At 72.5% G+C, this 56,929-nt stretch carries 51 protein-coding genes and 1 riboswitch (2 of these 52 running past the window's edge); of the genes, 18 read left to right on the top strand and 33 right to left on the bottom strand.

The window, feature by feature from the left end:
* Positions 1-101, bottom strand: the 5' end (the start) of a protein-coding gene (locus OHA65_RS07915) for a peptidase C39 family protein (RefSeq protein ID WP_405761640.1). It extends 1,336 nt beyond the left edge of the window; the window shows 101 of its 1,437 coding nt (coding positions 1-101); its start codon is at positions 99-101; its stop codon lies beyond the left edge, outside the window.
* Positions 102-275: 174 nt separating this feature from the next.
* On the opposite strand from OHA65_RS07915, the gene OHA65_RS07920 reads away from it, so the two are divergent.
* Both OHA65_RS07920 and OHA65_RS07925 read left to right on the top strand, forming a co-directional pair.
* A complete protein-coding gene (locus tag OHA65_RS07920; protein ID WP_371646276.1) occupies positions 276-911 on the top strand; it encodes a uridine kinase in 636 nt (211 codons plus the stop codon).
* A 378-nt stretch (positions 912-1,289) separates the two neighbouring features.
* Positions 1,290-3,230 (top strand): AAA family ATPase, encoded by a 1,941-nt coding sequence (locus OHA65_RS07925; protein WP_327282419.1) that lies wholly within the window; start codon positions 1,290-1,292, stop codon positions 3,228-3,230.
* A 52-nt stretch (positions 3,231-3,282) separates the two neighbouring features.
* Here OHA65_RS07925 and OHA65_RS07930 read toward each other — a convergent pair whose 3' ends face one another.
* The 10 genes from OHA65_RS07930 to ribD form a co-directional block, all read right to left on the bottom strand.
* Positions 3,283-4,356, bottom strand: coding sequence for a hemolysin family protein (locus OHA65_RS07930; RefSeq protein ID WP_327282420.1), 1,074 nt, complete (start codon positions 4,354-4,356; stop codon positions 3,283-3,285).
* Positions 4,353-5,795 (bottom strand): hemolysin family protein, encoded by a 1,443-nt coding sequence (locus OHA65_RS07935; protein ID WP_327282421.1) that lies wholly within the window; start codon positions 5,793-5,795, stop codon positions 4,353-4,355. Before OHA65_RS07935 ends, OHA65_RS07930 begins: the two co-directional genes overlap by 4 nt.
* Before the next feature lie 285 nt (positions 5,796-6,080).
* Positions 6,081-6,545 carry a PH domain-containing protein gene (locus tag OHA65_RS07940; RefSeq protein ID WP_327282422.1) on the bottom strand — a complete coding sequence of 155 codons (465 nt, stop codon included), beginning with the start codon at positions 6,543-6,545 and terminating at the stop codon, positions 6,081-6,083.
* A 53-nt stretch (positions 6,546-6,598) separates the two neighbouring features.
* Entirely contained in the window at positions 6,599-7,447 is an 849-nt protein-coding gene (gene hisG / locus OHA65_RS07945) for an ATP phosphoribosyltransferase (RefSeq protein ID WP_327282423.1), read from the bottom strand.
* Positions 7,448-7,526: 79 nt separating this feature from the next.
* Positions 7,527-7,808, bottom strand: coding sequence for a phosphoribosyl-ATP diphosphatase (locus OHA65_RS07950; RefSeq protein ID WP_327282424.1), 282 nt, complete (start codon positions 7,806-7,808; stop codon positions 7,527-7,529).
* Positions 7,809-7,843: 35 nt separating this feature from the next.
* A complete protein-coding gene (ribH, locus tag OHA65_RS07955) occupies positions 7,844-8,329 on the bottom strand; it encodes a 6,7-dimethyl-8-ribityllumazine synthase (protein WP_266631219.1) in 486 nt (161 codons plus the stop codon).
* A 75-nt stretch (positions 8,330-8,404) separates the two neighbouring features.
* Entirely contained in the window at positions 8,405-9,697 is a 1,293-nt protein-coding gene (locus tag OHA65_RS07960; protein WP_327282425.1) for a bifunctional 3,4-dihydroxy-2-butanone-4-phosphate synthase/GTP cyclohydrolase II, read from the bottom strand.
* Complete coding sequence (locus OHA65_RS07965) at positions 9,694-10,347, bottom strand: nicotinamide mononucleotide transporter family protein (protein WP_328762123.1); 654 nt, start codon at positions 10,345-10,347, stop codon at positions 9,694-9,696. The genes OHA65_RS07960 and OHA65_RS07965 overlap by 4 nt, the downstream gene beginning before the upstream one ends.
* Complete coding sequence (locus OHA65_RS07970) at positions 10,344-10,982, bottom strand: riboflavin synthase (protein WP_327282427.1); 639 nt, start codon at positions 10,980-10,982, stop codon at positions 10,344-10,346. The genes OHA65_RS07965 and OHA65_RS07970 overlap by 4 nt, the downstream gene beginning before the upstream one ends.
* On the bottom strand, positions 10,983-12,062 hold the full coding sequence (gene ribD / locus OHA65_RS07975) for a bifunctional diaminohydroxyphosphoribosylaminopyrimidine deaminase/5-amino-6-(5-phosphoribosylamino)uracil reductase RibD (RefSeq protein ID WP_328765153.1): 1,080 nt from the start codon (positions 12,060-12,062) through the stop codon (positions 10,983-10,985).
* 223 nt (positions 12,063-12,285) lie between these two features.
* Positions 12,286-12,415: riboswitch (FMN riboswitch) on the bottom strand.
* A 279-nt stretch (positions 12,416-12,694) separates the two neighbouring features.
* On the opposite strand from ribD, the gene OHA65_RS07980 reads away from it, so the two are divergent.
* The 4 genes from OHA65_RS07980 (at position 12,695) to OHA65_RS07995 (ending at position 18,004) form a co-directional block, all read left to right on the top strand.
* Positions 12,695-15,064, top strand: a complete 2,370-nt coding sequence (locus tag OHA65_RS07980; protein WP_405761645.1) for a chitinase C-terminal domain-containing protein — start codon at positions 12,695-12,697, stop codon at positions 15,062-15,064.
* A 112-nt stretch (positions 15,065-15,176) separates the two neighbouring features.
* A complete protein-coding gene (locus OHA65_RS07985) occupies positions 15,177-16,076 on the top strand; it encodes an RNA polymerase sigma-70 factor (protein ID WP_405761647.1) in 900 nt (299 codons plus the stop codon).
* A gap of 61 nt (positions 16,077-16,137) precedes the next feature.
* Positions 16,138-16,893, top strand: coding sequence for an SDR family oxidoreductase (locus tag OHA65_RS07990; protein WP_405761650.1), 756 nt, complete (start codon positions 16,138-16,140; stop codon positions 16,891-16,893).
* A 115-nt stretch (positions 16,894-17,008) separates the two neighbouring features.
* Positions 17,009-18,004: a CorA family divalent cation transporter gene (locus OHA65_RS07995; protein WP_405761653.1), complete on the top strand. Its 996-nt coding sequence runs from the start codon at positions 17,009-17,011 to the stop codon at positions 18,002-18,004.
* 42 nt (positions 18,005-18,046) lie between these two features.
* Here OHA65_RS07995 and OHA65_RS08000 read toward each other — a convergent pair whose 3' ends face one another.
* Positions 18,047-19,207, bottom strand: coding sequence for an ROK family protein (locus OHA65_RS08000; protein ID WP_405761656.1), 1,161 nt, complete (start codon positions 19,205-19,207; stop codon positions 18,047-18,049).
* Between the two features lie 55 nt (positions 19,208-19,262).
* Between OHA65_RS08000 and OHA65_RS08005 the strand changes: the two genes are divergently transcribed.
* The 3 genes from OHA65_RS08005 to OHA65_RS08015 all read left to right on the top strand — a co-directional run bounded on the left by OHA65_RS08005 (position 19,263) and on the right by OHA65_RS08015 (position 22,671).
* Positions 19,263-20,477, top strand: coding sequence for an MFS transporter (locus OHA65_RS08005; RefSeq protein WP_328762129.1), 1,215 nt, complete (start codon positions 19,263-19,265; stop codon positions 20,475-20,477).
* A gap of 63 nt (positions 20,478-20,540) precedes the next feature.
* Positions 20,541-21,953 (top strand): uracil-xanthine permease family protein, encoded by a 1,413-nt coding sequence (locus tag OHA65_RS08010; RefSeq protein WP_405761659.1) that lies wholly within the window; start codon positions 20,541-20,543, stop codon positions 21,951-21,953.
* A gap of 76 nt (positions 21,954-22,029) precedes the next feature.
* Complete coding sequence (locus tag OHA65_RS08015; protein WP_327282435.1) at positions 22,030-22,671, top strand: DUF5995 family protein; 642 nt, start codon at positions 22,030-22,032, stop codon at positions 22,669-22,671.
* Between the two features lie 104 nt (positions 22,672-22,775).
* Here OHA65_RS08015 and OHA65_RS08020 read toward each other — a convergent pair whose 3' ends face one another.
* The 3 genes from OHA65_RS08020 to OHA65_RS08030 form a co-directional block, all read right to left on the bottom strand.
* Complete coding sequence (locus OHA65_RS08020; protein ID WP_327282436.1) at positions 22,776-24,473, bottom strand: NAD(P)/FAD-dependent oxidoreductase; 1,698 nt, start codon at positions 24,471-24,473, stop codon at positions 22,776-22,778.
* 61 nt (positions 24,474-24,534) lie between these two features.
* The gene (locus OHA65_RS08025) at positions 24,535-25,335 is read right to left on the bottom strand and encodes a carbon-nitrogen hydrolase family protein (protein WP_327282437.1); all 801 of its coding nucleotides are present in this window, start codon (positions 25,333-25,335) and stop codon (positions 24,535-24,537) included.
* A gap of 167 nt (positions 25,336-25,502) precedes the next feature.
* Positions 25,503-25,868, bottom strand: coding sequence for a hypothetical protein (locus OHA65_RS08030; protein WP_328762133.1), 366 nt, complete (start codon positions 25,866-25,868; stop codon positions 25,503-25,505).
* A gap of 446 nt (positions 25,869-26,314) precedes the next feature.
* Here OHA65_RS08030 and OHA65_RS08035 point away from each other — a divergent pair, with 446 nt between their 5' ends.
* A complete protein-coding gene (locus OHA65_RS08035; RefSeq protein ID WP_405755155.1) occupies positions 26,315-27,040 on the top strand; it encodes a GNAT family N-acetyltransferase in 726 nt (241 codons plus the stop codon).
* A 124-nt stretch (positions 27,041-27,164) separates the two neighbouring features.
* Complete coding sequence (locus OHA65_RS08040; RefSeq protein ID WP_327282440.1) at positions 27,165-27,467, top strand: WhiB family transcriptional regulator; 303 nt, start codon at positions 27,165-27,167, stop codon at positions 27,465-27,467.
* Between the two features lie 88 nt (positions 27,468-27,555).
* Here the strand turns inward: OHA65_RS08040 and OHA65_RS08045 are convergent, their stop codons facing one another.
* Both OHA65_RS08045 and OHA65_RS08050 read right to left on the bottom strand, forming a co-directional pair.
* On the bottom strand, positions 27,556-28,011 hold the full coding sequence (locus OHA65_RS08045; protein ID WP_007262967.1) for an Lrp/AsnC family transcriptional regulator: 456 nt from the start codon (positions 28,009-28,011) through the stop codon (positions 27,556-27,558).
* 10 nt (positions 28,012-28,021) lie between these two features.
* Positions 28,022-29,491, bottom strand: a complete 1,470-nt coding sequence (locus OHA65_RS08050) for an amino acid permease (protein ID WP_327282441.1) — start codon at positions 29,489-29,491, stop codon at positions 28,022-28,024.
* A gap of 448 nt (positions 29,492-29,939) precedes the next feature.
* Here OHA65_RS08050 and OHA65_RS08055 point away from each other — a divergent pair, with 448 nt between their 5' ends.
* From OHA65_RS08055 to OHA65_RS08085, 7 genes are all read left to right on the top strand, one after another.
* Positions 29,940-30,953 (top strand): GDSL-type esterase/lipase family protein, encoded by a 1,014-nt coding sequence (locus OHA65_RS08055; RefSeq protein WP_327282442.1) that lies wholly within the window; start codon positions 29,940-29,942, stop codon positions 30,951-30,953.
* 124 nt (positions 30,954-31,077) lie between these two features.
* Positions 31,078-32,112 carry an SCO0930 family lipoprotein gene (locus OHA65_RS08060; protein WP_371646783.1) on the top strand — a complete coding sequence of 345 codons (1,035 nt, stop codon included), beginning with the start codon at positions 31,078-31,080 and terminating at the stop codon, positions 32,110-32,112.
* A gap of 165 nt (positions 32,113-32,277) precedes the next feature.
* Entirely contained in the window at positions 32,278-33,099 is an 822-nt protein-coding gene (locus OHA65_RS08065; RefSeq protein ID WP_327282444.1) for a LytTR family DNA-binding domain-containing protein, read from the top strand.
* 257 nt (positions 33,100-33,356) lie between these two features.
* Positions 33,357-33,632, top strand: coding sequence for a hypothetical protein (locus OHA65_RS08070; RefSeq protein ID WP_329313009.1), 276 nt, complete (start codon positions 33,357-33,359; stop codon positions 33,630-33,632).
* Between the two features lie 118 nt (positions 33,633-33,750).
* Positions 33,751-35,526, top strand: coding sequence for a cation acetate symporter (locus tag OHA65_RS08075; protein WP_405761662.1), 1,776 nt, complete (start codon positions 33,751-33,753; stop codon positions 35,524-35,526).
* The gene (locus OHA65_RS08080) at positions 35,523-36,758 is read left to right on the top strand and encodes a histidine kinase (RefSeq protein ID WP_327282447.1); all 1,236 of its coding nucleotides are present in this window, start codon (positions 35,523-35,525) and stop codon (positions 36,756-36,758) included. Before OHA65_RS08075 ends, OHA65_RS08080 begins: the two co-directional genes overlap by 4 nt.
* Positions 36,759-36,788: 30 nt before the next feature.
* Entirely contained in the window at positions 36,789-39,842 is a 3,054-nt protein-coding gene (locus OHA65_RS08085; RefSeq protein ID WP_405761664.1) for an AAA family ATPase, read from the top strand.
* Here OHA65_RS08085 and OHA65_RS08090 read toward each other — a convergent pair.
* The 16 genes from OHA65_RS08090 to OHA65_RS08165 form a co-directional block, all read right to left on the bottom strand.
* Positions 39,788-40,357, bottom strand: a complete 570-nt coding sequence (locus tag OHA65_RS08090) for a sigma-70 family RNA polymerase sigma factor (protein WP_405761667.1) — start codon at positions 40,355-40,357, stop codon at positions 39,788-39,790. The two genes, OHA65_RS08085 and OHA65_RS08090, sit on opposite strands and share 55 nt — an antisense overlap.
* Before the next feature lie 203 nt (positions 40,358-40,560).
* Positions 40,561-42,003 (bottom strand): GuaB1 family IMP dehydrogenase-related protein, encoded by a 1,443-nt coding sequence (locus OHA65_RS08095; protein WP_327282451.1) that lies wholly within the window; start codon positions 42,001-42,003, stop codon positions 40,561-40,563.
* 93 nt (positions 42,004-42,096) lie between these two features.
* Positions 42,097-43,305: an XdhC/CoxI family protein gene (locus OHA65_RS08100; RefSeq protein ID WP_327282452.1), complete on the bottom strand. Its 1,209-nt coding sequence runs from the start codon at positions 43,303-43,305 to the stop codon at positions 42,097-42,099.
* Positions 43,305-44,630 carry a transposase gene (locus tag OHA65_RS08105; protein WP_327282453.1) on the bottom strand — a complete coding sequence of 442 codons (1,326 nt, stop codon included), beginning with the start codon at positions 44,628-44,630 and terminating at the stop codon, positions 43,305-43,307. The genes OHA65_RS08100 and OHA65_RS08105 overlap by 1 nt, the downstream gene beginning before the upstream one ends.
* Before the next feature lie 71 nt (positions 44,631-44,701).
* Positions 44,702-45,349: a TMEM175 family protein gene (locus tag OHA65_RS08110; RefSeq protein ID WP_327282454.1), complete on the bottom strand. Its 648-nt coding sequence runs from the start codon at positions 45,347-45,349 to the stop codon at positions 44,702-44,704.
* A gap of 114 nt (positions 45,350-45,463) precedes the next feature.
* Positions 45,464-45,805, bottom strand: a complete 342-nt coding sequence (locus OHA65_RS08115) for a nuclear transport factor 2 family protein (protein WP_030656331.1) — start codon at positions 45,803-45,805, stop codon at positions 45,464-45,466.
* A gap of 12 nt (positions 45,806-45,817) precedes the next feature.
* A complete protein-coding gene (locus tag OHA65_RS08120) occupies positions 45,818-47,320 on the bottom strand; it encodes an ATP-binding protein (RefSeq protein WP_405761671.1) in 1,503 nt (500 codons plus the stop codon).
* Positions 47,317-48,579 carry an MFS transporter gene (locus OHA65_RS08125; protein ID WP_405761674.1) on the bottom strand — a complete coding sequence of 421 codons (1,263 nt, stop codon included), beginning with the start codon at positions 48,577-48,579 and terminating at the stop codon, positions 47,317-47,319. The genes OHA65_RS08120 and OHA65_RS08125 overlap by 4 nt, the downstream gene beginning before the upstream one ends.
* A 26-nt stretch (positions 48,580-48,605) precedes the next feature.
* Positions 48,606-49,430 (bottom strand): FAD binding domain-containing protein, encoded by an 825-nt coding sequence (locus OHA65_RS08130; RefSeq protein WP_328762146.1) that lies wholly within the window; start codon positions 49,428-49,430, stop codon positions 48,606-48,608.
* Positions 49,427-51,832 (bottom strand): xanthine dehydrogenase family protein molybdopterin-binding subunit, encoded by a 2,406-nt coding sequence (locus OHA65_RS08135; RefSeq protein WP_327282458.1) that lies wholly within the window; start codon positions 51,830-51,832, stop codon positions 49,427-49,429. The genes OHA65_RS08130 and OHA65_RS08135 overlap by 4 nt, the downstream gene beginning before the upstream one ends.
* A gap of 5 nt (positions 51,833-51,837) precedes the next feature.
* Positions 51,838-52,368: a (2Fe-2S)-binding protein gene (locus OHA65_RS08140; RefSeq protein ID WP_371646785.1), complete on the bottom strand. Its 531-nt coding sequence runs from the start codon at positions 52,366-52,368 to the stop codon at positions 51,838-51,840.
* Complete coding sequence (locus tag OHA65_RS08145; RefSeq protein ID WP_371646788.1) at positions 52,365-53,066, bottom strand: NADPH-dependent F420 reductase; 702 nt, start codon at positions 53,064-53,066, stop codon at positions 52,365-52,367. Before OHA65_RS08145 ends, OHA65_RS08140 begins: the two co-directional genes overlap by 4 nt.
* Entirely contained in the window at positions 53,048-54,532 is a 1,485-nt protein-coding gene (locus tag OHA65_RS08150) for an aldehyde dehydrogenase family protein (RefSeq protein WP_328762149.1), read from the bottom strand. The genes OHA65_RS08145 and OHA65_RS08150 overlap by 19 nt, the downstream gene beginning before the upstream one ends.
* A 32-nt stretch (positions 54,533-54,564) precedes the next feature.
* The gene (locus OHA65_RS08155; RefSeq protein WP_327282462.1) at positions 54,565-55,305 is read right to left on the bottom strand and encodes a type 1 glutamine amidotransferase domain-containing protein; all 741 of its coding nucleotides are present in this window, start codon (positions 55,303-55,305) and stop codon (positions 54,565-54,567) included.
* 70 nt (positions 55,306-55,375) lie between these two features.
* Complete coding sequence (locus OHA65_RS08160; RefSeq protein WP_327282463.1) at positions 55,376-56,119, bottom strand: MinD/ParA family protein; 744 nt, start codon at positions 56,117-56,119, stop codon at positions 55,376-55,378.
* Positions 56,120-56,929, bottom strand: the 3' portion of a protein-coding gene (locus OHA65_RS08165; protein WP_327282464.1) for a PP2C family protein-serine/threonine phosphatase. Its footprint extends 450 nt past the window's final position; only the last 810 of its 1,260 coding nucleotides appear in the window; the start codon falls outside the window, past its right edge — the gene reads right to left on this strand; the stop codon is at positions 56,120-56,122.

Raw genomic sequence — 56,929 nt, forward strand, 5'->3', positions numbered from 1 at the left:
CGGTCCCCGGCCGCCGAGGCCCGGCCGCCGGGGACGGTGACCGCGGTGGCCGCGGCTAGGGCGAGGGCCAGCAAGGCCCTGCGCGGTGTGGGTGCGGTCATCGGCGTGGCCCCCAAGGGTCGGTGCGGCGGATCGGCTTCCCCACCCTTCCAGTTCCCGCCCGCCGGGCACCGAAGCCACGGCGCAGTGTCGGGGGTGACGCCGGGCGCCGTGCGGCGGGCCGCGCGCCGGACCCGTGCGCCCTGCGCCGCCCCGAGGGGCCATACGCTGGCCGGGTGGAGCCTCAGCAGTCACTTCAATCGCTCGCACGCGAGCTCGCCGCCCTGCCGCCGTCCCTCGGCCCGGTGCGGCTGATCGGCATCGACGGGCACGCGGGGTCCGGGAAGAGCACCTTCGCCGGGCGGCTGTCCGAGGCGCTGGGCGGGGCGCCGGTGCTGCACCTGGACGACGTGGCCACCCACGAGGAGCTGTTCTGCTGGCCGGAGCGGCTGCGCGCGCAGGTGCTGGAGCCGCTCGCCGCCGGGCGGCCGGCCCACTGGGCCCCGTACGACTGGGTGGAGCGCCGCTTCGGCCCGGAGCGGGTGCTGGAGCCGGTGCCGGTGCTGCTGATCGAAGGGGTCGGGGCGGGCCGGCGGGCGCTGCGCCCGCATCTGGCGCGGCTGCTGTGGATGGAGACACCGCGCGCACAGTCCTGGGGACGCGGGCGAAATCGGGACGGGCGTGAACTTTCCGACTTCTGGGACGGATGGGAGCGCGCGGAGCTCGCGCACTTCTCCGATGATCCTTCGCGCCCCTTCGCCGGCACTTTGGTACGCCAGAGCGGTACGGGATACGAGTGGACTTCCGGGACGGATGCGACCGCCGGAAGGGCCTCTTCCGTCACCGAAGGTGACGGACTCCCCCGGGCCTGAGCCGCTCAAGAAGAGCACTTGAGCGGGCCTGTACCGACGTGCTTGACCTGGGCCCCGCACCGGCCTTACGTTCTGAATGTGCGGTCTTTCCAGGCCGCAGCAGACGCGAAGCCCCCGATCGTTCCCCCGTGATCGGGGGCTTCGTTCTGCCCCGGAGGGCTTCCGCACCCGCTCCGCGCGGGCCCGACCCCACCGGATCCTTCACCCTGAGTCACCTCGCGCGCCCCTGGTGCGCCACTGACCGGTGCCCACCGCACCCTACGTATGGTGCGTAGCCGCAGGTACGATGCACCCCTGATTTCATCGGCGCAGTGGACAACTCGCGGGCGCGACGCGGGGGTTGCTGTGCACCACGGGGGCAGGCTTGTGGGGGAAGTGATGGATTTCGGCACGCCGGGCACGCACGCCCCGGCCGAACTCGCTTGGCTGCGCGGGGTGGACGCCTGCACCATGGGCGCCTATCCGCAGGCCGAGGAGGAGTTCCGGACGGCCGTACGACTGGATCCCTCGATGGCCGATGCATGGCTGGGCCTGCACGCGCTCCGGGTGGACACCACGAACGCCTTATTGCGCATGTACGCCCACCGCGACCGCTTCGGCGAGCAGCGGGCCCGCCACCGGCGGACGCTGAACTCCTGGTACTGGCTGGGCTGGTGGGTGCAGCCCGTCCTGGAGAGCCGGCGGGACCTCCTGCTGGCCCACGCCTCGCACTGGCTGGACGGCCGGCACGTCCCCGAACTGGACCAGGCACTGGCAGCGCTGCCGCCGGTGGACACCGACGCGCAGGTCCGGTTCCTGCACGCCTGCCGGGCCTACCTGGTCAAGGACTGGGAGCAGCTGGTGCGGCACACCGAGCCGCTGGTGGACGATCCGCTGCTCGGCATCGAGGCGGGCCTGTTCGGCGGGATGGCCCGGGTCCGGCTGGAGATGTACGGGCAGGCCGAGCCGATGCTCTCGGCGGCGTTGATGCGCTGCCGCAGCGAGCAGCCGCAGCGCAAGGAGCTGCGGTACTGGCTGGCGCGGGCGCACGAGGGGACGGGGCGCAGCGCGGCGGCGCTGCCGCTGTACCGGGCGGTGCACCGGGTGGACCCGGCGTTCATGGACACGGCGGCCCGGCTGACGGCGATCGAGGACAGCGACTACGTGGACGGGGCCGACGGGTACGCCGGGTACGCCGCGGCCGGTTACGAGGGGTACTCCGGACACGATCTCTCCCCGGTCGGCGGGGACTTCGCGGCGGTGGCCCTCGGCGGCGGCCCCGTCCAGGACATCGCGGCGGACGGGCAGGTGGAGCCGGACCCGCTGATGGCTCCGGAGCCGGATCCGCGGTTCGGGGCTCCTGGTACGGGCCGGGTGGAAGGCGCGCGCCGCAAGGTGGCGGTCCCGCCGCAGACCGCGCCCGGAGGGCTACCGGCCGGGCCGGCCGATCCGGCGCTGCTGGCCGAGGCGCTCGCGGAGCTGGAGCGGATGGTGGGCCTGGAGCCGGTGAAGCGGCAGGTGAAGGCCCTCTCGGCGCAGCTGCACATGGCGCGGCTGCGGGCCGGGCAGGGGTTGCCGGTGCAGCCTCCCAAGCGGCACTTCGTGTTCTCCGGGCCGTCGGGCACGGGTAAGACGACGGTGGCGCGGATCCTGGGCCGGGTGTTCTACGCGCTGGGGCTGCTGGGCGGGGATCATCTGGTGGAGGCCCAACGGGCGGACCTGGTGGGTGAGTTCCTCGGGCAGACCGCCGTCAAGGCGAACGAGCTGATCGATTCGGCGATCGGCGGGGTGCTGTTCGTGGACGAGGCGTACAGCCTGTCCAACACCGGGTACAGCAAGGGCGACGCGTACGGGGACGAGGCGCTCCAGGTGCTGCTGAAGCGGGCGGAGGACAACCGGGACCACCTGGTGGTGATCCTCGCCGGGTATCCGGCCGGGATGGACCGGCTGTTGGCCGCCAACCCCGGGCTGTCCTCGCGGTTCACGAGCCGGGTGGACTTCCCCAGCTACCGGCCGCTGGAGCTGACGGCGATCGGCGGGGTGCTGGCCGACGCGAACGGGGACTGCTGGGACGAGGAGGCCCTGGACGAGCTGCGCAGCATCAGCGGGCACGTGGTGGAGCAGGGCTGGATCGACGAGCTGGGCAACGGCCGGTTCCTGCGCACCCTGTACGAGAAGAGCTGCGCGTACCGGGACCTGCGGCTGGCGGGCTTCCCCGGTGAGCCCTCCCGGGAGGACCTGGCGACGCTGCGGCTGCCCGACCTGATGCAGGCGTACGGGGAGGTCCTGTCGGGCCGCGGCCCGCAGGACCGCGACCGCCCGGAGCCGCCGCCGCTGTGACCGCCGCCCGGCGGGGGGAGCCCCCTGCCGGGCAGCGGTGGCGGATCGGCCGTCAGCCGATCAGGGCGCCCTCGGCACGCGGCCCGGTCCGGCGGGCCGGGACGCGGTGCGCGGGGTCGCGGACCTCGCCGACCAACATCTCCAGGACGTCCTCCAGGGCGACCAGGCCCAGTACCCGGCCGGCCGGGTCGGCGACCTGGGCCAGATGGGTGGCGTCCCGGCGCATGACGCTGAGCGCGTCGTCCAGCGGGAGCGTGGCGGACAGGGTGGGCATCCGGCGCCAGATCCGCTGGGGCACGGCCCGCTCCCGCTCCTCCATGTCCAGTACGTCCTTGACGTGCACGTAGCCCATGAAGGCGCCGTTCTCGGAGCGGACGGGGAAGCGGGAGTAGCCGGTGCGGACCGTCAGCTGCTCGATCTGCCGCGGGGTCGCCGAGGGGCCGACCGTGACGAGCCGCTCCGGCGCGAGCAGGACGTCGGTGACCGGGCGGCTGCCCAGTTCCAGGGCGTCCTCCAGCCGCTCCTGCTCGCCCGGCTCCAGGAGCCCGGCCTGCCGGGAGTCCTCGACGAGCCGGCCGAGCTGGGCGCTGGTGTAGACGGCCTCGACCTCGTCCTTGGGCTCCACCTTGAACAGGCGGAGCACCAGGTGCGCGCAGGAGCCCAGCGCGGTGGTGACGGGGCCGCACAGCCGTGCGAAGGCGACCAGGCCGGGGCTGAACCAGAGCGCGGTCTTCTCGGGGGCGGCCATGGCGAGGTTCTTGGGCACCATTTCGCCGATGACCAGGTGCAGGAAGACGACGGCGGCGAGGGCCACCGCGTAGCCCAGCGGGTGGATCATGCCCTGCGGGACGTGCGCCGCGTGGAACAGCGGCTCCAGCAGACGGGCCATCGTCGGTTCGGCGACTGCGCCGAGGGTCAGGGAGCAGACGGTGATCCCGAACTGGGCCGCCGCCATCATCCGCGGCAGGTTCTCCAGGCCGTACAGCACCTGGCGGGCCGGCTTGGACTCGGCGGCCAGCGGCTCGATCTGGCTGCGCCGGACGGAGACGAGGGCGAACTCCGCGCCCACGAAGAACCCGTTGGCGAGGACCAGGAGCAGTGCGAAGAGCAGTTGCAGTGCGTTCATCGGACCGCTGCCTCCCTGTCGGCCGGGTGTCCGGCGGCGGGGCCGGGCTCGGGGGACGCCGGCCGCCGTGCGGCCGGAGCCGCGTCCGGGCGTGCGGCCGGGGCGGGGTGGGGAGCCGGGTGGGGGGCGGGGAGCAACCTCACCAGCCGGACCCGTTCGGCCCGGTAACGGCCGACCTGGCGGACGGACAGCTTCCAGCCGGGCAGTTCGGCGCGGTCCCCGGGGGCCGGGATCCGGCCGAGCAGGTCGGCGACGAGGCCGGCGACGGTCTCGTACGGGCCCTCGGGCACCTCCAGGCCTATCCGGCGCAGGGTCTGCACCCGGCAGCTGCCGTCGGCCTCCCAGGACGGGCGGCCGTCCTCGGCGGGTACCGCGGCGAGCTCGGGACCGGCGTCCTCGGCGAGGTCGTGCTCGTCGCGGACCTCGCCGACGAGCTCCTCCACGATGTCCTCCAGGGTGACCACCCCGGCAGTGCCGCCGTACTCGTCGACGACCACGGCCATGGGTTGCTCGCTGCGCAGCCGCTCCAGCAGGGGCTGTACCGGCAGGGAGCCGGGCACCAGCAGCGGGGCGACGCAGATCCGGCTGACGGTGGTGCGGGCGCGCTCGGACTCGGGCACGGCGAGGGCGTCCTTGAGGTGGACGACGCCGGTGACCTCGTCGATGCGCTCCCGGTAGACCGGGAACCGGGACAGTCCGGTGGCGCGGGTCAGGTTGAGCACGTCGGCCGCGGTGGCCGTGTGCTGGAGGGCACTGACCTTCACGCGGGGGGTCATGACGTGCTGGGCCGTGAGCTCGCCCAGCGACAGGGTCCGTACGAAGAGGTCGGCGGTGTCCTGTTCGAGGGCGCCGGCCTGGGCCGAATGGCGGACCAGGGAGACCAGTTCGCCGGGGGTGCGGGCGGAGGCCATCTCATCGGCCGGCTCGACGCCGAGCGCCCGTACGAGACGGTTGGCCACGGCGTTGAGGGCGGCGATGACCGGCCGGAAGGCGCGGGAGAAGACCTGCTGCGGGCCGGCCACGAACCGGGCCACCTGCAACGGCCGGGAGACCGCCCAGTTCTTCGGGACGAGCTCGCCGACGACCATCTGGACGGCGGAGGCGAGCAGCATGCCGATGAAGACGGCGATGCCGGAGACGGCTCCCGCGGGCAGGCCGGTCGCCGCGAGCGGCCCGACCAGCAGTCCGGCGAGGGCCGGTTCGGCGAGCATGCCGACCACGAGGGAGGTGATGGTGATGCCGAGCTGGGTGCCGGAGAGCTGGAAGGACAGCTCCCGCAGGGCTTCGACCACCGTGCGGGCACGGCGGTCGCCGTCAGCTGCGGCGCGCTCGGCCTCGGGACGTTCGACGGTGACGAGGCCGAATTCGGCCGCCACGAAGAAGCCGTTGGCGAGGATCAGGGCGAATGCCGCCACGAGCAGAAGTAGCGGGATGGTCATGCCGCCGCCTCCGTGGGGAGGGCGGCGCGGGTACTACCGGACGATCCGTCCATTGCTGGAGGGAGTCACTCCTCAAGTCGCAGGTGCCACGGGCCTCGGGGCCCGGGGCCGGTGGGAGGGCGCACGGGTGCGCCCCGCCACCAGGGTAGTCACTGAGATCGCCGCCGCAATGGGACGCAGCGGTCGGCTGCGGCTCCGGTGCTTCGTCCGAGAGCCGCTCCAGGGCCGTTCGAGGCCCGTTCACCGGGCGTTCGACGACCGTTCGAGGTCGGCGCGGCGGCCGGCTCAGTGGTGGTGCGGCCCGGTTCCCCGGGCTTCGGCGAGCGCGCGCAGGGCGCGGGCGTCGCCGATGGCCTGCTGCCGGGCCACGCCGGGCTGGATGCCGAGGGCGGGCAGGCTCGTTCCGTCGCTGAGGTCGAGGAACACCCACGGGTCGCCCGGGCGGAGGTTGACGCGCAGGATCTGCGCCCACTCCAGGCGGCGGGTGCTGGTCAGGTTCACGACGGTGACGCCCGCCTCGTCCGCGACCACCTTGGGGCGGCTGAGCAGGACGAGTACGGAGGTCAGCAGGACGGCGGTGAAGACGAAGCTGATCCGCTCCCCCGGGCCGAGGTTCTCCAGCAGGAGGGCGATCGCCGTGATGGTGGCGAACATGGCGAGCCCGACGCCCAACAGGACGACCCGGGTCCGGGTCGGCCGGAAGGTGACCGGCAGGTCGGGCAGTACGGGCTGGGCGGCGGACTCGGCCATGATGCTGGTGATGCCTTCTGCGGGGGGACGTACGGATCGGGAGAACGTACGGGTCAGAGACGGCAGGCGTGGATCGAGGTGGTGAGGATCGCGCGCGCACCGAGCTCGTACAGGTCGTCCATGATCCGCTGCGCCTCCTTGGCCGGGACCATCGCGCGGACGGCGACCCAGCCCTCGTTGTGCAGCGGGGAGACGGTCGGCGACTCCAGGCCCGGGGTGAGGGCGACGGCCCGCTCCAGGTGCTCGGCGCGGCAGTCGTAGTCCATCATCACGTAGCTGCGGGCCACCAGGACGCCCTGGAGGCGGCGCAGGAACTGCTGGGCCTGCGGGTTGTCGGCGGAGGTGCCGTTGCCCCGGATGACCACGGCCTCGGAGGTGAGGATCGGCTCGCCGATGACCTCCAGGCCCGCGTTGCGCAGGCTGGTGCCGGTCTCGACGACGTCCGCGATGACCTGGGCGACGCCGAGCTGGATGGCGGTCTCCACCGCGCCGTCCAGGTGGACGACGGAGGCGTCGATGCCCTGCTCCGCGAGGTGCTTGGCGACGATTCCCTCGTACGAGGTCGCGATCGTCATCCCGTGGAAGTCCTCGGGGCCCTTCGCCGTGCCGGGCTTGGTGGCGTAGCGGAACGTGGAGCGGCCGAAGTTCAGCGGGAGGATCTCCTCGGCGCTGGCGCCGGAGTCGAGCAGCAGGTCACGACCGGTGATGCCGATGTCGAGCTTGCCCGAGGAAACGTAGATCGCGATGTCCTTGGGGCGGAGGTAGAAGAACTCCACCTCGTTCTCGGGGTCGACGACCACGAGCTCCTTGGACTCCTTGCGCTGGCGGTAGCCGGCCTCATGGAGCATCGCCGACGCCGGTCCGGAGAGTGAACCCTTGTTGGGGACGGCGATACGCAGCATGGGGCTTCCTTCAGTGCGTGGTTGCGATGGGTGTGGGTGGTGTGGGGGGGACCTGCGGGGACCCGCCTGCGGCTGCGGCCTAGAGGTGCGCGTAGACGTCGTCGAGGGAGATCCCGCGCGCGACCATCATCACCTGGACGTGGTACAGCAGCTGGGAGATCTCCTCGGCGGCGGCTTCCTTGCCCTCGTACTCGGCGGCCATCCAGACCTCGGCGGCCTCCTCGACGACCTTCTTGCCGATGGCATGGACGCCCTTGCCTACGAGCTCGGCGGTACGGGAGGAGCTGGGGTCGCCGTTGGCGGCCTTGAGCTGGAGCTCGGTGAAGAGCTCTTCGAAGCTCTTGGAGGGTTTCTTCGCCATGATGGTCCTCAGAATACGGGGTCCCCCGCCGCCACTCAGCGCCAGGGTTCGCTGACGGACCGCAGGGTCGCAGCGGTGGAGACGGCGGCGATGACCGCTTCGTGCCCCTTGTCCTCGTTCGACCCCTCAAGCCCGGCACGGTCCAGCGCCTGCTCGTCGTTGTCGCACGTCAGGACGCCGAAGCCGATGGGGACTCCGGTGTCGATCGACACCTGTACCAGGCCTTGGGTGACGCCCTGGCAGACGTAGTCGAAGTGTGGGGTGCCGCCGCGGATGACGACTCCGAGGGCGACGATGGCATCGTAACCGCGACCGGCGAGTACCTTCGCCACGACCGGGAGCTCGAAGCTGCCGGGGACGCGCAGCACGGTGGGCTCGTCGATGCCCAGCTCGTGCAGGGCCCGCAGGGCGCCGTCGACGAGCCCGTCCATGACCTTTTCGTGCCACTGGGCCGCGACGACGGCGACCCGGAGGTCTCCGCAGTTCCTGACACTCAGTTCGGGTGCGCCCTTGCCGCTCACAGCTGTGCTCCTCGTTCTTGGTGGTTCGTCGTTCGTGTGTGTGGTGGGTGGTGCGTGGTGGGTGTCGGTACGTGGTTACTGGTTGCCGCAGGTGCTCGCGGTCTGGTCCAGCCAGGGCAGGTCGTGGCCCATCCGGTCCCGCTTCGTGCGCAGGTACCGCAGATTGTGCTCGCCCGCCTCCGTGGGCATCGCCACCCGGTCGTTGACCGTGATGCCGTGCCGTACGAGCGCGGCGGACTTGTCGGGGTTGTTGGTCAGCAGCCGGACGCTCTTGACGCCGAGGTCGGCGAGGATCTGCGCGCCGGCGGCGTAGTCGCGGGCGTCGGCCGGCAGGCCGAGCTCCAGGTTGGCGTCCAGGGTGTCGCGGCCGCGCTCCTGGAGCTCGTACGCGCGCAGCTTGGACACCAGTCCGATGCCGCGGCCCTCGTGGCCGCGCAGGTAGACGACGACGCCGCGGCCCTCGGCCTTGACGCGGGCCATGGAGGCGTGCAGCTGGGGGCCGCAGTCGCAGCGCAGGGAGTGGAAGATGTCGCCGGTCAGGCACTCGGAGTGGACCCGGACCACGATGTCCGTGCCGTCGCCGATCTCGCCGTGGACGAGGGCGACGTGCTCGACGCCGTCGACGGTGGAGCGGAAGCCGTACGCGGTGAAGTCGCCGTGCGCGGTCGGCAGGGTGACCTGGGCCTCGCGGCGCACGGTCGGCTCCTCTGAGCGGCGGTAGGCGATCAGGTCCTCGATGGAGATGATCGTCAGGCCGTGCTTGCGGGCGAACGGGATCAGCTCGGGCAGGCGCAGCATGACGCCGTCCTCGCCGGCGATCTCCACGATCGCGCCGACGGGGCGCAGGCCCGCGAGGCGGGCGAGGTCGACGGCGGCCTCGGTGTGGCCGTTGCGGACCAGGACGCCGCCGGGCTTGGCGCGCAACGGGAAGATGTGGCCGGGGCGCACGAAGTCGGCGGGTTCGCAGACGCCGTCGGCGAGCATCCGCAGGGTGGTGGAGCGGTCGGCGGCCGAGATGCCGGTGGTGACGCCGTGGGCGGCACTGGCGTCGACGGAGACGGTGAAGGCCGTCTTCATCGACTCGGTGTTGTTCTGGACCATCTGGGGCAGTTCGAGCCGCTCCAGCTCGGAGCCCTCCATGGGGGCGCAGATCAGGCCGCGGCACTCGCTCATCATGAACGCGACGATCTCCGGGGTGGCCTTCTCGGCGGCGATGACGAGGTCGCCCTCGTTCTCGCGGTCCTCGTCGTCGACGACGACGACCGGCCGGCCGGCCGCGATGTCGCGGATGGCCTGCTCGACGGGGTCGAGCCGGAAGGCGGCTTCGAGGACGGCGTCGATGTCGGGCACGGGCTTGAGGGTGGTCATGCCGTTGCTCCTTCCAGGGCCGGGGCGGGGGTGGTGCGCGAACGCTGGTACCAGTCGTGGGCGCCCCACAGGACGAGCGCGAAGTAGACGACGTAGACGAGGCCGGAGAAGGCCAGGCCGTTGGTGAAGGCGAGGGGGACGCCGACCAGGTCGACGAGGAGCCAGGCGAACCAGAACTCGACGAGGCCGCGGGCCTGGGCGACCATCGCGACGATCGTGCCGACGAAGATGTAGGCGTCGGCCCACGGGCTCCACGACAGGTTCGGGAAGAGCGTGAACAGGCCGCCGACGGCGAGGGTGCCGAGGGCCGCTCCCGCGAGGAGCAGTCCGCGCTCGGTCCAGGTCGCGGTGCGCACGGCGAGGGTGCCGTCCTGGGCCCGCTGCCGGCCGAGCTGCCAGGCGCGCCAGCCCCATGCGGCCACGCCGATGACGAGGAACTGCTTCCCGACGCCGCCGGCGAGGTGGGCGGAGGCATAGGCGGCTATGAGGATCAGGCCGGACAGGAGCTGTGCGGGCCAGGTCCAGATGGAGCGGCGCCAGCCGAGGGCGAGGGCCGCCAGGCCCATCAGGTTGCCGATCATGTCGGACCAGATGACCTTCTGGCCGAAGACCGTGAAGGCTTCGGCGTTGAGCCAGGTCAGGGCGCTCACCGGTCGGTCTCCTCGGCATCGGCGGGGGTGGCGGTCAGGGGGTTCACGCCGGCGGCCAGCAGGCGCTCGACATACTTCGCGAGGACGTCCACCTCAAGGTTGACCGGGTCGCCGGGCTTCTTGATGCCGAGCGTGGTCAGCGCGAGGGTGGTGGGGATGAGGCTGATGCTGAAGTGGTCGGCGGCTGCCTCGACGACCGTGAGGCTGACGCCGTCGACGGTGATCGAGCCCTTCTCCACCACGTAGCGCGCGAGGCTCGCCGGGAGGGAGACCTTGACGATCTCCCAGTGCTCGGAGGGCGTCCGGGAGAGGATCTCGCCGGTGCCGTCCACGTGCCCCTGGACCAGGTGTCCGCCGAGCCGTCCACCGAGGGCCATCGGGCGTTCCAGGTTGACCCGGGAGCCGGCCCGGAGGGCGCCGAGGCTGGAGCGGTTGAGGGTCTCCTGCATGACGTCGGCGGTGAACTCGCCGTCCGCGGTCTCCACCACGGTGAGGCAGACGCCGTTGACGGCGATGGAGTCGCCGTGCTTGGCGCCGTCGGTGACGACGGGGCCGCGCAGGCGGAAGCGGGAGGCCTCCGAGAGCTGCTCGACGGCGGTGACCTCGCCCAGTTCTTCGACGATTCCGGTGAACACTCAGTGCTCCTTGGGGGCGGTGGGGGTGGGGACGGCTTCGGGTACGGCGGTGATGCGCAGATCGGTGCCGACGCGGACGGCCTCGGTGATGTGGAGGCGTACCGCGTGGGCGATGTTCGTGATGCCGGCGTCGGCGAGGGCTGCGGGGCCGGAGCCGAGGAGCGCCGGGGCGAGGTAGCCGACGACGCGGTCGACGGCCGCGGCTTCGAGGAAGGCGCCCGCCAGGGTGGGGCCGCCTTCGAGGAAGACGGAGCGCACGCCGCGGGCGTACAGCTCGCCTAGCAGGTCGTGGACGGCGATGCGGCCGTCGTGCAGGGGCAGCCGGAGCAGTTCGACGCCCGGCAGGTGCCGGGTGTCGGCGTCCTCGCCGACGACGAGCAGCGTGGGCGCGGCGTCGTCGAGGACGCGGGCGGTGGGCGGGAGGCCGGCGCGGGTGTCGACGGCGACGCGCAGCGGCTGGGTGGCGCCGTCGATGCCCCGTACCGCGAGGTGCGGGTCGTCGGCGCGCAGGGTGCCGCCGCCCACGAGGACGGCGTCGGCCTCGGCGCGCAGCCGGTGGACGTCGGCGCGGGACTCCGGGCCGGTGATCCAGCGGCTGCTGCCGTCGGCGGCGGCGCTGCGGCCGTCGAGGGTGGCCGCGTACTTCCAGGTCACGTGCGGGCGGCCCAGGCGTACGGAGGCGAGCCAGGCGGCGTTGCCGGCCGAGGCCTCGGCTTCCAGGAAGCCGCCCTCGGTCTTGGTCCCTGCGTCGCGCAGGGTGGCGGCGCCGCCGCTGGCCTGCGGGTTCGGGTCCGGGACTGCGTAGACCACGCGGGTGATGCCGGCCTCGATCAACGCCTGGGCACAGGGCCCCGTACGGCCGGTGTGGTTGCAGGGCTCCAGGGTGACGTAGGCGGTACCGCCGCGGGCCGCTCCGCCTGCCGCGCGCAGGGCGTGGACCTCGGCGTGCGGGCCGCCGGCCCGCTGGTGCCAGCCCTCGCCGACGACGGTGCCCGCGGCGTCGGTGATGACGCAGCCGACGATCGGGTTGGGGCTGGTGGAGCCGAGGCCGCGGGCGGCGAGCTCGATGGCGCGGCGCATGGCCCGCGCGTCGGCATCGGCGTCGTGCGGTGCGGGTGCGGCATGGTTCGCCACCGGGTCCTCCTGCCTCGATCGGGCACGGACTCCGGGGCCTGTCGGGATACGACAGATGAAGCGGTACAGCACACGCGGGGACGCCGAGGCCGAAAAAACGGTCCGCCCGGCCGCATCCGCAGGGATGCGCCGATGAACCGCCGACGGCGGCGTACCGGTGACTGGCCCGCCGCGCACTGCCTCCCATCCGGACTTTCACCGTCGGTCCAGGAATTTCACCTGATCAACCGGCCGCTGGCTGCGGACGGGTCGCGGACTATACCGCCGGTTCGGAATTACACCGACCCCGGAGTGCGCTGCTTACTGGTACTGCTGCCAGTTTGCCACGGGTGATCCGAGGCCATGCGAGTGAGGGGCTGTGGCCTGGGTCACAAGGGGCGGTTCGCGCGGGAGTCCGTCAAGTGGGCCCACGATTGGTCCAGACCTATTGACGAGGTGGTCTAGTCCTCTTAACGTTCCCTTCACCCTCTCCGGGAGACAGCCCGTCAGATGTGCGCACGTCACGGGCCAACACGCACCACTTTCATGCCTGTTGTGTCCCACGCGTCCCGCCATCCCTCCCCTCCCCAGGAGGCACCATGCCGTCCCCCACACGTACGAGAGCGACGCTCCTGGCATCCGGCGCCGCCATCGCCGGGCTGCTGATGGGCGGGCTCTCCACCGGCGTCTCGCATGCAGCCGACAACGAGAGCTGTCGCCCGGACGGGCTCTACAAGACGGCCGGGGTCGACGTCCCGTACTGCTCGGTCTACGACTCCGACGGCCGCGAGAAGATGGGCGCCGACCACCAGCGCCGCGTCATCGGATATTTCACCGGCTGGCGGACCGGCAAGGACGGCACCCCCGCCTACCTCGCCAACAACGTCCCGTGGTCCAAGGTCACCCACCTGAACTACGCCTTCGCCCACGTGGGCGCCGATAACAAGATCTCGGTCGGCGCGGACAACGCGAACAACGCCGCCACCGGGATGACCTGGCCGGGCGTGGCGGGCGCCGAGATGGACCCGGCCCTTCCGTACAAGGGCCACTTCAACCTGCTGAACAAATTCAAGAAGCAGTACCCGAACGTCAAGACGCTGATCTCCGTCGGCGGCTGGGCCGAGACGGGCGGCTACTTCGGGGACGACGGCAACCGCGTCGCCTCCGGCGGCTTCTACTCGATGGCCACCAACGCCGACGGCTCCGTCAACCAGGCCGGCATCGACACCTTCGCCGACTCCTCGGTCGCGTTCATCCGCACGTACGGGTTCAACGGCGTCGACATCGACTACGAGTACCCGACCACCATGAAGGACGCCGGCAACCCGCTGGACTGGCAGCTCTCCAACGCCCGGCGGGGCGGCCTCGTCCAGGGCTACGCCGCCCTGATGAAGTCGCTGCGCGAGAAGCTCGACCGCGCGGGCGCCGCCGACGGCAAGCACTACCTGCTCTCCGTCGCCGCCCCCTCCTCCGGCTACCTGCTGCGGGGCATGGAGACGTTCCAGATGCAGAAGTACCTGGACTACGTCAACATCATGTCCTACGACCTGCACGGCGCCTGGAACGAGTACGTCGGCCCGAACGCCTCGCTCTTCGACGACGGCAAGGACGGCGAACTGGCCGCAGCCGGCGTCTACTCCACCTCCCAGTACGGCGGCATCGGCTACCTGAACTCCGACTGGGCTTACCACTACTTCCGCGGCTCGATGCCGGCGGGCCGCATCAACATGGGCCTGCCGTACTACACCCGCGGCTTCAAGAACGTGCAGGGCGGCACGGACGGCCTGTGGGGCAAGGCCCCCGCGACCACCTGCCCGGCCGGCGCGGGTCTGACCAAGTGCGGTGACGGCGCGGTCGGCATCGACAACCTGTGGCACGACCTGGACACCAACGCGGTCGAGTCCCCCGCGGGCTCCAACCCGATGTGGCACGCCAAGAACCTGGAGAAGGGCGTCGTCGGCGACTACGTCACGAAGTACGGCTTCCCCGCGAACACCACGCTGACCGGCACCTACGTCCGCAAGTACGACTCCACGCTGGTCGCACCGTGGCTGTGGAACGACCAGAAGAAGGTCTTCCTGTCGACGGAGGACGAGCAGTCCGTCGCTGCGAAGGCCGCCTACGTGGTCGACAAGGGCATCGGCGGCACGATGGTCTGGGAGCTGGCGGGCGACTACGCGTACAACGCCGCCAAGGGGCAGTACGAGATGGGCGACACGCTCACCTCCCTGATGTACGACAAGTTCAAGGCGGCCGCGCCGTACGGCGCGAAGACGGCGGGCAGCACGCTCCCGACGCAGGCCGTGGACATCAAGACGGAGTTCACCGAGTTCAAGCTGGGCGACTCCAACTACCCCATCACCCCGAAGCTCAAGATCACCAACAACACGAAGAGCACGCTGCCCGGCGGCACGGAGTTCCAGTTCGACTACGGGACCTCCGCCCCGGCCAACGCCTCGGACCAGTCCGGGTTCGGCACGAAGGTGATCTCCACCGGTCACAGCGGCAACAACGTCGGCGGGCTGAAGGGCGACTTCCAGCGGGTCTCGCTGAAGCTCCCGGCGTGGCAGACGCTGGCTCCCGGCGCCTCGGTGGACCTGGCGTTCAACTACTACCTGCCGGTGTCCACGCCCTCCAACTGGACGGTGAACGTCTCCGGCACCACGTACGCCCTCGCCGGCGACCTGGCACGCGGCACGACGGTGGTGGAGCCGGGCGCCACCCAGCCCCCGACCACCCCGCCCACCACTCCCCCCACGACCCCGCCGACCACTCCCCCGACGACTCCGCCGACCACTCCGCCCGGTGGGACCTGCACGAACCCGGCGTACGTCGCGGGCAGCGTCTACACGGCCGGCCAGCTCGTCTCGCACAAGGGCCACCACTGGAAGGCCCAGTGGTGGACGCAGAACGAGGAGCCCGGGACCACCGGCGACTGGGGCGTCTGGAAGGACCAGGGCGCCTGCTGAGCCCCGCACCCACCCCCGGGTGAACCAAGGCGGACGAACGTGAGGACCCGGTGGCCCGGCGGCCACCGGGTCCTCGCACGTCCCGCCCGCGGACTCCTCGTAGGCTGCTGCGGTGATCACACAGGACGCCACGGCCGTCGCGGACTTCGAGCAGCACCGGCCCCGGATGTTCGGCATCGCCTACCGCATGCTCGGCTCCGCCGCCGAGGCCGAGGACACCGTCCAGGACGCCTGGCTGCGGTGGAGCTCCGCCGACCGCGGCGACATCGAGCACATCGGGGCCTGGCTCGCCAAGGTGGTGACCCACCTGTGCCTGAACCGGATCGGCTCGGCGCGCGTCCGGCGCGAGGAGTACGTCGGCCCCTGGCTGCCGGAACCCGTCCTCACCGGGGACGGGGCGCTCGGCCCGATGGAGTCGGCGGAGGAGCGGGACAGCGTCTCCATGGCCCTGCTGGTGCTGCTGGAGCAGCTGACTCCGGTGGAGCGGGCGGTGTACGTGCTGCGCGAGGCGTTCGCGTACGGCCATCGGGAGATCGCCGGGCTGCTCGACCTGACCGAGGCCAACTGCCGGCAGCTCTACCGGCGGGCCGCCGCCCGGGTGGCCGCGGGCCGGGCCGCCGCGCCGCGCCCCCGGTTCGAGCCCGATCCGGGGCGGCTGCAGACCTTGGTGGAGACCTTCCTGACGGCGGCGCGCGACGGCGACCTGGCCCGGCTGGAGGGCATGCTGACCGCCGACGTGCGGTACGTGGCCGACGGCGGCGGGGTCGTGAACGCGGCCCGGCGGCCGATCCTGGGCCGGGACACGGTGGCGCGGTTCCTGGTGGGCGCGCTGCGCAAGTACGTGGCGGGCATGCCGGTCTCCTTCGCGGAGGTCAACGGCGAACCCGCGCTGCTCGTCGGCGGGGCGGCGGTCATGCAGGTGGAGATCGAGGACGGGCTGATCAGCGGGATGCGGACGGTGGTCAACCCGGAGAAGCTGGAATTCCTCCGGCGGCAACTGTCACATTCTTGAGGGCTGTCCGGTCCCAGCTGGTGAACGCACCCCTCCAGGGCTGCAGGAAGGAACGGACACCATGAGCACGATCCTCGTCATCGGAGGCACCGGAAACCTCGGCGCGCTTGTCGTCACCCGGCTGCGGGCGGCGGGCCACGACGTACGCGTCCTGAGCCGGCACGCGAAGGACCATCCGGTCGACCTGCGCGACGGCAGCGGGCTGGACGCGGCGATGGCCGGCGCGGAGGTGGTCGTGCACTGCGCGAGCACCCCGCGCGGCGGCGACGACGTGGCCGCCGGGCACCTGATCGAGGCGGCCCGGCGGGCCGGGACGGTCACGAACATCGTCTACATCTCGATCGTCGGCGTGGACGTGGTCCCGTTCGGCTACTACACGACGAAGTACAAGGTCGAGCGGATGCTGGAGGACTCCGGGCTGGGCGTGACGATCCTGCGGACGACGCAGTTCCACGACCTGGTGGCGATGGCGGTGGACGCGCTGGCGAAGGTGCCGGTGGTGCCGCTGCCGCTACCGAAAGGGGTCCGGGTGCAGCCGATCGCCGTGGAGGAGGTCGCCGACCGGATGGCGGAACTCTCGGTCCCGGCCCCGGCGGGCCGGGTCACGGACATGGGCGGCCCGGAGATCCGCACGCTGGTGGAGCTGGGCCGCGCCCACCTGGCGGCGACGGGGCGCCGGCGCAGGGTGTTCGCGCTGCCGCTGGCGGGGAAGGCGTACGCGGCCTTCCGCCGCGGCGGCAACCTGACCCCGTCCCACGCGGTCGGCAAGACCACCTTCGCCGAGTTCCTGACGGCCCGGGCCGCGAAGGCCGCGTAGGCCGGGGGCTGAGGCCGCCAGATGGAGTCTTCCCTGCGCCCACCCGGACCCAGAAAGGGACAATATGCAAGATAACGACATAAACGACCCACGGCATGATCCACGGTGAGGGGCGATGATCGTTTCGGTGGTGTCCATGCCGGAGGGCATCGCCCGGCGCACCCCGGTGTCCGAGGCCCGTGAGCGCCTCGCGGCATCCCGTTTCCTGCTCGTGGACGCCGAGCTGCCCGAGGAGGCCCCGCCCGGTGAACAGCCGGTCGCCGACCTGCTCGGTCTGGAGGTCGACGACCTGCCGTGGCTCGGCCGGGAGTGGGAGACCGCCCGCGCCGAGTTCCTCGGCGACGCCGCCGCGTTCGTCGTCCCGGCGATCGAGGCGGGCCGGGTCATCCACCTCCACGTCGTGGCCACCGACCGGTACCTGGTGACGGTGCACCGCGGACCGACCGGGCTGGTGGAGGGCCTGGTCGCCCGCCTCCCGCGCGAAAGGCCCCCCGACTCCGTGGCCACGATGTTCCTGCTGCTGGGCGAGGCCCTGGAGACCTACCGGCGCTCCGCCGTCCAGGCCCTCCTGGAGGTGGAGGACCTGGAGGACGAGATGTTCCGGCAGCGGGAGCCCGAGCAGCTCTACCGCCTGGCGCGGCTGCGCCGGACCGCGGCGCTGCTGCACCACTCGCTCCTCCCCTACCACCAGGCGGCGGAGGAGGTCATCACGCGCCGGGTGCTGAACCGGAACTTCCCGGAGGAGCGCGAGCGGATCGCCCGTGAGTACCAGCGCACGTCACGGCTGGTGCTCACGGAGATCGAGGCACTCCAGGAGGCCGCCCGGCGGGGCTTCGGCACCTACTCCTCACTGGTGTCGGGCGAGCAGAACGGCGTGATCAACCGGCTGGCGATCGTTTCGACGATCTTTCTGCCGCTGACCTTCGTGACCGGGTTCTTCGGCATGAACTTCGCGTACCTGTCGGACGAGCTGGAGAGCAGGGCCATCTTCTGGGTGCTCGCCGTGGGTCTCCAGGTGGTCTTCCTGGCGGGCGCGCTCTACGTACTGCACCGCACCCGCATCTGGCGCAGGCTCCGCGACGACGAAAGCATCGATGACGACGACGATTAGGCCGTCCCGCCCGGTGCGGCCCACGGCTTCAGGGCCGCGGATTCAGGGCGCGAAGAGGTCCGCCTGGGCGGCTTCGCGGGCGGCCAGGCGGGCGCCCGTGAGGACCGCCTGGTCCCCGAGTGCGGTGGCGCGGACCTCCATCGGCACGGGGGTGAGCCGGGCCAGCTGGCGGGCGACCGCGGCAGCCAGCCCGGCGCCGCCCGCGTGGCCGAGCCCGCCCGCCAGGACCAGGCATCCCGGGTCCAGGACGGCCGCGACGGCCGCCGCGCCCAGGGCGAGCCGTTGGGCCAGCGCCTCCAGGAAGCCCTCGCCCGCGGCGCCCGCCACGGCCTCCTCGACCGGTCCGGCGTAGCCGTGCTCCGCCGCGAGCGCGGCCACCGCGTCCCGGCCGACCAGCGCGTGGAAGCCGCCTCCGCAGTCCGTGGCGGAGGGCAGCCGGCCCGTGCCCGGTACCGGGAGGAAGCCGATCTCGCCCGCGCCGCCGGATGCTCCGCGGCGCAGCCGCCCGTCCAGGACGACCGCCGCGCCGACGCCCCCGCCGAGCCACAGCAGGACGAAGGAGTCCAGGTCCTGCGCGGCGCCGACGCGCTGTTCGGCGAGGGCCGCGAGGTTGGTCTCGTTCTCCACGACCACCGCGGCCGGCAGCCGCCGCTGGAGGGCCTCCACCAGGTCCCGGTGCCAGGCCGGCAGTCCGACGGTGCTGCGCAGTTCGCCGCCGGACGGGGTGACCAGGCCCGGGGCCCCGACCACCACCGTGTGCAGCCGGTCCGCGCCGGCCTCCCGGGCGAGGGCCTCCAGTCGGGACACGGCCTCGTCGACGGCGTCCACCGGGAGCGCGGCCCGGGCCAGCGGGCGGCCCAGCAGGTCCGCGACGACCGCGGTCGCGCTGTCCGTCCGTACGTCCAGGGCGGCCAGGTACGCGCGGCCGGCGACGATCCCGTACAACCGCGCGTTGGGGCCGCGGCGCTGTTCGCCCGACTCCCCCACGACCTCGATCAGCCCGGCCTCGGTCAGCCGCTCGACGAGATCGGCGACCGAGGGGCGGGACAGGCCGGTCATCGCCTTGAGCTGAGTGGCGGTCAGCGGCCCTTCCTCCTGTAGGAGTCGCAGGGCTAGCCGGTCGTTGATGGCCCGGGCCGTGCTCGGCGACGCGGGCGACGGAGCGGCGGGGGTCAGCACCTTGGCGTGAGTCACGGCGCCCATCTTAGGTACCTCGTCGATGCTAACTATCAGGCAGGGTCCCTGATAGTTTAATCCCATGACCGGGGAAACAGACCTCAGCCCGGCGCGCCTGCGCCATGCCCGCTTCGCCATCGCCGCCGTCTTCTGCACCCACGGGGCCGTCACCGGCTCCTTCGCCACCCGCATCCCCTGGATCCAGGAGCACGCCCAGCTCAGCGCGGGCACCCTGGGCCTGGCGCTGGCCTTCCCCGCACTGGGCGCGGCGCTCGCGATGCCGCTGGCCGGCCGGATCAACCACCGTTTCGGGGCGCGCACCGCGCTACGCGGGCTGCTGACGCTGTGGACCCTGTCCCTGATCCTGCCGAGCCTCGCCCCGAACCTGGCCACCCTCTGCTTCGCCCTCTTCGTCTACGGAGCGACCGCCGGGATGTCGGACGTGGCGATGAACGCGCTCGGCGTGGAGACCGAGAACCGGCTCGGCCGCTCGATCATGTCCTCGCTGCACGGCATGTGGAGCGTGGGTGCGCTGCTCGGCTCGGCGGCGGGCACGATCGCCGCCCACGCCGGGGCCGACGCGCGGCTGCACCACCTGGTCGCCGCGCTGGCCCTGACCGCGGCCGGACTGGTCGCCGCACGGGGAGTACTGGACCTGCGCAGCGCCGCGGAGGCCGAGGCGCCGCCGCACTTCACGCTGCCCCCGAAGTCCGCGCTGCTGATCGGCGCCATCGGGTTCTGCGCGGTCTTCGCGGAGGGTGCGAGCCTGGACTGGTCCGCGGTGTACCTGCGGGACGTGCTGGACACGGACGCCGGTCTCGCGGCCGCCTCCACCACCGCGTTCGCGCTCACCATGGCCGTCGCCCGGCTCGCCGGGGACCGGGTGGTGGACCGCTTCGGGTCCGTGCGCACGGTCCGGGCGGGCGGAGTGCTGGCCACCGCGGGCGGCCTGATCGTGGTGACGGTCCGCCACCCGGCCGCGGCGATGGCGGGCTTCGGCCTGATCGGACTCGGCATCGCCGTGGTGGTCCCGCTCGCCTTCGCGGCCGCCGCGCGCAGCGGGCCGGCCCCGGCGCAGGCCATAGCGGGCGTCGCGACGATCACGTACACGTCGGGGCTGATCGCGCCGTCGGCGATCGGTGCGGTGGCGGACGCGACCTCGCTCGTGGTGTCCTTCGCGCTGGTCACCCTGCTGGCGTTCGCGCTGGTCGCGGGGGCAGCGGTACTGCGGCAGAAGCCGGTGACGGCGGGCCCCGCACCCGCCGACCGGGACGAGCCGGCAGGTGTCCGGCCGTAAAATGGCGTCGGCCGCGCCGCGGCCCGGATGCTTGATCAATCGGTTGTACGGAAGTGGTGGAACATGGGCCTCGGCGTGGGCTGGACCCTGCACGGAGACGGGCGGACCCCCGCCCCCGGCGCGGTGGTGCGGCCGGACGAGCGGCTGTCGTGGCCGCGCACCGCCGGGCTGGGCGCCCAGCACGTCGTGGCGATGTTCGGGGCGAGTTTCGTCGCGCCGGTCCTGATGGGCCTGGACCCGAACCTGGCCATCATGATGTCGGGCGTCGCGACGGCGATCTTCCTGCTGGCAACGCGCGGGCGGGTCCCCTCGTACCTGGGCTGCTCCCTGTCCTTCGTGGGCGTCGCGGCCGCGATCCGGGCGAGCGGCGGGGACAGTGCGGTCGTCACGGGCGCGGTGTTCGTGGTCGGCGCGGCGCTCTTCCTGGCGGGGCTCGCCGTACGGCGCTTCGGGGCGCGGGTCATCCACGCGGCGATGCCGCCGGTGGTGACGGGCGCGGTGGTGATGCTGATCGGCTTCAACCTGGCGCCGGTGACGGCGTCGACGTACTGGCCGCAGGACCAGTGGACGGCACTCCTGACCATGCTGTTCACCGGGTTTGCCGTGGTTTGCCTGCGCGGCTTCTGGTCCCGGATCGCGATCTTCCTCGGTCTGCTCTTCGGGTACGGCATCTCCTGGGTCTTCGACCTGCTCTTCGGCAAGATCCACTCGACGGTGGGCGGGGCGGAGGCCGTCGACCACTGGCGGCTCGACCTCTCGGGCGTGGGCAAGGCGGACTGGATCGGGCTGCCGTCGTTCCACGCCCCGCAGTTCGAGTGGTCGGCGACCCTCATCGCGCTCCCGGTGGTGATCGCCCTGATCGCCGAGAACGCCGGGCACATCAAGGCCGTCGGCGAGATGACCGGCGACCCGCTCGACGACGAACTCGGCACGGCGATCGCCGCCGACGGCGCCGCGTCGATGCTGTCCACGGCGGTGGGCGGCCCGCCCAACACCACGTACTCCGAGAACATCGGCGTGATGGCGGCCACCCGCGTCTACTCGACGGCGGCCTACTGGGCGGCCGCGGGCTTCGCGCTGCTCTTCGGCCTGTGCCCGAAGTTCGGCGCGGTCGTCGCCGCGATCCCCGGCGGGGTGCTCGGCGGGATCACGGTGATCCTGTACGGGATGATCGGCCTGCTCGGCGCCCAGATCTGGATCAACGGCGGGGTGGACCTGCGCAATCCGCTGAACCTGGTGCCGGCCGCGGCGGGCATCATCATCGGCATCGGCGGCGTCAAGCTGGAGCTGACGGACAGCTTCGAGCTGGGCGGCATCGCGCTCGGCACGATCGTGGTGATCACGGGCTACCACGCGCTGCGGTACCTCGCGCCCGCGCACTTGAAGGAGCAGGAACCGCTGCTCGACTCGGGCACCTCGGCGTACGACGCGGGTGACGCGGACGGGAACCGGGCCGCGCGGGACACCCGTTCCTGAGCCGGGTTCGCCCGAACCGGCGAAGCACACGGCCAAGTTCCCCGGATCCGCACCGCAGGCTGCGACGCTGCCTCTCATGGAAGCGGTGCTCGCGCGGATGCGCGCCCTGGACGACCGGCTCCCCGCGCACGACGGTGTCGCCGTCTTCAACCGGGTGTACCTGACGGTGACCGAGACCCTGCACGCGCGCATCACCCGCGGAGAGTTCCCCGCGCCCCGCCGGGCGGAGACGCTGAGCGTGCGCTTCGCGGAGCGGTACCTGACGGCGGTGGAGGCCGACCGGGCCCCGGCGTGCTGGCGGCCGCTGCTCCAGTACCGCCGCCACCCCGGGGTCCGGCCGCTCCAGCACGCACTGGCCGGGATCAACGCGCACATCGGGCACGACCTCGCGCTCGCAGTGGTCGCCACCTGCCGGGCACTGGACTGCGAACCACGGGCCCTGGAGGCGGACTTCGACCGGGTCGGCGACACGCTGGTCTCCCTGGAGGAGCACATCCGGGAGGACCTGATGCCCGGCCCGGACCTGCTGGAGGTCGCGGACCCGCTGACGCACCTGCTCGGTTCGTGGAGCCTGGACCGGGCCCGGGGCGCCGCCTGGTCGGCGGCCCGCCTGCTGTGGACCCTGCGCCGCTCCCCCGAACTGGCGGAGGAGTTCACGGACTCCCTGGACGCGGGTGTCGGCCTGGTCGGCCGCTGCCTCCTGACCCCGACGGGCTGAGTACGTGAAAACGGGCCGCCGCCGCGCTGTGTACGCGGGGGCGGCCCGTGGTCACGGGGCCGGAGCGGCGGGGTGGGGCCGCTCCGGGCGGTGGCCGGGGGAGGTCAGTCCTCCGGCAGTTCGACCGGGGCGATCTCGTCGTAGACGTCGCCCGGGCCGGGGTTGGTGGCGTCGGTGGAGCCGCCGAGGTGGTGCATGACGCCCCAGACCGCGTTCAGCGCCGTCTGGACCGCGCCCTCGGCCCAGCCCGCCGTCCAGGAGATGTCGTCGCCCGCGAGGAAGATGCCGCGCTTGTCCTCGGGGAGGCGGTCCTGCATGAAGTGGGTGAACAGGCGCCGCTGGTAGCGGTAGTGGCCGGGCAGGTTGGCCTTGAACGCGCCCATGAAGTAGGGCTCGTTCTCCCACGACACGGTCACCGGGTTGCCGATGACGTGGCGGCGGATGTCGACCTTCGGGTAGATCTCGCCGAGCGACTTCAGCATGACCTCCATCCGCTCGTTCGCGGACAGCGGCAGCCACTTCAGGCTGTCGTCGCACCAGGTGTACGAGAGGCAGATGACGGCGGGCTGGTCCGGGCCGTTGTCCAGGAGGTACGTACCGCGCGTCATGCGGTCCGTGAGGGTCATCGACATGACGTCGCGACCGGTCTCCTCGTCCTTGTCCAGCCAGAACGGGCGGTCCACCGGGATGAAGAGCTTCGAGCTCTCCATGTAGTGGGTGCGCTCCATCGCGGTCCAGTGGTCGATCGGGAACAGCGAGTCGTCGCACGCGATCTTGGACAGCAGCATCCAGGACTGCGCCGTGAAGATCGCGGCGCGGTACGTGCGGATGTCGCCCGAGGAGTCGGTGACCGTGATGCGGTTGCCGGCGGTGCGGTGCAGGCGGGTCACCGCGGGGCGCGGGGTGCCCTCGTGCAGCGAGGACAGCGAAGTGCCCTGCGCCCAGTGGACGATCTTCTCGGGCTCGCGCTCCCACAGGCGCACCGGCAGCTGCTGCGAGCCGCCGACGATGCCGCGGTGGTGGTCGTCCGCCTCGGTGTAGACGACGCGGAGGATCTCCAGGATGGAGTTCGGGAAGTCGGTGTCCCAGCCGCCGGTGCCGAAGCCGACCTGGCCGAAGATCTCGCGCTTGCGGAAGGACTGGAAGGCCTCGGACTTGCAGAGGAAGCCGTAGAAGGTCTCGTCGTCGAGCTTCTCGACGAGCTTGGCCCAGATCTCGCGGATGCGCGGGACGTCCCGCTCGCGCATCGCCTGGTTCATGTCGGAGAAGTCGGCGCCCTCGTCGAGGCAGGCGTTCCACGCTTCGGCGACGTCGCGGTAGATCTGCGGGAGGTCGGCGATCGTCTCGGCGTAGTGGGTCTCGCCCTTGAGGTCCACGACCGTCGAGGGGGTGGCCTCGGCGAGCGGGTTCGGGAAGGGCTCGGTGACCAGGCCGACGAGGTCGATGTAGTGCTGGAGCGCCGTGGAGGAGGGCGGGAAGCGCATGGCGCCCATCTCCGCGGTCAGACCCTCGGTGCCGGCGCCCTCGAAGCCGACGGTGCGCAGCCGGCCGCCGATCTGGTCCGCCTCGTAGACGACGGGCTTGAGGCCCATCTTCATCAGCTCGTAGGCGGAGATGATGCCGGACAGCCCGCCGCCGATCACGGCGACCTCGGTGCCGTGCTCGGTCGCCGGTATCTGGCCCAGGCCCGCCGGGTGGGCGAGGAAGTCGTCGTACGCGTACGGGAAGTCCGGGCCGAACATGGTGATCGGCGGCTGTCCGTCGCTGTGCGGGACGGCGGTGGTGGGCACCGTGGACGTCATGGGGTACGGCTCCTTGCGGGGGTGGGGCAGGGGGGAGGGCGCAGGCGGGTTCGGCTGGGGCTCAGACGAGGGAGGCGTAGAGCCCGGGGCGGCGGTCGCGCAGGTAGGGGTTGGTCTCGCGCGAGGCGCGCAGCAGCTCGGGATCGGCCTCGCCGATCACCAGCTCCTCGCCGCGGCCGGCCCGGGTGCGGGTCACCCCGTCGGGGCTCGCCAGGCAGCTGAGTCCGACGAACTCGAACTCGCCTTCCGGACCGGTGCGGTTGACGTACGCGATGTACATCTGGTTCTCGAAGGCCCGTACGGGGACGAGCTGTTCGGCGACGAACTGGAACGGGTGCATCTGCGCGGTCGGCACCAGGAGGAGGTCGGTGCCGGCCAGTGCGTGGGCCCGGACGTTCTCCGGGAACTCCACGTCGTAGCAGATCATGACGCCGATGCGGAGGCCGTTCAGGTCCGCCTGGACGACGGGGGTGTCGCCGGGCGTGAAGGCCTCCTGCTCGAAGCAGCCGAAGAGGTGGGTCTTTCGGTAGTTCGCCAGCCGGACCCCGTCGGGGCCGATGAGCTGGGCCGCGTTGTACACCGTGTCGCCGTCGCGCTCGGGGTAGCCGTACAGGACGGCGACGCCGTGGCGGCGGGCGATCTCGCCGATGGCGCGGGCGGACATGCCGTCGGCCGCCTCGGCGAGCGCGGCGACGTCGGGGACGTCCAGCGCGTAGCCGGTCAGGAACATCTCCGAGGTCACGAGGAGTCCGGCACCCGCCTGTGCGGCGCGCTGCGCGGCCTCGTCGAGCGCCTTCAGGTTCTCGGCGGTGTCGCCGAGCCGTCCGGAGCTCTGGAGGAGGGCGGTGCGCAGCGGGGGCATGGGCGTACCTCTGTGGCAGGAGGGGTGGGGGTCCTATTGAAGGTACGTTCGCGCGTTCGACCCCGACAAGCCGTGACCGTTGCGCTCCGCGCATCGATTCGTTGCGTGTTTGACGGGTCATGCGGCGATTCGTTGTGCGGAACCCCGTGGATCCCCTCCGCCCGGAACTACGTGTCGGCGCGGAAGGCCGGGTGGGCGCCCAGGCGCCGCAGGTCGTCGAGGATATCGTCCGTGTCGTTGCCGATCACGCGGCCGCTCCAGGTGTCGCACAGGGCGGGGACGGCCAGCGCGCCGTCGTAGTGGTGTCCGGCGGCCTCGTAGGCCCGGCGCAGCGCTGCGTACGAGGCGGGCGGGCCGAGCAGGGTGGTGGCCACGGAGCCCTCCAGTCCCAGTCGGGCGAGGGCGGCCGCCACGCGCAGGGAGTCCGGACAGTCGGCGCAGAGGTACAGGCGGTAGCGGTGCGGCACGGGCGAGAATCCGGCGCCGATGCGGCTGCGCAGGACGGGGGCCGGACCGGTTCGGGGCAGGACCATGGGAAGCATGACTCTCCTGGGAGGGCACGAGGGCGTGGCGGACCGCCCGGCGGCGTGGCGCGCGCCGGGTCACGGGGAGGTGCGGGGATGCGTACGCGGCGGCTGGGGCCTGCGGGGCCCACGGGGCCAGGTGCAGCCCGCCGGAGGCCTTGCGCGGCGTACGGAAAGGGGAAGCTCAGGCGCTCACGCGAAAGGCACTGCACACGCGCAGCAGGTCGATGTGCAGGCGCCGGGTCAGCCACCAGCGGCGCAGGATCCGCGTCTGCGCGCGCGCCGTCCTGGCCATCTCCACCGGCTCCGTCCCGCCCCTGGGGCATAAACCCGCCCGCGACGGACGCTGACTCTCGTGACCGTCGTCACCAGCAGTCTCGTGGCGGTGCGCGGGGCCGTCAAGAAGGTGGTGGACGGTCCGGCGGCCGTTCCCGAGGGAAGGAGTTCCCGACCCCATGGCGCCCGACACCGATACGGCCGCGCGGTCCACGCCCGTGCACGTCCTCGACAATCCGGTCTGGGCCGCGCTGAGCGGCCCGAGCAGTGCCTTCGCCGAGACCGGGCCGCGGGGGCTTGCGGCCCGGTACCTCGCCGACACCTCGCCGTTCGTCGCGCTCGCGGACCCGCAGGACCCTCGGGCCTGGGCGGATCTGGCCGAGCTGGCCGGCCCGGGCTCGACGGTCTGGATCACCGGCCTGCCGACCCCGCCCCCGGGGTGGACGACGGAGACTTCGATAGCGGGCGTGCAGCTGGACGGCGGGGCGGTACGGGCCGAGGCCGCGCCCGAGGCGGTCCTGCTGGGGCCCGCCGACGTGTCGGAGATGCTGGAACTGGTCGGCCTCACGAAGCCGGGGCCGTTCGCGCGGCGCACCGTCGAACTGGGCACGTACCTCGGGATCCGGCACGAGGGCCGGCTCGTCGCGATGGCGGGGGAACGGATGCGCCCGCCGGGCTGGTCGGAGATCAGCGCGGTGTGCACGCACCCGGACCACCGCGGCCGCGGCCTGGCCGGCCGCCTGGTCCGCGCGGTGGCCGCCGGGATCCGCGCACGCGGGGAGCGCCCGTTCTTGCACGCGGCGGCGGACAACACGGGAGCCATCGCCCTCTATGAGTCGATGGGCTTCACCCTCCGCCGCCGCCCGCTCTTCCTCGGCGTCCGCACCCCGGACGAACGGGCCTGAGCAGAGACGAACGGGCCTGAGCAGAGCGGCAGCGCACGGCCGGGGCACGGCGGCAGGTTTCGGGGCGCGCGGATCGGTCACACGCGGGGACATGCCCAGGAACGCGAAAGGAACTGGAACTGTCATGACCGACGTCTCCCGGCTGCCCGGCGCCGCCCACCACCACTGGCAGTGGCAGCTGCAAGCCGCCTGCCGGAATCTGGGTCCCGGCCGGTTCTACCACCCCGCCGGTGAGCGCGGCGAGGAGCGGGAGGACCGCGACGAGGCCGCGAAGCGGGTGTGCGCGGTGTGCCCGGTGCGCGCCGCGTGCCTGGAACACGCGCTGCGGACCCGCGAGCCGTTCGGGGTGTGGGGCGGGCTGACCGAAGAGGAACGCCGGGCCCTCGCGGACCCGGCGCATGCCGCCCCGGCCGCCACGAGGGCGTAGGCCGGCCCCGTAGGGGTCCTGCCGCGCCGACACGGCTGCGCCCCGACATCGGGATGCCGGGGCGCAGCCGTGTTCGAGGGGGCGGCCGTCAGGCCGGGGCGCCCGAGGTGAAGCGGCGCAGGAGGGGGGACAGGACCAGTACCGACTTGGTGCGCTCCACGAAGGGTTCGCCCGCGATGCGTTCCAGTACCCGCTCGAAGTGCCGCATGTCGGAGGCGAAGACCTGGACGAGGGCGTCCGCGTCGCCGGTGACGGTCGACGCGGACACCACCTCGGGGTACCGCTCCAGCCCTCGACGGATGTCGTCCGGCGAGGTGTTGTGGCGGCAGTAGATCTCGATGAAGCCCTCGGTCTCCCAGCCCATGGCGGCGGGGTCGACGCGGACGGTGAAGCCGGTGATGGCTCCCTCGGCCCGCAGCCGGTCCACGCGCCGTTTCACGGCGGGGGCAGAGAGTCCGACCTCGGATCCGATGTCCGCGTAGGAGCGGCGGGCGTCCTCGGCGAGGGCGTGCACGATGCGTTCGTCGAGATCGTTCAGTCGCACTGCGGGTGGATCACATTTCTGCTGTGGCCACTTCTGCCGTGGCCAGTCGGGAGCGGCGGATGCCGTAGCTGAAGTACACCACGAGGCCGACTGCCATCCAGCCACCGAAGACCATCCACGTGGCCTTGTCGAGGCTGAACATCATGAAGCCGCAGGCGAGGAAGCCCAGGATCGGCGTGATCGGGAAGAGCGCCACCTTGAAGGTGCGCGGCATGTCCGGCTTGGTGCGGCGCAGGATGATCACGGCGACGTTGACCAGCCCGAAGGCGAAGAGGGTGCCGATGCTGGTGGCGTCGGCGAGCTTGCCCAGCGGGATGAAGGCCGCGAGGACGCCGCAGAAGAGGGAGACGATGACGACGTTGGCGCGGGGGGCGCCGGTCTTCTCGTCGACCTTGGCGAAGACCTTGGGGACGAGGCCGTCGCGGGACATCGCGAAGAGGATGCGGGTCTGGCCGTAGAGGACGGCGAAGACGACGGAGAAGATCGCGATCACGGCGCCGGCGGCGAGGACGACGCCCCAGACGCTGGTGCCGGTCACGTCGGTCATGATCTGGGCGAGCGCGGCCTCGGTGCCCTCGAAGTCCTGCCACGGCATGGCGCCGACGGCGACGAAGGCGACGAGCACGTACAGGACGGTGACGATGCCCAGCGAGAGCATGATCGCGCGCGGCAGGTCCTTCTTCGGGTTCTTGGCTTCCTCACCGGCGGTGGAAGCGGCGTCGAAGCCGATGTACGAGAAGAAGAGGGTGGAGGCGGCGGCGCTGATGCCGGTGACGCCGAGCGGGGCGAGCGGCGTGTAGTTGCCGGACTTGATGCCCATGACGCCGATGCCGATGAAGAGCAGCAGCGTGACGATCTTCACCGCGACCATGATCGAGTTGATCGTGGCGCTCTCCTTGGCGCCGCGCATCAGGAAGACCATCGAGAGCATGACGACGACCAGCGCCGGCAGGTTGATGAACCCGCCCTCGCCCAGCGGCGCGGAGACCGCCTCGGGGATGGTGACGCCGATGGTCCCGTCGAGGAGCTCGTTGAGGTACTGACCCCAACCGACGGCCACGGCGGCGACGGAGACCGCGTACTCCAGGACCAGGCACCAGCCGCAGATCCAGGCTATGAGCTCGCCCATGGTGGCGTACGCGTACGAGTACGAGGAGCCCGAGACCGGCACGGAGCCGGCCAGCTCCGCGTAGGAGAGGGCCGAGAAGAGCGCGGTCAGGCCCGCGATGACGAAGGAGATCGTCACGGCGGGGCCGGCCTTGGGGGCGGCGGTGCCGAGGACGACGAAGATGCCGGTGCCCAGGGTGGCACCGATGCTGATCATGGTCAGCTGCCACATGGTGAGCGAGCGGCGCAGCGTGCCGCCCTCGCCCTGGCCGCCCTCGGCGACGAGCCGCTCGACGGGCTTGCGGCGCATCAGCGGGTTCACGGGCTTGCGCGTCTCCTGGGAGAGCGGGGGTGCCTGGCCCTGGTCGAGCACGAGGGGACTCCTTTGACACTGCGGATGGGGACTGAGGCATCGACCGCAGCGGTCCTGAGCAGGACACAGACAAGAGCCTGGGCATGGGGGAGGACCGCCGAGCAGGCGGTCTTCGCCACTCCACGTACAGCGAGTGAGCCTACGAGCTGAGTGATACCGCCCGTAATGCACCATCCTTGCACATTGCCGTACGATCGTTGCGCGGATCTGTCCTGGATGGTCCTTTGTTGCGCACGGATGATCGATCGGTGCGCACCGCGCGCTGAGCCCCTTTATTGACACCTCGTCAGATCTCCCGCAGCATGCCCGCCGGAGCCGGCCGGACCGGACGGGCGCACCCCCGCGGCGGTGGAACCGGCCCGCGCGGGGTACGGGTGAACGCGGTGGCACCGGGGGCTGCGACCGCGGCCCCCTCCGCCCCGACTCCCCTGACGACCGGAGGCGCGCAGTGATCACTGAGGGCACCGCCACGCACTGGCTGGACCCGGGGCCGTTCCTGCGCGGAGTCGCCTGGCTCGATAAGGGGCGCCCGGTCCGGGCCGACCCGGCTGACGGCATGCGACTGCCCTGGGACACCGGGGAGCGGGCCACCCTGCCCATAGGGGTGCGTCTGGAGTTCACGGCGCACGCCGCGCACGCGGTGGAGATCCGCTACCGGGCGACCGTGCCCGGGCCCACCGACGCGCTGCGCGACCTCGCGCACGGCTTCGCCCTGTGGGACCGCCACGGCGTGGTCCGCGAGGTCTGGACCGAACCGGCCGCGGAGGCCGTCGTACGCATCGAACTCCCGGGCGGAACGGGCCCGTTCACCCTCCATCCGCCGGAGGCGCAGTCCCCGCTGATCCTCGGCCTGCGCGGGATCGGCGGAACCGTGGCCCCGGCGCCGCCCGCCCCGCGCTGGGTGGTGCACGGCGATTCGATCACCGAGGGCTGGTGGTCCACACGGCCCGCCCACGGCTGGCCCTCCGTCGCCGGACGGGCCCTGGGCTGGGACACCGTCAACCTCGGGTACGCGGGCGCCGCCCGCGGGGAACTCGCCACCGCCGAGCAGATCGCGGGTCTGCCCGCCGATGTCCTCACCCTCGCGTTCGGCACCAACTGCTGGTCCCGCGTGCCCTTCTCGGTACCACTGCTGTACGAGACCACCCGCGCGTTCCTCGACCTGGTCCGCCAGGGGCATCCGCGGACCCCGATGCTACTGCTCTCCCCCGTACTGCGGCCGGACGCCGAGCGCACCCCGAACCGGCTCGGCGCCACCCTGGGCGCCCTGCGCGATGCGATGGAGCGCGCCGCCCGCGACCGGATCGCCGCCGGGGACGACCGCCTCACCCTGCTGCCGGGCCGTGACCTGCTGGGACCGGAGCACCTGGAGGACGGACTGCACCCCAACGACGGCGGACACCAGATCCTCGGCCTCGCTGTGGTCACGGCTCTGCGCCGCGCCGGGTTCGGTACGGGGTGAGTGAAACAGCCCACACACATCCGCTTGAACAGATCGACCTCAACCAGGCGTGTCCTTCGCAGAGTTGCCGACGCACCGGAGACGGGCGGCGGACACGGAGACACCGAACGTGGGAGAGATCAAGATGGGCATCAAGCGCGGAACCACCCTGGCCGCCGTGGCAGTCGTCGTCACCCTCACCGCGACAGCCTGCGGCGGCGGGGACTACGCCAAGGGAGGGGACGCGAAGCCGGCCGGGGCCGCGTCCGCCGCCCCCGCCTCCGGCGCCGGTGCCGGTGACTACGGCTCCGACTACGGCTCGGGATCCGGTGCCGGAGCGGCAGACGCCGCCGGGGCGGGCATCAAGTCCGCCGGGCAGCTGGCGATCGCCCAGAACGAGAAGCTCGGCTCCGTCCTCGCCGACAGCGCCGGGATGACCCTCTACCGCTTCGACAAGGACACCGCCAAGCCGCCGAAGTCCAACTGCGAGGGCGACTGCGCGAAGACCTGGCCGGTGGTCGCGGCCGGCGACGCCACCGCCGCCGCGGGCATGGACCCGTCGGTGCTCGGCGAGGTGGTCCGCGGCGACGGCAGCAAGCAGCTGACCGTGGGCGGCTGGCCCGTGTACCGCTACAGCAAGGACACCAAGGCGGGCGAGACCAACGGGCAGGGCGTCGGCGGGACCTGGTTCGCGCTCGCCCCCGACGGCAAGAAGGCCGCGAAGGCGGCCGCCGCTTCTGCCGCGCCCGCGGCTTCCGACGCGCCCGCCGCGTCTGCCGCGCCGTACCCGAGCGCCGCGCCCGCCGGTGCGGGTCAGGCCGCGGGCGCCCTGACGGTCGCCAAGGACCCCAAGCTCGGCGAGCACATCGTCGACGGCAACGGGATGACCGTCTACCGGTTCAAGAAGGACACCGCCTGGCCGATGGCCTCCAACTGCACCGGTGACTGCGTCGCCAAGTGGCCGGTGGTGCCCCCGGTGGACAAGGCCAACGCCAAGGGCATCGTGGAGAAGGGCTACTCCGTACTGGACCGCCCCGACGGCATGAAGCAGCAGGCGATCGACTGCTGGCCCGTCTACACCTTCACCGGTGACAAGAAGGCCGGCGACGTCAACGGGCAGGGCGTCGGCGGCACCTGGTACGCGGTCTCGCCCGACGGCAAGCTGATCACCACGTCCTGACCCCACGTCGTGGCCACTTCCTGACCGCGTCCCGACCACCACCCCGACCACCGCCTTCCCCCACGTTCCCCCACACACGAACCGCGCGGCCCCCTGCCCACCTCCCCCCGGCAGGCGGGCCGCGCACCGTTCCGCCCCGGCGCCGTCGTCCCTAGACTCCACCGCATGCTGCGCGTACTGGCCGTCGACGACGAGAAGCCGCTCCTTGAGGAACTCCTCTACCTGCTGCGCTCCGACCCCCGGGTGCTGAGCGCCGAGGGCGCCTCGGACGCCACCGAGGCCCTGCGGCGGATCACCCGGGCCCTGGAGACCGGCCCCGACGGGCCCGACGGCATCGACGTGGTCTTCCTCGACATCCACATGGCGGGGCTGACCGGCCTCGACATAGCCCGGCTGCTGGCCGGGTTCGCGCACCCGCCGCTGATCGTGTTCGTCACCGCCCACGAGGGGTTCGCCGTCCAGGCCTTCGACCTCAAAGCCGTGGACTACGTGCTCAAGCCGGTCCGTCCGGAGCGGCTGGCCGAGGCCGTCCGGCGGGCCCGTGCCCAGCTCGGCCGGGCCGCCGCGCAACCGTCCGAGCCCGCGGAACCGGCCGGTCCGAGCATCCCGGTGCAGCGCCGCCCCGCCCCCGAGGTGACCGTCGCCGAGCGCACCCCGGACCAGATCGCCGTCGAACTGGGCGGCGTCACCCGGTTCGTGGCGATCGCCGACATCGCGTACGTCGAGGCGCAGGGCGACTACGCCCGGCTGCACACCGACGAGGGCAGCCACCTGGTCCGCATCCCGCTCTCCACGCTGGAGGAGCGCTGGGCGGCCCGCGGGTTCGTCCGCATCCACCGCCGCCACCTCGTGGCGCTGGGCCGCATCGACGAACTCCGGCTGGACGCGGGCACCACCAGCGTCCGCGTCGGGTCGGCCGAGCTCCAGGTCAGCCGCCGCCACGCCCGCGAGCTGCGGGACCTGCTGATGCGCCAGGCGACCGGATAGCGGTCCACCGGCCGCCCGACGCGGCGACCGCCCCCACGCGACCCCGGTGAGCCGGCCGCCGCCCGGCGGGGCGACCCGCCGGCGGGGCGACCGTCCGGCGTGCCCGGGCACCGTTCGTCGCACCGCACGGGGCGTACGGCGCCCCACCCCTGCCGTCGGTCGCAGGACGGGCCGCAGCACCCTCGGTCGGCCCCGCCCGGACCTATCGTGGAGCCGCCCGGTCCGGAAGGAGCGGGCGGCAACGAGCAGGGGGGCTGATGGCCGAGATCCAAGCGCTGCTCGACGCGCTGGCCGTGCTGCCCCGGACCCGGCCCGCCGGGCCCGCCGAGGCCGAGGTGCTGCTCGCCCGGCTGCGCAGCGCCGCCGCGCGCTGGGCCGACGTACTGTACGAGGCCAACGAGGGGGTCCGGCAGCAGCTGCCGCCCCGCGCGGAGGCGGCCCTGACGCTGGCCTTCCGGCGCGCCGAGGACTCGTACGTGGAGCTGGAGATCGCGCTGCGGGACTGCGCGGAGCACCGGGACCCCGCGCACTGACACCCCTTTTCGGCCGGTGGGAGCCCCCGGGATCGGCCCGGTTCGCGCCTGTTGCCCGGTCCGCGGGCGTGCGTAGACTCCGGTACCCCCTCCTCCCCCGCGCCGAAGGGACCGACCGTTGAACCAGACGTACGCGCTGACCGCGGTCACCGTAGTCGTCCTGGTCACGGTGCTCCTCGGCGCGCTGGGCCTGCGGATATCGCGGACCACCTCCGACTTCTACGTCGCCTCCCGGACGGTGCGGCCCCGGCTCAACGCGGCCGCGATCAGCGGCGAGTACCTCTCCGCGGCCTCCTTCCTCGGGGTGGCCGGTCTGGTGCTGCTCCAGGGGCCCGAGATGCTCTGGTACCCGGTCGGCTACACGGCCGGGTACCTGGTGCTGCTCGCGCTGGTGGCGGCCCCGCTGCGGCGCTCGGGGGCGTACACGCTGCCCGATTTCGCCGAAGCCCGGCTGGAGTCGCAGGCGGTGCGCCGGGTCGCGGTGCTGTTCGTGGTCGGGGTGGGCTGGCTGTACCTGATGCCGCAACTCCAGGGTGCCGGGCTGACGCTGGAAATCCTGACCGGTGCGCCGCACTGGGTGGGCGGGGTGGTCGTCGCGTTCGTCGTGACCGCGGCCGTCGCGGCAGGCGGGATGCGGAGCATCACGTTCGTGCAGGCCTTCCAGTACTGGCTCAAGCTGACCGCACTGCTGGTGCCCGCGTTCTTCCTGCTCGCCGCCTGGGCCGGGGACGGCGCACCGCGCGCCTCCTTCGACGCACCGGCGGTGTTCCGCGAGCACACCGCCGTCACGCTCGCCGAGGACGTCCGGCTGACCCTGGACGCGCCGCTGGCGCTGAAGGTCACCGGGCAGGTCGACGGGCGCACCTACACGTCCGCGCCGCTGACGCTGGAGCCCGGGGAGCACTTCGTACGCTCCCGGGCGCGGCTGGAGTTCGCCGCGGACACCCGGGTCCCGCAGACCCGGGCGGCGTCCGGGCCGGACGCGGCCCGCTGGTCCGAGCCGCTGGGCGGGGGCGGGCCGGCGCTCGGCCTGTACGCGACGTACGGGCTGGTGCTGGCCACCTTCCTCGGAACGATGGGCCTGCCCCACGTCGCCGTGCGGTTCTACACGAGCCCCGACGGCCGCGACGCGCGGCGCACCACCTTGGTGGTGCTCGGGCTGCTCGGTGCCTTCTACCTGCTGCCGCCGGTGTACGGGGTGCTCGGCCGGACCTACGCGCCGGAACTCGCCCTCACCGGGGACGCGGACGCGGCGGTGCTGGTGCTGCCGGAACGGATGCTGGGCGGGGTGCTCGGCGACCTGCTGGGGGCCTTGCTGGCCGGGGGCGCGTTCGCGGCGTTCCTGTCGACGGCCTCGGGGCTGACCATGGCGGTGGCCGGGGTGCTGCACCAGGACGTCCTGCCGGCGCGCGGGGTGCGGTCGTTCCGGATCGCGGTGCTGGTGGCGATGCTGGTGCCGCTGGCCGGGAGCGTGGCGCTGACCGACGTCCCGGTGGCGGACGCGGTGGGGCTGGCCTTCGCCGTGTCGGCGTCGTCCTTCTGCCCGCTGCTGGTGCTGGGCATCTGGTGGCGCGGGTTGACCCCGCCGGGTGCGGTGGCCGGGCTGGTCATCGGGGGCGGGGCGGCGCTGGGCGCGGCGCTGGCGACCCGGGCGGGGCTGCCCCGGGCGGGCTGGGCGCACACGCTGCTGGCGTGGCCGGCGGCGTGGTCGGTACCGCTGGGGTTCCTGACGATGGTGCTCGTGTCGCTGGCCACCCGGTCGCGGATCCCGGCGGGGACGGCGGCGACCCTGGCCAGGCTGCACCTGCCGGAGAGCGTGACCGGGGCCGGTGGCTCCGGTGCCGGGTCCGGGCCGACAGCGGGATCCGCGGCCCGCGCGGGCGGTGCTCCGTGACCGGAGCGGTGCTCACGGCCCTGGCGGCGGCGGGCGGGGCCCTGCTGACGGGGCTGGGCTGGGCCGGCGGCCGGTGGCACGCCCGGCGCGGCGAGCGGACGAGCGGCCCGGACCTCGGCACCCCCGTGGAGCGGGCCACCTTCCACACCCTGCACACCGCCTCGTTGGCCGCTCCCCCGCTGCGCGCCGGGCTCACCGAGGACGCCGCCCGCAAGGCCGCCAAGCGGCTGCGCTCGCTGCTGGGCACGGAGGCGCTGTGCCTCACCGACCGGGAGGCCGTGCTGGCCTGGGACGGGCCGGGCGCCGACCACCACCAGCGGCGGGCGATGGCCCGGGTCGCCGTCATGCTGGCTTCGGGGCGCAGCCAGAGCGTGCGGACGGAGTGCACACGGCCCGACTGCCCGCTGAAGTGGGCGGTGGTGGCCCCGCTCACCGGTGAGGACGGGGTGCTCGGCGCGCTCGTGGCCTACGGGTCGCGGGAGTCGGCGGTACTCGTGCGGGCCGCGACGGAGGTCGCCCGGTGGGTCTCCGTCCAGCTGGAGCTGTCCGAACTGGACCGCTCGCGGACCCGGCTGATGGAGGCGGAGATCAAGGCGCTGCGGGCGCAGATCTCCCCGCACTTCATCTTCAACTCCCTCGCCGCGATCGCCTCGTTCGTCCGCACCGATCCGGAGCGGGCCCGGGACCTGCTGCTGGAGTTCGCCGACTTCACGCGCTACTCCTTCCGCCGGCACGGCGAGTTCACCACGCTGGCCGAGGAGCTGCGCTCCATCGAGCAGTACCTGGCCCTGGCCGGGGCCCGGTTCGGGGACCGGCTGAAGGTGACCCTCCAGGTGGCGCCCGAGGTGCTGCCGGTGGCACTGCCCTTCCTGTGCCTCCAGCCCCTCGTGGAGAACGCCGTCAAACACGGGTTGGAGGACTCCACCGAGGAGTGCCGGGTCACGATCGCCGCCCGGGACGCCGGCGCGGAGGCCGTGATCACCATCGAGGACGACGGGGTCGGCATGGATCCGGGCGTACTGCGCCGCATCCTCGCCGGGGAACGCGGCGGCTCCTCGTCGGGCATCGGGCTGACGAACGTGGACGAGCGGATCCGGCAGGTGTACGGGGACGCGTACGGCCCGGTGATCGAGACGGGCGTCGGCGCGGGCATGAAGATCACCCTGCGCATTCCCAAGTACCGTGCGGGGGTCCACAGTTCACCTCCGGGGGAGCAGCTTCGCCGCTACTGAGCCGGGGACGGTCTGGGGAGGTTCACCGACGTGCGGGTCGGGCGGGAACAGCAGCGTGAAGAGTTGCGGGAGTGGGTGCGCGGCGGTGCGCGGGGCCGCGGGAGCCGACTGATCGTGGAGGGCGAGCCCGGCGCGGGCCGGACCGCCCTCGTGCGCGAGGCACTGGCCGAGGCGGCCGCGCTGGGCTGCCGGGTGCGCTACGGGGCCGCCGACCCCTTCACGGCGGGGCTGCCGCTGCGGGCGGCGCTGGACTGCCTGCACCCCGACGGCCCCGAGCGGGCGGCCGTGGTCGCCCTGCTCCGGGAGGCCGGCGAGGCGGCGCAGCCCGGCGGGGCGTGGCTCGCCGCCCTGGACCTGCTGGTTTCCGGGGTCGAGGGGTGGTGCGCGCGGGGTCCGCTGCTCCTGGTGCTGGACGACCTGCACTGGGCGGACCCGGCCAGCCTCCTGCTGTGGCAGCGCCTGGCCCGGTCGGTGGACCGGCTGCCGCTGCTGCTGGCGGCGACCCGGCGGCCGCTGCCCCGCAGGCCAGAGGTGGAACGGCTGTGCGCCGGGCTGGGAGCCGGGCCGGGCGGGCGCACCGTCCGACTGGAGCCGCTGACCGAACCGGAGACGGCCGAGGCGCTCCGCCGGACGCTGGGCGCGGAGCCGGGGCCGCGGCTGCTCCGGGCCGCTGCCCGGGCGGGTGGCAACCCCCGCCTGCTGCGGGAGCTGACCGCGCAGTGGTCCGGGCTCGTCGCCACCACCACCGGGGCCCCCGGCGGGGGCGAGAGCGGGGCCCGGGGACGCACCGCGGGCGAAGGCCGGGGGCCCGGCGCGGGCTCGACCCAGGGCCCCGGCAGAGGCCACCGCGGAGTCTTGCCCCAGGGGCACGGCGGATGCGTCGTCCCGGGCGACGGCTCCGGCCTCGGCGTCGGCGGGGATCCCGGCCGGGGCCACGGCGGGGGCGGGGCAGCCGGGGCGGGCGACGCCGCGGGCGGGCGGGAGGTCGGGCGTGTCGCCGAACTGATCGTGTCGGAATCGGAGTTGCCCGAGCCGCCCGCCTCCCTCCCGCGGGGGCTCGGCTACCTCTCCCGCTCCGCCTACACCACCCTGCGGCACGCGACGCTGCTCGGCCCGGCCTTCACCCCGCGCGAGCTGGCCCTCGTACAGGCCAGGCCCACCCGGGAGGTGCTGGCCGAACTGGAGGAGCCGCTCCTCGCCGGGCTGTTGGAGGACACCGGCGAGCTGCTGCGCTTCCGGCAGCCGGCGCTGCGCCGCGCCCTGTACGCGGAGCTGCCCCGGGCCGCCCGGTCCGCCCTGCACCAGGACGCGGCGCGGGCCCTGGCCGAGGCCGGGCACGATCCGGCCCGGACCGCCGAACAGCTCCTGGCCGGCCCGTCGTTGGACCGGTGGGCGGTGCACTGGTTGGCGGACTCGTCGCAGTCACTGATCGCGGCGGCGCCCGCGGCCGCCGCCGAACTGCTGGAGCGGGCCGTCGGCCGGGCCGACTGCGCGGACCGGGAAGCCCTGGAGGGCGGCCTCGCGGACGCCGCCCTGATGCTGCGCCGCCCCGAGTCGGCGGAGCTCCTGACCACCCTGCACGAGCGGGCCACGGACCCCGGGGCCCGGTCGGCCCTGGCCTTCAAGCTGGTGTCGGCGCTGATGATCCAGGGGGACATGGGCCGTTCGCTGGCCGTCACCGAGGACGCGCTGGTGGAGGGGGTCCCCTCCCCCGCGATCCGGCTGCGCCTGGAGGCCTGCCGGGTCCTGGCCCTGGCCGAACTGGGCTGCCCGGCGCAGGCGCACGCGTTGGCCGTACCGGTGGTGGCGGAGTCGGCCCGGCTCGGCGATCCGCTGTGCGGGGCGGAGGCCCACCACGCGATGGCCTTCGCGCTGTTCCACCTCGGGCGGGGCCGGGAGTCGCTGCACCACGTCGCCGAGGGGATCGCCTGCGCCCGGCGCAGCGTCGAGGCCAACGACATGCGGTTGCTGATGCTCGCCAACCAAGCAGAGGGCCATCTGCGGTTCGATGAGCCGGCGCCCGCCGCGGCGGCGCTGCGGGAGGCCCGGGAGCTGGCGCTCGCCACCCGCTCGACGGGCCGGCTGGTGGTGATCGAGGCGCTGCTCGCCGGGTTCCACTACGGGCTCGGCGACTGGGACGCCGCGTTCGCCGGGGCGGGCCGGGCGGACGGGATGCCGGTTTCGGACGGCTGGCTGCCGGTGGTGGTGCACGGGCTGCGAGCGCTCGTACTGGGCCACCGGGACGAGCGCGAAGCGGCCCGGGCCGAGCTCGCCCTGCTCCCGCCGGACGCGTTCGCCGCTCCGGCGGCCCGCCGCTACAGCGGGCACGTGCTGCTGGCCCGGGCCCTGGTGGCGGAACGCGCGGGCCGGCCGGCCGAGGCGGTGCGCGAGCTGCTGCCGGCACTGGCGGACGGTCCGGACGAGGCGATGGCCTACGAGCGGCCCTGGGTGCTGTCGGAGATCGTCCGGCTGGCCCTGGAGTGCGGGGACACGGCCACGGCCCGGGCGGCGGTGGCGGCCTGCGGGAGGACTGCGGCGGCGCTGGCCGAGCATCCGGGCCCGGCGCTGGCACTGCTGCGCTGCCGGGGCCTGTTCGCGCAGGACCCGCAGCTGCTGGAACAGGCCCTGGAGCGGGCGCAGGCCGCGGGCCGGCCGCTGGTGCTGGGCCAGGCGTGGGAGGACCTCGCGGTGGCCCGGGCCTGGCACGGCGACCTGGCGGCGGCGCGGTCGGCGCTGACGCGTGCGGTGGCCGCGTACGAGGACCTGGGCGCGCGGTGGGACACCGCGCGGGCCGACGCCCGGCTGCGGAGCCTGGGCGTGCGGCGGGGCAGCCGCTCGGCGCGGCGGCGGCCTGCGAACGGGTGGGAGGCACTGACGCCGGCGGAGTTGAAGGTGGCCCTGCTCGTCGCGCAGGGCCGTTCCAATCCGGAGATCGCGCGCGCACTGTTCCTTTCCACGCGGACGGTCCAGACGCACGTGTCGCACATCTTGGCGAAGCTCCAGGTCCGCTCGCGGGCGGGGGTGGCCGCTCAGGCGGCCGCGCGACGGGCGGGCCCGGAGTCGGGGCCGGCGCCCGGGCCGTAGCCGGGCATGGCTTCCCGCAGGGCCCGCAGGGCGTAGTACGTACGCGATTTGACGGTCCCGACCGGGACTCCGAGCGCCTGGGCGGCCTCGCAGACCGACGATCCGCGGAAGTAGATCTGCACGAGCACGGCGCGGTGCTCCGGGCTGAGCGATCTCAGCGCGTCACGGACGTCGAGGACGGCGACGGCCTGCTCGGTGCGGTCGTCGGCGGCCGGCGCGTGCGCGTCCAGGGCGTCCGGCCCGACCTCGGCGGGCCGCACCCGGCGGGCCCGCCGGGCGTCGATGGCGAGGCGCCGGCCGACGGTGTACAGCCAGGGCCGCATGGACCCGTGGCCGCTCTCCAGCGCCTCGGGGTGCTTCCAGGCGCGGAAGAGGGTCTCCTGGACGAGGTCCTCGGCGCGGTGCCGGTCGCCGGACGTGAGACCGAGGAGGAAACCGTAGAGGGCCTTGCCGTGTTCGCTGTGCAGTCGCGCGAGGGCGTGCGCGTCGGTGCGGAGGCGGAGGGTACTGGTCACGGGGTGCCCCTTCCGGGTCGGATGACCCGAGCGTGACGGACCCGGCGCCCGGAGTTATCCGCCGCATGGCGTATCCGCCCACCGCCTGCGCCGACCGGTCGAACGGCACGCCGAACGGTCCGACCCGGAAAGGGCCCGGGAACGGCGGTGGCCCCGGGCCGTCCTGTGGGGGACGGCCCGGGGCCACCGGCGAAGCGGGGGGACTAGCTCCAGCTGGCGTGCAGCGGCTTGCCCTCGGCGTAGCCCGCCGCCGACTGGACGCCGACCACGGCCTTCTCCTCGAACTCGGCGAGGGAGCCCGCGCCCGCGTAGGTGCAGGAGGAGCGGACGCCCGCGATGATCGAGTCGATCAGGTCCTCGACGCCCGGACGGGTCGGGTCCAGGAACATCCGCGAGGTGGAGATGCCCTCCTCGAAGAGGCCCTTGCGGGCCCGGTCGTACGCCGACTCCTCCGAGGTGCGGTTCTGCACGGCGCGCGCCGACGCCATGCCGAACGACTCCTTGTAGAAGCGGCCGTCGGCCGCCTGCTGCAGGTCGCCCGGCGACTCGTACGTACCGGCGAACCAGGAGCCGATCATCACGTTCGCGGCGCCGGCGGCCAGCGCCATCGCCACGTCGCGCGGGTGGCGGACGCCGCCGTCGGCCCATACGTGCTTGCCGTACTTCTTGGCCTCCGCCGCGCACTCCAGTACCGCGGAGAACTGCGGGCGGCCCACGCCGGTCATCATGCGGGTGGTGCACATGGCGCCGGGGCCCACACCGACCTTGATGATGTCGGCACCTGCGTCGATGAGGTCCTTGACGCCCTCGGCGGCCACGATGTTGCCGGCCACGATCGGAACGTGCGGGTCCAGAGCGCGCACGGCCTTGATCGCGTTGATCATCGACTCCTGGTGGCCGTGGGCCGTGTCGATGACGAGCGTGTCCACGCCCGCGTCGAGCAGCTGCTTGGCCTTCTGCACGAAGTCGCCGTTGATGCCGACGGCCGCCGCGATGCGCAGCTTGCCGTTGGCGTCGGTGGCCGGGGTGTAAAGGGTCGCGCGCAGCGCGCCCTTGCGGGTCAGGATGCCGACGAGCTTGCCGTCCTTGTCGACGGCCGGGGCCAGCTTGCGGTGGCCGGCGTCGAGCTGGTTGAACGCCTCGCGGGGGTCGATGTCGGCGTCGATGAGCAGGAGCTCCCTCGACATGACCTCGGAGAGCTGGGTGAAGCGGTCCACGCCGGTCAGGTCGTGGTCGGTGACGACGCCGACCGGGCGGCCGTCGGCGTCGACGACGACGCCGGCGCCGTGGGCCCGCTTGGGCAGCAGGGACAGCGCGTCGGCGACGGTCTGGGTGGGCGCCAGGGTGATCGGGGTGTCGAGCACGTGGTGGCGGGTCTTGACCCAGGAGATGACGTCGGTGACGACCTCGATCGGGATGTCCTGCGGGATGACCACGATGCCGCCGCGGCGGGCTACCGTCTCGGCCATGCGGCGGCCCGCGATGGCGGTCATGTTCGCCACGACGAGCGGGATGGTGGTGCCGGTACCGTCGGGCGAGGAGAGGTCCACGCCCTGGCGGGAACCGACCGCGGAGCGGCTCGGCACCATGAATACATCGTCGTACGTCAGGTCGTACGGCGGCTTCTGGTCATTGAGGAAACGCACGTGCTGAACATCCCAGTCGATCGAAGGATCCGGCTGCGGCCCCGGCGGAGCGGCCGAGGAAACGCACGTACTTCATTCTCCCATGGCCCGGCATTAATGCCGCCCGGGCTGATCGTCCAGGACATACCGGGCCCTGTGGTCTGTTCCTACGGGACTCTGGTCCCGGAAGCGGCCGGAACCGCCGAGGTGCACCGGGCCGCGGCGCTGCGCCAAGGGGAGGATCGATCCGCCGTACCGGGCCGCCGTGAACTCCGCGGCGATGGACAGGGCCGTCTCCTCGGGGGTGGCGCCGCCGAGGTCCAGTCCGATGGGTGAGCGCAGCCGGGCGAGTGCGGCCTGCGGGACCCCTTCGTCGCGCAGCCGCTGCTCGCGTTCGGTGTGGGTGCGCCGCGATCCCATGGCGCCCACGTACCCGAGCGGCAGGCGCAGGGCGAGGGCCAGCAGGGGTACGTCGAACTTGGCGTCGTGGGTGAGGACGCAGACCGCCGTACGGGAGTCCACCCGGCCGGCCTCCCATTCCGCGGCCAGGTGCCGGTGCGGCCAGTCCACGACCACCTCGTCGGCGTCGGGGAAGCGGGCGGGCGTCGTGAAGACGGGCCGGGCGTCACAGACGGTGACCCGGTGCCCGAGGAAGGCCCCGATCCGGGCGAGCGCGGCGGCGAAGTCGATGGCTCCGTAGACGATCAGCCGGGGCGGTTCGGCGGCGGATTCGACCAGCAGTGTCAGCGGCTGCCCGCACAGTCCGCCGGCGGTGCCGAGTTCGGCGGTGCCGGTGCGCCCGGCCAGCAGTAGGTCCCGTACCAGGACGGCGGCGGCCCGGTCCAGGGCCGCGCCTCCGCCCAGGCAGCCTTCGTACGATCCGTCCGGGTGGACGGCGAGGGCCCGGCCGAGTTGTGGCGGCGGGCCGGAGACCACCCGGGCGAGCGCGGCCCGGGCCCCTGTGGCGGCGGCGTCGAGCACCGAGCCGAGGACGGGGCGCACCGGGTCGTGCCCGCGAACCGGGGTGACGAGTACGTCCAGGACTCCCCCGCAGGTCAGGCCGACGGCGAAGGCGTCGTCATCGCTGTATCCGAAGCGGTGGACGCCGCCCTCGCCGGAGGCGATCGCGTCGAGGCAGAGCTCGTGCACGGCGGATTCCACGCAGCCGCCGGAGAGGGAGCCGAGCGCGGTGCCGCCCGCGTCGACGGCGAGCGAGGCGCCCGGGCCGCGGGGCGCGCTGCCGCTGACGGCGACGACGGTGGCCAGGGCGAATTCCCGGTGTGCGGCGCACCACGCGCGTAGTTCCTCGGCTATGTCGAGCATCAGCGGATGTACTCGCGTCTCGCGCTCTGGCCGGGGATCAGCGGCCGCGGCGGCAGCACGGGCGGGGGACCGCTGCGCGGCACGGGCCCGGGCGCGCCGGGGCGGGCCACGCGCCCCGGTGCGCCGATGGCGGGCCGGCCCGGTACGGGGAATCCGTCGGGGACGCGGCCGCGCGCGGCGAGCAGCTTCGAGGCGTGGGCGACGCTCGCGAGCGTGGCGTGGTGGTGCCAGCCACGGAAGGAGCGGCCCTCGAAATCACGGATGCCTACGGGTTCGCAGGTCTCGGTGAAATCGAGGGATACCCGGTCGGTGAGTTTGGCGAGCAGGAAGAGCTGGGCGAGCGGCCGGTCGCCGATGTTGGTGATCCAGAACTCGGAGGGCAGCAGGGCGGCTTCGGTCCAGGCGCCGACGAGCAGGAGCGGGGTGGGCGGCAGCGGGGCGGGCCGGTCCTCGCCGGGGGTCGCGAGGATGGCGGCCGAGGTCAACAGGGTCACTGCTCCTTCGGCGCGGCCGTGCCGGGTCCATTCGACGACGCGCCGCTGGGAGCGCAGGGAGTCGATGAGTTCGCGGGCGGGTGCGGTGTGCGGTCCGGGCTTGTGCCGGCCGGCGCCGCCGAAGGAGACGGGCAGCGAGCCGTCCACTTTGAAGACGAAGGGGATGTCCTGGAGGGCGAAGGACTCGATGCTCTGCGGGATGTCGGTGTTGGCGACCTCCATCACCACGGGCCGGCGCTGGAGTTGCCAGGTGGCGGCCATCCGCTGGACGGCGTGTACGGCGTCCTGGGCCGGGGTGAGCGAGCGGGCGGTGTCGGGGATGCCGGCCCGCCGCCGGCGCAGCAGCTCGTTCGTCCAGGGCCCGGGGAGGGTGAGGGTCCATTCGACGGGGAAGCTGGCCTCGCTGGAGGCGAGCCAGATGCCGCTGGCCTGCTGACAGTTGGCGGTGCGGCCGAGCTGGGGGACGAACTGGCGGCCGACGCCGACGGAGCGGTCGCCGGCCTTCTCGATGACCATGGGCTGGACCACCCAGGCCAGCGGGCGCTGGGCGGTGCGTTCGAGGTACTGGGCGAGGGAGCGGCGTACCGGGGTCCAGTCCCACGGGGACTTGCTGATGAACTGCTGGAGGCTCTGTTCGACGGAACTCGCCCCCGTTCCAGCGATGTTGCGGATTGTTTTCTTCCCACTGGTCCGCACGAGGCCGTTGAGATAAACGCGGGCCCAGTTTCGCTGGTCCCGCCGGGGTAATGATTCAAAGAAGAGCGAGATCAGGACGTCGATCAATTCGGAGATTTCCTTGGTGGAATCCTCCGGCAGAACTACGCGAGCCATCTGGGCCTCCCCCGCGACCACTAGATCCAATACCCTACTTGACCGTACAGAACGGCCGTAGGCCCCGGCGGCTACTTCCTGAGGTCGCTCACAGATTCGAGCCGCTCTTCCTCTACCACGAGGGGGATCGGGATCTGGTTCGCCGCGTAGTAGATCGCGATGAGGAAGTGTGCGACGAGAGTGAGCGGTGCGGAGAAGAAGGACAGGAGAACGGTCAGGGGGTACGCCACGGCGCCGAGGCCGAAGCGAACGCGGGTGGCCCGGGCACCGTCTTTGTCCACCCGTTCGTGGAAGAGGTGGCCGACGCGGGTGACGTACCACCAGAAGGCCAGGAACGCGAGCGCATAGGCGACGGTGACCGAACTGTAAAGGATCGCGGCGGCGTTGGCGGAGCCACCCTCCTCGACGAGGTGTTCGGCGAGCACGGTGGTGGTGTAGGGAATCACCGATACCACCATCAGCACCAGGAGATTCAGGAACAACAGCGGGCGGTCCACCCGCTTGAGGTGACTGAAGATGGTGTGGTGGTTCACCCACATCACGCCGATGATGAGGAAGCTCACCACGTATGCGGCGTAATGCGGCCACTGTTCCCACACCCCGTGCCAGAAGTCCGATCCCGTTTCTTTCGGAACCTTTAGCTCCAGAACCAGAATCGTGATGACGATGGCGAATACACCGTCACTGAATGCCTCGACACGCCCGGTTTCGCGCTCCATGACCTCCCCTTTGCCATTTTCGCGGCCTCCGCCCCCGGTCTGCCGAGGCGGCTTGCACGTGCGGGGAGGGCGCTGCCTTCGCCCTCCCCGCACACGCTACCCAGATATCGTTGGTCAGCCGCCGAATCCAGCGGTCTGGCGCCAGATCCGGCCATCGCGGACCACGAGTGTCCCGAACGCGTGCTCCGGCTCGCCGTTCAGATTCATGATCGCGCGGTAGAAGATCGTGTCCTCGGTCTCGATGTACTCCTGGAGCTCCACCAGGGTCGGCTTCACCGTCAGGTAGCCCGTGAACGTCTCGCGCACGGCCTCGATCCCGACCGAGACGCCCTCGAAGCGCAGCAGCACGGCGTCGTCGGTGTAGTTCTTCATCACCGCCTCGATGTCCAGGGCGGCCAGCGCCTCCATCTGGCGAACGAAGACCGGGTGCAGCTTGGAGATGTCGTACTTGGCCATGTCGACTCCCTTTCAGCGGGTGGAGGTGGGTTCATCAGGTGTTTCGGCGCAGGCGGCGGCCGCGGCGAGCGGCAGCCGGACGACCATCCGGGTCTCGCCGGGACGTGAGCGGGCCGCGATCGAGCCGTGGTGGCGCTGGGTCACGATGCGGTAGCTGAGGTGCAGCCCGAGGCCCGTGCCCTTCCCCACGTCCTTGGTGGTGTAGAAGGGTTCGAAGATCCGCGGCAGCGAGTCCTCGGGGATGCCCCGTCCGGTGTCGGTGATCTCGACGACCAGACAGACCCCTTCGGCGCGGACCCGCAGCGTGAGGGTCCCGGCGCCCTCCATGGCCTCGGCCGCATTGTCGACCAGGTTGGTCCACACCTGGTTCAACTCGCTTGGATAGCCCGTCAGTTCGGGCAGATCCGGATCGTACGCACGCACGATGGTGATGCCGGCGAGCTTGGAACGCAGCACGACCAGCGTGTTCTCGATCCCGTCGGCCACCGCGAAGCGCTGCTCGGGCGCCCGGTCGAGATTGGCGTAATCCCGGGTGGCGGCGACCAGTTGGGAGATCCTCGGACCTGCCGCACGCAGCTCCGCGGCGAGCGAACGGATCTCCAGCAGGGCGGCCAGGTGGTCCAGGGCCGCGGGCAGGGCCGGCTCCCCGATCCCTTCCAGCCGCTCCAGCATCCAGCCCAGTTCCAGCCCGAGGTCCGAGATCCCCGAGCCGAGCAGCCCGGGCCGTTCGGTGCCCGCCTCCTCGGCCCAGTCGGTGATCTCCTCCTCGGCGTCGGCCTGGGCGAGCGGGTCGGTGGTGACCGGCGGCGGCAGCTTGTCGAGCTCCTCGGCCAACCGGTCGAACACGGAGCGCTCCGCGCCCGTCGCGGCGGCGCCCCAGGCCTGGGCGGTCCGGGTCAGGCCCTCCAGGGCCGGTGCCAGCTCCTGAGCGGCCCGGGCGACGGCGGCCGCCGGGTTGTTCAGCTCGTGCGCCAGGCCGGCGGCCAGGGTGCCGAGCGCCTCGACGGTGGCCCGCTTGCGGGCCTGCACCTCGGAGGACTTGATCCGCCAGGCCAGTACCGGGATCAGTACGGCCGCCACCCCGTGGCAGCGGGTCAGCATCTCGAAGAACACCGGCTTCGGGTACGCGACGACGGTGGTCGCCGGCCCGCTCGCGGCGGCGGTGGCCACGTACGCGCCGTCCGTCAGCAGCGGCAACTCGCCGGTGAAGCGGTGCGCGGCGGAGGGCTTGCCGTCGTGTTCCTCGGCGGCGGCGCTCTCCTCCTCGGTGGAGTGCCGGGTCAGCACCTCCTCCCGGCCGTCGACGACCTTGGTGACGACGAGCCCGCCCGCGAGCAGGACGTGGAAGCAGCTGGCCTCCTCGCCGTCGCGGAACAGGAGCTCCCCGTCGGCGAGCACCCGGGCTTCGGAGACGGAGACCAGCCAGTCCAGCTGGTCCTCGGTGAGCCCGGCGAAGATCTCCAGCCCGATCAGGGCCGACCGCAGCTCGGCGGCGTCCATGTCGGCAGCCTTCATGTGGTGCTCCCTTCGGCCCGGGTGCGGGCGGCCAGCCGCAGCGTGACGAACAGGGCCAGTGCGCACACCCCGGCGACGGCGGCCATGAAGCCGACGGAGGTGCGGTGCAGACCGTGGATGTTGGTGAGCATGCCGGCGAGCACCGCCGGCACGCTCATCGCGAGGTACGCGAAGACGTAGACGGCAGCGGTCAGTTCGCCGCGGTGCTCCGGTTCGGCCAGCGCGCTCAGCGCCCGGAACGAGCCGAGGAACGCCGCGCCCCAGCCGCCGCCGAGGACGGCCGTGCCGACGAGGAACACGGCGGCCGAGCCGAGGCCCAGCGCGAGCAGGACCAGGCCGAGCCCGGCCAGCAGCCCGCAGAGGCCCAGGACGGCGGTGCGCAGGGCCTCGATGCGGCCCAGCAGCAGCTGGGCCGCGGTGGCGGCGCCCGCGAGCAGGGCGACGGTGGCCCCGCCGACCAGGTAGTTGGTGCTCTGGAGCAGGGACAGGGCCAGGTGCGGCCCGAGCGAGAGGTAGAAGCCGCCGACGGACCAGACGGCGACGATGGTCAGGACGAGGATCGCGAAGCGGCCCCGCACGGCGGCCGGAACGTGGATCCGGCGTGCGGAGATCCGCAGCCGGCCTCCGGAGCGGGCGCCGGGAGCGCTCTCCCGCATCCGGACGACCCCCACCAGCGCGACCGCGAAGGCGACGACCAGCAGCAGGTAGCTGAGCACGGTCGGGGCGGGCGCGTACTGGACGAGCAGCCCGGCCCCGATCCCGCCGAGCCCGATCCCCACCGTCGGCCCCGCACTGTTGACCTGGGCGCCGAGCGCCGGCCGCGAGCGGGGGGCCAGTTCCAGGAGGGCCGCGCCCATCGCCCCGGTGGCCAGGCCCACCGCGAGTCCTTGTACGGCGCGGGCGGCGAGCAGCAGCCCGAGCCCCTGCGCCCCGGCGAACAGTCCCATGGAGACGATCGCCAGGACCAGTCCGACGCCGAGCACGGGGCGCCGGCCCAGGGTGTCCGAGAGGGACCCGAACAGCAGGAGCCCGATCAGCACGGTCACGGCGTACAGGGCGAAGACCACCGTGATCATGCCGGAGGACAGGCCCCATCTCTCCTGGTAGAGCACGTAGAGGGCGGACGGTACGGAGGAGGAGAGCATCAGCAGGACGAGGACCGCCCCGACCACCCAGAAGCCGGAGCCTCTGGGGGCCGCGGCCGCCTGGGCGGCCGGCTTCGCCGGTTTCCCCGTGGTCGTCCTGGACAATTCGGCCACTGCGTCAACTCCCCCGTGGTGGGCGGTCAGGCGAGGGCCTGCTCTGCCCTCTGCAGCGCGCGGGCGGCGAGCACCCCCGCGAGGTGGCCGAGGTACTCGGCCGAGGTGCCGCGCCCGGGGACGAACAGTTCCCTGGGCTCGGCGCGGAAGGCCGCGAGCACGGCCTGGGTCGTGTACGGGCCCCTGCGCAGCCGGTCCTCGACCCCGCGCAGCCGCAGCGGTCGGGCGGTGGCTCCGGTGACCGCGATGCGCGGCCCTTCGGGGGTGATCCGTACGGCGGTGGCGCAGACCGGGTAGCGCGTGGCCCGGTCCGCGGTCTTCTCGAAGGCGGCGCCCGGCCCGGCGGCGGGCACCAGCAGTGCGGTGACCACGGCTCCGGCGGGCACGGCCGAGGCCGCGAACTCCTCGGCGGTCAGGGTCGACCGCCCGCCGGGTCCGGCCAGTTCGACCCGGGCGCCGGCGGCGATCGCCGCGACCGACAGGTCGGTCGCGCGTCCGCCCGCGGCGAGGTTCCCGCCGGCGGTGCCGAGGTTGCGGACCTGGGGGTCCCCGTTGGCGCGGGCGGCGGCCGCCAGTTCCGGGGCGTCGGCGCGGACGGCCGGGTGGGCGGCGAGCTCTGCGAGCGTGGTCAGCGCGCCGATCCGGATCCCGTCCGCCGTCCGCTCCATGCCGCGGAGCTCCTCCAGGTGGCGTACGTCGACGAGCAGCCGGGCGGTGGTCTCCCCGCTGCGCAGCCCGGGCAGCAGGCTCTGGCCGCCGGCCAGCACCCGGGCGCCCCGGGTGCTGGAGAGCAGGGTCAGTGCCTCTTCGAGCCCGACGGGCCGGACGTAGTCGAACTCGGTGAGGATCACTGGGCTTCTCCTCGCAGGCGGCGCCAGACCTTCTCGGGGGTGAGCGGCATGTCGATGTGCTGCACGCCCAGGTCGGACAGGGCGTCGACGACCGCGTTGACGACGGCCGCGGCGGGCGGCACGGTGGCGATCTCGCCGGCGCCCTTGGCGCCCAGCGGGTTGTGCGGGCTGGGCGTGGTGGTCTTGTCGAGCGTGAAGAACGGCACGTCCGCGGCGCGCGGCAGGGCGTACGTCGTCAGGTCGGAGCTGACGAGCAGGCCCTGTTCGTCGTACACGGCGGCCTCCATCAACGCCTGGCCGAGGCCGTGCGTGATGCTGCCCTCGATCTGCCCGAGGACGATCTTCGGGTTGCCGATGTGGCCGGCGTCGTCGACGGCGGTGTACGCCACCACCTCGGTCTCGCCGGTGAGTTCGTCGACCTCCACGACCGCGACGTGCGTGCCGAAGGGGTAGTTGAAGTCCGGCGGGTCGAAGTGGGTGGTCTCGTCGAGGGCGGGCTCGATCTCGTGGGGCAGTCCCCAGCCGTACCACATGGCCATCGCCAGTTCGGCGAAGGTCTTGGTGTTCTCCGGGTTGCCCTCTTCGTGGACGGCGCCGCCCTCGTAGACCACCTTGTCCTCGGGGATGCCCAGGAACACGGCCCCGGCCTTGACCAGCTTGGCCTTGATCTTCCGGGCGGTGAGGGCGACGGCGGGCGCGGCCATGCTGTAGGAGCGCGAGCCGTACGTGCCCTGCCCGTACGGGGCCTTGAGCGTGTCCCCCTCGTACACCTGGACCTGGCCCGGGTCGATGCCGAGCTCGTCCGCGGCGACCTGCGCGAAGACCGTGTGGTGGCTCTGTCCGGTGGAGGCGGAGCCGACGGTGACGGTGACCTCGCCGGTCGGGTGCACGCGGATGTTCGCGCTCTCCCAGGTACCGCCGAGCATGCCCTCCTTGGACATCCGGGTGGAGGGGCCGACGCCGCAGATGGCCACGTAGGTGGCGAGGCCCACGCCGAGCCGCTTGCCGCGGGTGCGGGCCTCGGCCTTGCGGGCGGGCATGTCGGCGTAGCCCGACAGCTCCATCGCCTTGTCGAAGTTCAGCTCGTAGTCCCCGGAGTCGTACGTCCAGCCGAGGCCGTTGTCGTACGGGAACTTCTCCTTCGGCACCAGGTTCTTGCGCCGGACGACCGCCGGGTCCATGCCGATCTCCGAGGCGTACCGGTCGACGAGCCGTTCCATCAGGAAGGCGGCCTCCGCGCGCCCGCTGCCGCGCTGGGCGCCGAGCGAGACGGTGTTGGTGAAGGCCGCGTACACCTCGCAGAAGGCTGCGGGGATCTCGTACATGCCGCTGATGGAGCGGCCCATCAGGGCGGTGGCGACACCGGGACCGATGGTGGAGGGGTACGCGCCGAGGTTGGCGTAGCTGGTGGCGCGCACGGCGGTGATGCGGCCGTCGCGGGTGCCGGCGAGCACCACGTGCTGGCGGTGGTCGCGGCCCTGGACGGTGGAGTTCATCAGCCCGGTGCGGGTGTCCACCCATTTGACGGGCCGGTGCAGCGCCTTGGAGAGCAGGAGGACCAGCGCCATGTCCGGGTAGAGGTAGCCCTTGGTGCCGAAGCTGCCGCCGACGGTCGGGGCGATCACCCGGAGCTTGTTGAACGGGATGCCGAGGACCAGCGCGGACAGCAGGAAGCGGTGGTTGTGCGGGCCCTGGGTGGAGGCGTAGAGCGTGTACTCGTCGGTGGCGGCGTTGTAGTCGCCGACCGCGCCGCGCGGCTCGATGGGGCTATTGATGGTGCGCTGGTTCACGAGGTCGAGCTCCACCGTGACCTCGGCCCCGGCGATGGCCGCGTCGGTGCGGTCCTTGTCGCCGCAGGTCCAGTACGCGTTCAGGTTGCCCGGTACGGCCTCGTGCAGCTGGGGCGCGCCCTCGGCGAGTGCCTCGTCGGCCCGGGTGACCACGGGCAGCGGTTCGTACTCGACGGCGATGGCGGCCAGCGCGGCGGCGGCCTGGCGCGGGGTCTCGGCGACGACCACGGCGATCGGGTCGCCGACGTGCCGGACGGCGTCGCCGGTCAGGACCGGGCGGGCGCCGGGAAGTCCGTAGGGGTGGGGCGGGAAGTGGCTCTCGACGCCGCCGGGGATCCAGATGCACGGCAGCGGCATCACGTCGGTGAAGTCGGCCGCGGTCGCCACCTTCAGCACGCCGGGCATCTGTTCGGCGGCCTTGGTCTCGATGGAGAGGATCTTCGCGTGGGCCACCGGGCTGCCGAGGATCGCCATGTGGGCGGTGCCCGGGAGGTCGATGTCGGCCACGTACGTGGCCTCGCCGCGCAGCAGCTGCGGATCCTCGCGGCTGTCCAGCGGCTGTCCGAGCACGCCCGATCCCTGGAGGGGAACCTCCCCCGTCACTGCGGTCATCTCCCTCACACCTCCTTGCCGGACGCGGTGGACGCGGGGACGGCGGCGCTCTCGCCGATCTCCTCGGGCATCTCGGCCCGGGCGGCGGTGCAGGCGCGCTGAACGCCCCGTACGACGCTGTGGTATCCGGTGCAGCGGCACAGGTTGCCGGTGAGCCACTCGCGGATCTCGGGTTCGGTGGGCGCCTCGCGGTCCGCGGTGTTCTCGACGAGTTCGCCGAGGGCCATCACCATGCCGGGGGTGCAGAACCCGCACTGGGTGCCGTGCTCCTGGCGCAGCGCCTCCTGGAGGCCGCTGAGTTCGCCGCCCCGCGTGGTGACCCCTTCGATGGTGGTCACCCGGCTGCCGGCGGCCGACGCGGTGAGGACCAGGCAGCTCTTGACCGAGCGCCCGTCGAGCTGGACGACGCAGGTGCCGCACTGGCCGGTGTCGCAGCCGACCTTGGTGCCGGTCAGCCCGAGGCCGTCGCGGAGCCGTTCCACGAGCAGTTCGTTCGGCTCGGCCGCGAACTGCTCGGGTCTTCCGTTCACGTTCAGTGAGATATCCATGCCAGCGCCTGCGCTTCCGTGAGCGGCCGGTTGTAAAGGGGCCCGCCGGGCTGCTGGAGAATTCCTCCGGCGTGCAGCGAGCCGGTGTCGACGGGGGCGAATCCCAAATCCGAGATGATTCCCGCGACGATTTCCTTCGCCTTCTCGTCGTCACCCGCCGTGAAATGGGCCAGGCGTTCGCCCCCCGCGGTGCCGGCGACGGCGAGAGTCTCGAAATGCATGGTGTTCAGGGATTTCACGACCCGGGCGCCGGGATACCAGTCCGCGACCAGTTCGCTGGAGGTGCGCCCGTCAGGATCCGCGGGTGCGCCCGCACCGCTGAACGTGTTCGTGGCGTCCACCAGCACCTTGTCCTGCACGGCCGCGGACGGGAGGAGTCCGCGGACGCTCGCGTGGGGCACCATCAGCACCAGCAGGTCGGCCCGGTCGGCGACCTCGGCGGGGTGCGCCGCCGAGGCCGCCGGGCCCAGTTCGGCCAGTAAGGGGCCGATCGACTGCGGTCCACGAGCATTGGCCAGTAAGACCTCGTGCTCGGCCGCCACCAGGATCCGCGCGAGGGTGGAACCGATCCGCCCGGTGCCGATGATGCCTGTGCGCATTGCCGCTCCTACTCGGTCGCTCGGTCGTTCCGTCATTCGGCCGCCCGGTGGTTCGGTCGTCCGGCCGCTCAGTCCATGCCGATCCAGACCGACTTCGTCTGGGTGTAGCTCTCAAGGGATTCCGGTCCGCACTCGCGCCCGTATCCGGAGGCCTTGTAGCCGCCGTACGGCACGGAGGGGTCGTACTGGTTGTAGCAATTCACCCAGACCGTGCCGGCCTTGATCTGGGAGGCCACCCGGTGGGCGCGCCGCAGGTCCTTGGTGTGGACACCGGCGGCGAGGCCGTACGCGCTGTCGTTGGCGATCCGGATCGCGTCTTCCTCGGAGTCGAAGGGGATGATCGACAGGACCGGCCCGAAGATCTCCTCCTGGGCGATCCGCATGCCGTTGTCGACGCCTGTGAAGACGGTCGGCAGGAAGTAAAGGCCCTGGCTGGAGGCCCCCTCCGGGGTCCAGCCGGTTCCGCCGGTGCGCAGGAGGGCGCCTTCCTTCTCGCCGACCTCGATGTACGAGCTGACCTTGTCGAACTGGCCGCGGTGGGCCAGCGGGCCGAACAGGGTCTCCGGGTCACGCGGGTCGCCGGGCTTGAGGGCGGCGGCCCGGCGGACCAGGCGTTCGACGAGTTCGTCGTGGACGGGGCGCTGGAGCAGCAGCCGGGAGCCGGCGGTGCAGATCTCGCCCTTGTTGTAGTAGATGCCGAAGAAGGCGAGTTCCTCGGCGGCGTCCAGGTCGGCGTCGGCGAAGACGATGTTGGCGGACTTGCCGCCGAGCTCCATCGTCACCTTCTTCAAGGTGCCCGCCGACTTGCGGATGATGGACTGGCCGACGGCGGTGGAGCCGGTGAAGGCGATCTTGTCGATGCCGGGGTGGTCGGTCAGGGTCTCGCCGAGCTCCACGCCGGGACCGGTGATCACGTTCAGCACGCCGTCGGGGATCTCCGCCTCCTGGAAGAGCTCGGCGATCTTCAGCGCGGTGAGCGGGGTGGCCGGGGAGGGTTTGTGGACGACCGTGTTGCCCGCCGCCAGCGCCGGTGCGATCTTCGTCATCGACAGCAGCAGCGGGAAGTTGAACGGGGTGATCGCGCAGACCACGCCCAGCGGCTCGCGCAGGGTGTACGCGAGCTGCCCTCCGGCCGGGGCCCGCGAGGAGCCGTCGACCCGGGTCACGGCGCCGGCGTAGTAGTGCATGAGCTGGGCGGCCATGGGGGCGTCGACCGTACTGGAGAAGGCGAACGGCTTGCCCATGTCCACCGTCTCCAGAAGGGCGATCTCCTCCAGGTCGCGCTCGATGAGCTCACCGACCCGGTTCAGCCGCAGCGCGCGCTCCTGGGCGGACAGTCTGCTCCAGGGACCCTCCTCGTACGCCCGGCGGGCGGCGGCCACGGCCGCGTCCGCGTCGGCGGCGGTGGCCTGGGCCACCGGTACGATCTCCTGACCGTCCACAGGGCTGATGTCCGGCTCGGTACGGCCGTCCTGGGCCGGAACCCAGGTGCCGCCGATGAACAGCTTCCCGGGGTTGGCCAAGGGCTGGTCGCTGAGCGCGCGCTTGGTCATGGCTGCCTTCCGGTGTCGGATTCGGGGGCGTTCTAGCCCTTGGCGAGCTGTGTCAGGAACGTCTCGGCAAGGGCCTTGGAGGAGTACGGGTTCTGGCCGGTGGTGAGCCTTCGGTCGACGACCACGTGCGAGTCCCAGATCTTCTCGGCCTTCTCGTAGCGCGCGCCGAGGCGGGTGAGCTCGGCCTCAAGGATCAGCGGGAGGCGGCCGGCCATGTTCGTGACCATCTCCTCGCTGTGCGAGAACGCCGTCATCCGGTAGCCCTCGAACGGCCAGCGGCCTTCGCCGTCGCGCAGCGCGAGCAGGGAGGTGTGGCCGTGGCAGACGGTGGCGAGCGGCTTGTCCTGGGCGATGGCCCAGCGCAGGACCTGCGCGAGTTCGTCGGAGTGGGGCAGGTCTCCGATCGCGCCGTGGCCGCCGCTGACGTAGATGCCGTCGTACTCGGCGATGTCCTTCTCGCCCAGGGACTCCAGGGCGATGGGGTGGGTGAGCTGGGGGGTGCTCTCGATGACTCTCACGTACTCGGCGGCGTTGGCCGCGTCCTCGTCCGGCGAGCCCTGGGGGCGGACCCACTGGAGGAACTTGGGGTCGATGCTGGTCTGGTCGACCGTGGGGGCCTGGCCCCCTATCGTCGCCACGTCCACGGTGTGGCCTGCGGCCTTGAAGAGGGTGTAGGGAACGACGAATTCCTCGGCCCAGAATCCCGAAGGATGCTGTTCCCCGTCCAACAGATGGAGCGTTGCCTTGGCCGTCATGACGACGAGAATCTTCATGACTGTTCTCCTTGTTCTGGAATCGCTGCCGATTCAACACGCCCCCTGCAGGGGGCGTAAGGGGGGAGCGTCAGGCGCGCGATACTTCGTGAGGTGCGTCCAACGCGGAGATGATGGTGCGGAATTCACCGACCAGTGGGTGGTCGGGATGGGCTTCGGCGAATATGCGCTCGCCGTACAGGGCCGCCATTTCCGGGACATAAGGAAGGATTCCGGCCAGGGGGGCGCCGTACACCTCCTCGGCACGGCGGCGGACCTGTTCGCCGTCGACGCCCTCGGGGGCCATGCTCATGACCAGAGCCCGCCGGCAGGCCAGCCGCCCGGCCAGGGCGATGGTCTCCTCGACCCCGGACAGGTCGATCCGGTCGGCCCGGGCCATGATCATCAGTACGTCGGCGCTCGCCATGGCGGTCACCGACTCGTTGTTCAGCCCGGCGTGCGTGTCGAGCAGCAGCACGTCGAGCCCGTAGTGCCCGGCCAGCCGGTCGAAGCCCTCCGGCAGCAGCCCCACGTCGTAGCCGCTCGTCATGAGCTCGCGCAGGGCCGCGGTCCCGGTCCGGGCCGGTACGACGTACAGCCCGGGCACGGCGACCTGCTGGGCCGTGGCTTCGATCTCGCAGCGTCCGAGCAGGTAGTCGGCCAGGGAGGGACCCGGGCCGAGCCGGAAGAGCAGGTCCAGGGTGGGCGACTGGATGTCCGTGTCGACCACCCCCACCCGGCGCCCCTGACCCGCGATGAGCAGGGCGAGGTTCGCCAGTACCGAGGACTTTCCGGTCCCGCCGCGGTGCGAGTGCACCACGATGGTCCGGGTCATCTAGGCCACCACCCGGTCACCGGTACCGTCCGCGTGCGGCCCCCGCGCCGCACGTGGCCGGTGCAGGGCCAGCATCGTGACGTCGTCGTGCTGTTCGGCGCTCCCGGTGTGCTCCCGTACCGCGGTGTCCATCCGGTCGACCACCTCCCTGCCGCTCACCGGGGGGCCGGCGAGCAGCTCCAGCATCCGCTCGTCACCGAGGAAGCTGCCGCTGGGGCAGCGGGCCTCCGGCACTCCGTCGGTGAACACGAACAGGGTGTCGCCGGGGTCCAGTTGTGCGTAGCCGAGCGTGTACACGCAGTCCGGCAGCACCCCGACGGCGGGACCGGTGACCTCCAGGGCGAGCGGGTCGCCGCCCTCGGCGCGCAGCAGCAGCGGCGCGTTGTGACCCCCGTTGATGTACACGAGGCTGCCGGTCAGCGGGTCGAGCACGCCGAAGAACAGGGTGGCGAAGTAGCCCTGCCTCAGGTGGTTGCGGGTCAGGTAGCCGTTGGTGGCGGTGACCGCGTTGAGCAGGGGTGTCGCGCCGACCACCGGGATCCGCCGGCTGCCTCCCGCCCGTCCCGCGGCCACCAGGTGTTGCAGTCCGCTGTTCTCCGCGGTGTGCCGCAGCAGTGAGCGGATCAGCGCCATGAACAGTGCGGCGCCGACCCCCTTGTCACAGACGTCGGCGACGACGAAGGCGAGGCGGCGGCCGCGGGAGATCTCGAAGACGTCGTAGAAGTCGCCCGCGACCTGCCGGGCGGGCCGGAACCGGACGTCGATCTCCCAGCCTTCGGGGACCGGCAGCGATTCGGGCAGGAAGCCGGC

Origin of the sequence: Streptomyces sp. NBC_00045 (assembly GCF_045041095.1) — a bacterium.
Taxonomy (GTDB): domain Bacteria; phylum Actinomycetota; class Actinomycetes; order Streptomycetales; family Streptomycetaceae; genus Streptomyces.

What these genes read in the sequence shown, in the direction of transcription:
- OHA65_RS08010 (WP_405761659.1), top strand. Translation starts at nt 20,541, where the DNA reads ATGGGCCTCGGCGTGGGCTGGACCCTGCACGGAGACGGGCGGACCCCC.
- OHA65_RS08060 (WP_371646783.1), top strand. Translation starts at nt 31,078, where the DNA reads ATGGGCATCAAGCGCGGAACCACCCTGGCCGCCGTGGCAGTCGTCGTC.
- OHA65_RS07950 (WP_327282424.1), bottom strand. Translation starts at nt 7,808, where the DNA reads ATGGCGAAGAAACCCTCCAAGAGCTTCGAAGAGCTCTTCACCGAGCTC.
- OHA65_RS08070 (WP_329313009.1), top strand. Translation starts at nt 33,357, where the DNA reads ATGGCCGAGATCCAAGCGCTGCTCGACGCGCTGGCCGTGCTGCCCCGG.
- OHA65_RS08065 (WP_327282444.1), top strand. Translation starts at nt 32,278, where the DNA reads ATGCTGCGCGTACTGGCCGTCGACGACGAGAAGCCGCTCCTTGAGGAA.
- OHA65_RS07990 (WP_405761650.1), top strand. Translation starts at nt 16,138, where the DNA reads ATGAGCACGATCCTCGTCATCGGAGGCACCGGAAACCTCGGCGCGCTT.
- OHA65_RS08020 (WP_327282436.1), bottom strand. Translation starts at nt 24,473, where the DNA reads ATGACGTCCACGGTGCCCACCACCGCCGTCCCGCACAGCGACGGACAG.
- OHA65_RS08040 (WP_327282440.1), top strand. Translation starts at nt 27,165, where the DNA reads ATGACCGACGTCTCCCGGCTGCCCGGCGCCGCCCACCACCACTGGCAG.
- OHA65_RS07925 (WP_327282419.1), top strand. Translation starts at nt 1,290, where the DNA reads ATGGATTTCGGCACGCCGGGCACGCACGCCCCGGCCGAACTCGCTTGG.
- OHA65_RS07995 (WP_405761653.1), top strand. Translation starts at nt 17,009, where the DNA reads ATGATCGTTTCGGTGGTGTCCATGCCGGAGGGCATCGCCCGGCGCACC.
- OHA65_RS08120 (WP_405761671.1), bottom strand. Translation starts at nt 47,320, where the DNA reads ATGAAGGCTGCCGACATGGACGCCGCCGAGCTGCGGTCGGCCCTGATC.
- OHA65_RS08150 (WP_328762149.1), bottom strand. Translation starts at nt 54,532, where the DNA reads ATGACCAAGCGCGCGCTCAGCGACCAGCCCTTGGCCAACCCCGGGAAG.
- OHA65_RS07940 (WP_327282422.1), bottom strand. Translation starts at nt 6,545, where the DNA reads ATGGCCGAGTCCGCCGCCCAGCCCGTACTGCCCGACCTGCCGGTCACC.
- OHA65_RS07960 (WP_327282425.1), bottom strand. Translation starts at nt 9,697, where the DNA reads ATGACCACCCTCAAGCCCGTGCCCGACATCGACGCCGTCCTCGAAGCC.
- OHA65_RS08015 (WP_327282435.1), top strand. Translation starts at nt 22,030, where the DNA reads ATGGAAGCGGTGCTCGCGCGGATGCGCGCCCTGGACGACCGGCTCCCC.
- OHA65_RS07980 (WP_405761645.1), top strand. Translation starts at nt 12,695, where the DNA reads ATGCCGTCCCCCACACGTACGAGAGCGACGCTCCTGGCATCCGGCGCC.
- OHA65_RS08155 (WP_327282462.1), bottom strand. Translation starts at nt 55,305, where the DNA reads ATGAAGATTCTCGTCGTCATGACGGCCAAGGCAACGCTCCATCTGTTG.
- OHA65_RS08100 (WP_327282452.1), bottom strand. Translation starts at nt 43,305, where the DNA reads ATGCTCGACATAGCCGAGGAACTACGCGCGTGGTGCGCCGCACACCGG.
- OHA65_RS08115 (WP_030656331.1), bottom strand. Translation starts at nt 45,805, where the DNA reads ATGGCCAAGTACGACATCTCCAAGCTGCACCCGGTCTTCGTTCGCCAG.
- OHA65_RS08105 (WP_327282453.1), bottom strand. Translation starts at nt 44,630, where the DNA reads ATGGCTCGCGTAGTTCTGCCGGAGGATTCCACCAAGGAAATCTCCGAA.
- OHA65_RS08110 (WP_327282454.1), bottom strand. Translation starts at nt 45,349, where the DNA reads ATGGAGCGCGAAACCGGGCGTGTCGAGGCATTCAGTGACGGTGTATTC.
- OHA65_RS08025 (WP_327282437.1), bottom strand. Translation starts at nt 25,335, where the DNA reads ATGCCCCCGCTGCGCACCGCCCTCCTCCAGAGCTCCGGACGGCTCGGC.
- OHA65_RS08160 (WP_327282463.1), bottom strand. Translation starts at nt 56,119, where the DNA reads ATGACCCGGACCATCGTGGTGCACTCGCACCGCGGCGGGACCGGAAAG.
- OHA65_RS08005 (WP_328762129.1), top strand. Translation starts at nt 19,263, where the DNA reads ATGACCGGGGAAACAGACCTCAGCCCGGCGCGCCTGCGCCATGCCCGC.
- OHA65_RS07930 (WP_327282420.1), bottom strand. Translation starts at nt 4,356, where the DNA reads ATGAACGCACTGCAACTGCTCTTCGCACTGCTCCTGGTCCTCGCCAAC.
- hisG (WP_327282423.1), bottom strand. Translation starts at nt 7,447, where the DNA reads ATGCTGCGTATCGCCGTCCCCAACAAGGGTTCACTCTCCGGACCGGCG.
- OHA65_RS08135 (WP_327282458.1), bottom strand. Translation starts at nt 51,832, where the DNA reads ATGACCGCAGTGACGGGGGAGGTTCCCCTCCAGGGATCGGGCGTGCTC.
- OHA65_RS07935 (WP_327282421.1), bottom strand. Translation starts at nt 5,795, where the DNA reads ATGACCATCCCGCTACTTCTGCTCGTGGCGGCATTCGCCCTGATCCTC.
- OHA65_RS08030 (WP_328762133.1), bottom strand. Translation starts at nt 25,868, where the DNA reads ATGGTCCTGCCCCGAACCGGTCCGGCCCCCGTCCTGCGCAGCCGCATC.
- OHA65_RS08035 (WP_405755155.1), top strand. Translation starts at nt 26,315, where the DNA reads ATGGCGCCCGACACCGATACGGCCGCGCGGTCCACGCCCGTGCACGTC.
- OHA65_RS08000 (WP_405761656.1), bottom strand. Translation starts at nt 19,207, where the DNA reads ATGGGCGCCGTGACTCACGCCAAGGTGCTGACCCCCGCCGCTCCGTCG.
- ribD (WP_328765153.1), bottom strand. Translation starts at nt 12,062, where the DNA reads ATGCGCCGCGCCATCGAGCTCGCCGCCCGCGGCCTCGGCTCCACCAGC.